The 53,583-nt window shown below is 63.8% G+C and carries 56 protein-coding genes, 4 tRNA genes and 1 pseudogene (1 of these 61 only partly in view); 44 read left to right on the top strand and 17 right to left on the bottom strand.

Annotated elements, in window-relative coordinates:
• Positions 1–85: 85 nt before the first annotated feature.
• Positions 86–556: a TlpA disulfide reductase family protein gene (locus JFY56_RS18785; protein ID WP_208315530.1), complete on the top strand. Its 471-nt coding sequence runs from the start codon at positions 86–88 to the stop codon at positions 554–556.
• Entirely contained in the window at positions 556–831 is a 276-nt protein-coding gene (locus tag JFY56_RS18780; RefSeq protein WP_208315528.1) for an acylphosphatase, read from the top strand. The genes JFY56_RS18785 and JFY56_RS18780 overlap by 1 nt, the downstream gene beginning before the upstream one ends.
• A gap of 32 nt (positions 832–863) precedes the next feature.
• Here JFY56_RS18780 and JFY56_RS18775 read toward each other — a convergent pair whose 3' ends face one another.
• The gene (locus JFY56_RS18775; protein ID WP_208315526.1) at positions 864–1,823 is read right to left on the bottom strand and encodes a hypothetical protein; all 960 of its coding nucleotides are present in this window, start codon (positions 1,821–1,823) and stop codon (positions 864–866) included.
• A 7-nt stretch (positions 1,824–1,830) separates the two neighbouring features.
• Positions 1,831–3,546, bottom strand: a complete 1,716-nt coding sequence (locus tag JFY56_RS18770; RefSeq protein WP_208315524.1) for a proline--tRNA ligase — start codon at positions 3,544–3,546, stop codon at positions 1,831–1,833.
• A 111-nt stretch (positions 3,547–3,657) separates the two neighbouring features.
• On the opposite strand from JFY56_RS18770, the gene JFY56_RS18765 reads away from it, so the two are divergent.
• The gene (locus JFY56_RS18765) at positions 3,658–4,065 is read left to right on the top strand and encodes a PaaI family thioesterase (protein ID WP_208315620.1); all 408 of its coding nucleotides are present in this window, start codon (positions 3,658–3,660) and stop codon (positions 4,063–4,065) included.
• A 70-nt stretch (positions 4,066–4,135) separates the two neighbouring features.
• Here JFY56_RS18765 and JFY56_RS18760 read toward each other — a convergent pair whose 3' ends face one another.
• Complete coding sequence (locus JFY56_RS18760) at positions 4,136–5,473, bottom strand: OprD family porin (RefSeq protein WP_208315522.1); 1,338 nt, start codon at positions 5,471–5,473, stop codon at positions 4,136–4,138.
• Between the two features lie 593 nt (positions 5,474–6,066).
• On the opposite strand from JFY56_RS18760, the gene JFY56_RS18755 reads away from it, so the two are divergent.
• The gene (locus JFY56_RS18755; RefSeq protein WP_208315619.1) at positions 6,067–6,492 is read left to right on the top strand and encodes an HIT family protein; all 426 of its coding nucleotides are present in this window, start codon (positions 6,067–6,069) and stop codon (positions 6,490–6,492) included.
• A 3-nt stretch (positions 6,493–6,495) separates the two neighbouring features.
• On the top strand, positions 6,496–6,702 hold the full coding sequence (locus tag JFY56_RS18750) for a SlyX family protein (RefSeq protein ID WP_208315520.1): 207 nt from the start codon (positions 6,496–6,498) through the stop codon (positions 6,700–6,702).
• A 57-nt stretch (positions 6,703–6,759) separates the two neighbouring features.
• Here JFY56_RS18750 and JFY56_RS18745 read toward each other — a convergent pair whose 3' ends face one another.
• The 3 genes and pseudogenes from JFY56_RS18745 to JFY56_RS18740 form a co-directional block, all read right to left on the bottom strand.
• A complete protein-coding gene (locus JFY56_RS18745) occupies positions 6,760–6,996 on the bottom strand; it encodes a cold-shock protein (protein WP_208315618.1) in 237 nt (78 codons plus the stop codon).
• A 96-nt stretch (positions 6,997–7,092) separates the two neighbouring features.
• Positions 7,093–7,356, bottom strand: a pseudogene (locus tag JFY56_RS24635) (cold shock domain-containing protein membrane protein); the annotation flags it as partial.
• 219 nt (positions 7,357–7,575) lie between these two features.
• Positions 7,576–8,046 carry a Dps family protein gene (locus JFY56_RS18740; RefSeq protein WP_208315518.1) on the bottom strand — a complete coding sequence of 157 codons (471 nt, stop codon included), beginning with the start codon at positions 8,044–8,046 and terminating at the stop codon, positions 7,576–7,578.
• Positions 8,047–8,307: 261 nt separating this feature from the next.
• On the opposite strand from JFY56_RS18740, the gene JFY56_RS18735 reads away from it, so the two are divergent.
• The 17 genes from JFY56_RS18735 (at position 8,308) to nadA (ending at position 21,782) form a co-directional block, all read left to right on the top strand.
• A complete protein-coding gene (locus JFY56_RS18735; protein ID WP_208315516.1) occupies positions 8,308–8,577 on the top strand; it encodes an FmdB family zinc ribbon protein in 270 nt (89 codons plus the stop codon).
• A gap of 42 nt (positions 8,578–8,619) precedes the next feature.
• Positions 8,620–10,401, top strand: coding sequence for an aspartate--tRNA ligase (gene aspS / locus JFY56_RS18730; RefSeq protein ID WP_208315514.1), 1,782 nt, complete (start codon positions 8,620–8,622; stop codon positions 10,399–10,401).
• Between the two features lie 65 nt (positions 10,402–10,466).
• The gene (locus JFY56_RS18725) at positions 10,467–11,213 is read left to right on the top strand and encodes a YebC/PmpR family DNA-binding transcriptional regulator (protein WP_208315512.1); all 747 of its coding nucleotides are present in this window, start codon (positions 10,467–10,469) and stop codon (positions 11,211–11,213) included.
• A gap of 75 nt (positions 11,214–11,288) precedes the next feature.
• Positions 11,289–11,813, top strand: coding sequence for a crossover junction endodeoxyribonuclease RuvC (ruvC, locus tag JFY56_RS18720; protein ID WP_208315510.1), 525 nt, complete (start codon positions 11,289–11,291; stop codon positions 11,811–11,813).
• Positions 11,814–11,856: 43 nt separating this feature from the next.
• Complete coding sequence (gene ruvA / locus JFY56_RS18715; protein WP_208315508.1) at positions 11,857–12,462, top strand: Holliday junction branch migration protein RuvA; 606 nt, start codon at positions 11,857–11,859, stop codon at positions 12,460–12,462.
• Between the two features lie 4 nt (positions 12,463–12,466).
• Positions 12,467–13,525, top strand: a complete 1,059-nt coding sequence (gene ruvB / locus JFY56_RS18710) for a Holliday junction branch migration DNA helicase RuvB (RefSeq protein WP_208315506.1) — start codon at positions 12,467–12,469, stop codon at positions 13,523–13,525.
• Positions 13,526–13,577: 52 nt separating this feature from the next.
• Positions 13,578–14,024 (top strand): tol-pal system-associated acyl-CoA thioesterase, encoded by a 447-nt coding sequence (gene ybgC, locus JFY56_RS18705; RefSeq protein WP_208315505.1) that lies wholly within the window; start codon positions 13,578–13,580, stop codon positions 14,022–14,024.
• A gap of 1 nt (position 14,025) precedes the next feature.
• Positions 14,026–14,721 carry a protein TolQ gene (gene tolQ, locus JFY56_RS18700; RefSeq protein ID WP_208315503.1) on the top strand — a complete coding sequence of 232 codons (696 nt, stop codon included), beginning with the start codon at positions 14,026–14,028 and terminating at the stop codon, positions 14,719–14,721.
• 13 nt (positions 14,722–14,734) lie between these two features.
• Positions 14,735–15,193, top strand: a complete 459-nt coding sequence (gene tolR / locus JFY56_RS18695) for a protein TolR (protein ID WP_208315501.1) — start codon at positions 14,735–14,737, stop codon at positions 15,191–15,193.
• Entirely contained in the window at positions 15,193–16,245 is a 1,053-nt protein-coding gene (gene tolA / locus JFY56_RS18690) for a cell envelope integrity protein TolA (protein WP_208315617.1), read from the top strand. Before tolR ends, tolA begins: the two co-directional genes overlap by 1 nt.
• A complete protein-coding gene (tolB, locus tag JFY56_RS18685) occupies positions 16,242–17,540 on the top strand; it encodes a Tol-Pal system beta propeller repeat protein TolB (RefSeq protein WP_208315499.1) in 1,299 nt (432 codons plus the stop codon). The genes tolA and tolB overlap by 4 nt, the downstream gene beginning before the upstream one ends.
• Positions 17,541–17,592: 52 nt before the next feature.
• Positions 17,593–18,099 (top strand): peptidoglycan-associated lipoprotein Pal, encoded by a 507-nt coding sequence (pal, locus tag JFY56_RS18680; RefSeq protein ID WP_208315497.1) that lies wholly within the window; start codon positions 17,593–17,595, stop codon positions 18,097–18,099.
• A gap of 6 nt (positions 18,100–18,105) precedes the next feature.
• On the top strand, positions 18,106–18,939 hold the full coding sequence (gene ybgF / locus JFY56_RS18675; RefSeq protein WP_208315495.1) for a tol-pal system protein YbgF: 834 nt from the start codon (positions 18,106–18,108) through the stop codon (positions 18,937–18,939).
• Positions 18,940–19,057: 118 nt separating this feature from the next.
• A complete protein-coding gene (gene queE, locus JFY56_RS18670) occupies positions 19,058–19,705 on the top strand; it encodes a 7-carboxy-7-deazaguanine synthase QueE (protein WP_208315493.1) in 648 nt (215 codons plus the stop codon).
• Positions 19,706–19,722: 17 nt separating this feature from the next.
• Entirely contained in the window at positions 19,723–20,397 is a 675-nt protein-coding gene (queC, locus tag JFY56_RS18665; protein WP_208315491.1) for a 7-cyano-7-deazaguanine synthase QueC, read from the top strand.
• 58 nt (positions 20,398–20,455) lie between these two features.
• Positions 20,456–20,531 (top strand) — tRNA-Lys (locus tag JFY56_RS18660).
• Positions 20,532–20,723: 192 nt separating this feature from the next.
• Positions 20,724–21,782, top strand: a complete 1,059-nt coding sequence (gene nadA / locus JFY56_RS18655) for a quinolinate synthase NadA (protein ID WP_208315482.1) — start codon at positions 20,724–20,726, stop codon at positions 21,780–21,782.
• A gap of 52 nt (positions 21,783–21,834) precedes the next feature.
• On the opposite strand, the gene JFY56_RS18650 is transcribed toward nadA, so the two are convergent.
• Positions 21,835–23,271: a M48 family metalloprotease gene (locus tag JFY56_RS18650; protein ID WP_208315480.1), complete on the bottom strand. Its 1,437-nt coding sequence runs from the start codon at positions 23,269–23,271 to the stop codon at positions 21,835–21,837.
• A 192-nt stretch (positions 23,272–23,463) separates the two neighbouring features.
• Here JFY56_RS18650 and JFY56_RS18645 point away from each other — a divergent pair, with 192 nt between their 5' ends.
• Positions 23,464–23,715 carry a sulfurtransferase TusA family protein gene (locus JFY56_RS18645; protein WP_208315478.1) on the top strand — a complete coding sequence of 84 codons (252 nt, stop codon included), beginning with the start codon at positions 23,464–23,466 and terminating at the stop codon, positions 23,713–23,715.
• A gap of 49 nt (positions 23,716–23,764) precedes the next feature.
• A complete protein-coding gene (locus JFY56_RS18640; protein WP_208315476.1) occupies positions 23,765–24,838 on the top strand; it encodes an AI-2E family transporter in 1,074 nt (357 codons plus the stop codon).
• A 50-nt stretch (positions 24,839–24,888) separates the two neighbouring features.
• Here the strand turns inward: JFY56_RS18640 and JFY56_RS18635 are convergent, their stop codons facing one another.
• Together JFY56_RS18635 and JFY56_RS18630 are read right to left on the bottom strand one after the other, a co-directional pair.
• A complete protein-coding gene (locus JFY56_RS18635) occupies positions 24,889–25,362 on the bottom strand; it encodes a peroxiredoxin (protein WP_208315474.1) in 474 nt (157 codons plus the stop codon).
• 10 nt (positions 25,363–25,372) lie between these two features.
• Positions 25,373–25,930 (bottom strand): glycine cleavage system protein R, encoded by a 558-nt coding sequence (locus JFY56_RS18630; RefSeq protein WP_208315472.1) that lies wholly within the window; start codon positions 25,928–25,930, stop codon positions 25,373–25,375.
• A 182-nt stretch (positions 25,931–26,112) separates the two neighbouring features.
• Here JFY56_RS18630 and dapA point away from each other — a divergent pair, with 182 nt between their 5' ends.
• The 6 genes from dapA (at position 26,113) to JFY56_RS18600 (ending at position 31,041) form a co-directional block, all read left to right on the top strand.
• Positions 26,113–26,991: a 4-hydroxy-tetrahydrodipicolinate synthase gene (dapA, locus tag JFY56_RS18625; RefSeq protein WP_208315470.1), complete on the top strand. Its 879-nt coding sequence runs from the start codon at positions 26,113–26,115 to the stop codon at positions 26,989–26,991.
• Between the two features lie 17 nt (positions 26,992–27,008).
• Positions 27,009–28,199, top strand: coding sequence for an outer membrane protein assembly factor BamC (gene bamC / locus JFY56_RS18620; protein ID WP_208315468.1), 1,191 nt, complete (start codon positions 27,009–27,011; stop codon positions 28,197–28,199).
• On the top strand, positions 28,138–28,896 hold the full coding sequence (locus JFY56_RS18615; protein ID WP_208315466.1) for an MBL fold metallo-hydrolase: 759 nt from the start codon (positions 28,138–28,140) through the stop codon (positions 28,894–28,896). Before bamC ends, JFY56_RS18615 begins: the two co-directional genes overlap by 62 nt.
• Positions 28,897–28,929: 33 nt before the next feature.
• On the top strand, positions 28,930–29,640 hold the full coding sequence (gene purC / locus JFY56_RS18610) for a phosphoribosylaminoimidazolesuccinocarboxamide synthase (RefSeq protein WP_208315464.1): 711 nt from the start codon (positions 28,930–28,932) through the stop codon (positions 29,638–29,640).
• Between the two features lie 94 nt (positions 29,641–29,734).
• A tRNA-Ser gene (locus JFY56_RS18605) sits at positions 29,735–29,824 on the top strand.
• A 137-nt stretch (positions 29,825–29,961) separates the two neighbouring features.
• Entirely contained in the window at positions 29,962–31,041 is a 1,080-nt protein-coding gene (locus JFY56_RS18600) for a diguanylate cyclase (protein ID WP_208315462.1), read from the top strand.
• 9 nt (positions 31,042–31,050) lie between these two features.
• On the opposite strand, the gene JFY56_RS18595 is transcribed toward JFY56_RS18600, so the two are convergent.
• Positions 31,051–31,533 (bottom strand): transcription elongation factor GreAB, encoded by a 483-nt coding sequence (locus tag JFY56_RS18595; RefSeq protein WP_208315453.1) that lies wholly within the window; start codon positions 31,531–31,533, stop codon positions 31,051–31,053.
• Positions 31,534–31,657: 124 nt separating this feature from the next.
• Between JFY56_RS18595 and codA the strand changes: the two genes are divergently transcribed.
• The 4 genes from codA to rmuC all read left to right on the top strand — a co-directional run bounded on the left by codA (position 31,658) and on the right by rmuC (position 36,048).
• Positions 31,658–32,899, top strand: coding sequence for a cytosine deaminase (gene codA, locus JFY56_RS18590; protein WP_208315451.1), 1,242 nt, complete (start codon positions 31,658–31,660; stop codon positions 32,897–32,899).
• A gap of 67 nt (positions 32,900–32,966) precedes the next feature.
• Positions 32,967–33,335: an antitoxin Xre/MbcA/ParS toxin-binding domain-containing protein gene (locus JFY56_RS18585; RefSeq protein WP_208315449.1), complete on the top strand. Its 369-nt coding sequence runs from the start codon at positions 32,967–32,969 to the stop codon at positions 33,333–33,335.
• Positions 33,336–34,094, top strand: a complete 759-nt coding sequence (locus JFY56_RS18580; protein ID WP_208315447.1) for an RES family NAD+ phosphorylase — start codon at positions 33,336–33,338, stop codon at positions 34,092–34,094. It abuts the gene before it with no gap.
• 478 nt (positions 34,095–34,572) lie between these two features.
• Complete coding sequence (rmuC, locus tag JFY56_RS18575) at positions 34,573–36,048, top strand: DNA recombination protein RmuC (protein WP_208315445.1); 1,476 nt, start codon at positions 34,573–34,575, stop codon at positions 36,046–36,048.
• Between the two features lie 288 nt (positions 36,049–36,336).
• Here the strand turns inward: rmuC and JFY56_RS18570 are convergent, their stop codons facing one another.
• Positions 36,337–37,596, bottom strand: a complete 1,260-nt coding sequence (locus tag JFY56_RS18570; RefSeq protein ID WP_208315443.1) for an MgtC/SapB family protein — start codon at positions 37,594–37,596, stop codon at positions 36,337–36,339.
• Positions 37,597–37,626: 30 nt separating this feature from the next.
• On the bottom strand, positions 37,627–38,538 hold the full coding sequence (locus JFY56_RS18565) for a LysR substrate-binding domain-containing protein (RefSeq protein WP_208315441.1): 912 nt from the start codon (positions 38,536–38,538) through the stop codon (positions 37,627–37,629).
• An 85-nt stretch (positions 38,539–38,623) separates the two neighbouring features.
• Here JFY56_RS18565 and JFY56_RS18560 point away from each other — a divergent pair, with 85 nt between their 5' ends.
• Positions 38,624–39,082, top strand: a complete 459-nt coding sequence (locus JFY56_RS18560; RefSeq protein ID WP_208315439.1) for a DMT family transporter — start codon at positions 38,624–38,626, stop codon at positions 39,080–39,082.
• Between the two features lie 16 nt (positions 39,083–39,098).
• Here JFY56_RS18560 and JFY56_RS18555 read toward each other — a convergent pair whose 3' ends face one another.
• Entirely contained in the window at positions 39,099–42,581 is a 3,483-nt protein-coding gene (locus JFY56_RS18555) for a PAS domain-containing hybrid sensor histidine kinase/response regulator (protein ID WP_208315438.1), read from the bottom strand.
• A gap of 393 nt (positions 42,582–42,974) precedes the next feature.
• Between JFY56_RS18555 and JFY56_RS18550 the strand changes: the two genes are divergently transcribed.
• Genes JFY56_RS18550 through JFY56_RS18535 form a run of 4 tightly spaced genes read left to right on the top strand, consistent with a single transcriptional unit; the run spans position 42,975 to position 45,508 of the window.
• Positions 42,975–43,544, top strand: coding sequence for a GNAT family N-acetyltransferase (locus JFY56_RS18550; protein WP_208315437.1), 570 nt, complete (start codon positions 42,975–42,977; stop codon positions 43,542–43,544).
• Between the two features lie 48 nt (positions 43,545–43,592).
• Positions 43,593–44,444 carry an AraC family transcriptional regulator gene (locus JFY56_RS18545; RefSeq protein WP_208315436.1) on the top strand — a complete coding sequence of 284 codons (852 nt, stop codon included), beginning with the start codon at positions 43,593–43,595 and terminating at the stop codon, positions 44,442–44,444.
• Positions 44,445–44,474: 30 nt separating this feature from the next.
• A complete protein-coding gene (locus JFY56_RS18540; protein ID WP_208315435.1) occupies positions 44,475–45,179 on the top strand; it encodes an AzlC family ABC transporter permease in 705 nt (234 codons plus the stop codon).
• The gene (locus JFY56_RS18535; RefSeq protein ID WP_208315433.1) at positions 45,179–45,508 is read left to right on the top strand and encodes an AzlD domain-containing protein; all 330 of its coding nucleotides are present in this window, start codon (positions 45,179–45,181) and stop codon (positions 45,506–45,508) included. The genes JFY56_RS18540 and JFY56_RS18535 overlap by 1 nt, the downstream gene beginning before the upstream one ends.
• Before the next feature lie 55 nt (positions 45,509–45,563).
• On the opposite strand, the gene JFY56_RS18530 is transcribed toward JFY56_RS18535, so the two are convergent.
• Positions 45,564–47,684 carry a TonB-dependent receptor gene (locus JFY56_RS18530; RefSeq protein ID WP_208315432.1) on the bottom strand — a complete coding sequence of 707 codons (2,121 nt, stop codon included), beginning with the start codon at positions 47,682–47,684 and terminating at the stop codon, positions 45,564–45,566.
• A 257-nt stretch (positions 47,685–47,941) separates the two neighbouring features.
• Between JFY56_RS18530 and JFY56_RS18525 the strand changes: the two genes are divergently transcribed.
• Entirely contained in the window at positions 47,942–49,816 is a 1,875-nt protein-coding gene (locus tag JFY56_RS18525; protein ID WP_208315431.1) for an MFS transporter, read from the top strand.
• A gap of 51 nt (positions 49,817–49,867) precedes the next feature.
• On the opposite strand, the gene JFY56_RS18520 is transcribed toward JFY56_RS18525, so the two are convergent.
• The 3 genes from JFY56_RS18520 to rdgC form a co-directional block, all read right to left on the bottom strand.
• On the bottom strand, positions 49,868–50,077 hold the full coding sequence (locus tag JFY56_RS18520; RefSeq protein WP_208315430.1) for a cold-shock protein: 210 nt from the start codon (positions 50,075–50,077) through the stop codon (positions 49,868–49,870).
• A gap of 196 nt (positions 50,078–50,273) precedes the next feature.
• The gene (gene sugE, locus JFY56_RS18515) at positions 50,274–50,588 is read right to left on the bottom strand and encodes a quaternary ammonium compound efflux SMR transporter SugE (RefSeq protein ID WP_208315429.1); all 315 of its coding nucleotides are present in this window, start codon (positions 50,586–50,588) and stop codon (positions 50,274–50,276) included.
• A 167-nt stretch (positions 50,589–50,755) separates the two neighbouring features.
• Positions 50,756–51,676, bottom strand: a complete 921-nt coding sequence (gene rdgC, locus JFY56_RS18510; protein ID WP_208315427.1) for a recombination-associated protein RdgC — start codon at positions 51,674–51,676, stop codon at positions 50,756–50,758.
• Positions 51,677–51,854: 178 nt separating this feature from the next.
• Here rdgC and JFY56_RS18505 point away from each other — a divergent pair.
• From JFY56_RS18505 to JFY56_RS18490, 4 genes are all read left to right on the top strand, one after another.
• Positions 51,855–51,930 (top strand) — tRNA-Val (locus tag JFY56_RS18505).
• A gap of 16 nt (positions 51,931–51,946) precedes the next feature.
• Positions 51,947–52,023 (top strand) — tRNA-Asp (locus tag JFY56_RS18500).
• A 224-nt stretch (positions 52,024–52,247) separates the two neighbouring features.
• Positions 52,248–52,976 (top strand): FKBP-type peptidyl-prolyl cis-trans isomerase, encoded by a 729-nt coding sequence (locus JFY56_RS18495; RefSeq protein WP_208315425.1) that lies wholly within the window; start codon positions 52,248–52,250, stop codon positions 52,974–52,976.
• Positions 52,977–53,347: 371 nt separating this feature from the next.
• On the top strand, positions 53,348–53,583 hold the 5' portion of the coding sequence (locus tag JFY56_RS18490) for a YkvA family protein (RefSeq protein WP_208315423.1). 190 nt of this gene lie beyond the right edge of the window; 236 of the gene's 426 nt are visible here — the first part of the coding sequence; its start codon is at positions 53,348–53,350; its stop codon lies beyond the right edge, outside the window.

Below are 53,583 nucleotides of genomic sequence, written 5' to 3'. Positions count from 1 at the left end.
ATGCCTGCGGATGCCTTGCCGAGGCATTCGCCATCTCTGGCGCCGACCGCCCGGCGCCACTCCCGACATCAAGAGGACTGACGGTATGGGAATGCGGCTCCGTTTGATCAGCGGATTGGTTGCCGGCCTGCTTCTGGCCGGTTGTTCGGAGGACTACGGTGTCGATCAGCACGGCAAGACGGTATCGGCCAGCAGCCTGGACGGCCAGTGGCTGGTCATCAACTACTGGGCGGACTGGTGCGCGCCCTGCCGTACCGAGATTCCCGAGCTGAACCGCCTGGCCGAGGGCAGCGAGGGCAAGGGCGTGCGCGTGGTGGGTGTCAACTATGACGGCCTGCGCGACGCGGATCTGGGCAAGGCCGCCGAGCAACTGGGGATTCGTTTCACCGTGCTGGCCGATGATCCGGCGCCGCGCTTCTCCCTGCCGCCCAGCGAAGCATTGCCGGTAACCTTCATCGTCGACGATAAGGGCAAGATGCGCGATCGACTGGTCGGCGAGCAGACGGCCAGCGGGGTTCAGGCGCGACTGATGGCTTTGCGGGAGGAGGGGAAGTAATGGCCAGGATCTGTTTGCACGGCTTCGTCAGCGGTCTGGTGCAGGGGGTGTTCTACCGCCAGAGTACGCAGGAGCAGGCCGAGCGTCTGGATGTCGATGGCTGGGTGCGCAATCTGGAAGACGGCCGGGTCGAAGTCATGCTCGAGGGCGAGGAACAGGCAGTACGCGAGCTGGAGGGCTGGCTGCAGCAGGGGCCGCCGAAGGCCGAGGTCAGCTCGGTCGAGCTGCGGGAAATGAATCCCCAGGGGATTGCCGGCTTCATTGTCCGGCGTTGAGGTAACGGCGTGGACGCTTCCACGCCGGCCACTCAGTTGTTCGCCATGCCCGGGTCGGCTGCCAGGCGGCCGGCGTCGGTCATCAGGCTGTGCAGGAATTCCTTCTGCAACTCGGGGTCGTTGCGCGTCAGTTCGATCAGGCTCTGCTCCAGCTCGCTGGCTTCCTCTTCCATACCGAGGTCCGACAGGCGCTTGACCCGATGTACCCAGCGCTGCACGTCGTCGCCTTCCAGGTCGTCATAGATCAACCGGTGCGCTTCCTGCAGCTTGCCGCGCAGAGCCCTGCTGACCACCAGGCTGGCGCTGCCGCGCACGCTGTCCTGTGGGTCCTGGACGCTGAACTGGAGCTTGCCGAAGCGGCTCACGTCCTCTTCGCTGAAGGGGCCTTCGAGCAGGTTCAGTCGTAGCACGCCGTGGCGGTCGGTCAGCAGTTCCTGGGTGTCCCGGCCGGCGCTCACCTGCACCGGGCGTTCGGCCCACGGCAGGCTCGAGTATTCCATGCGCTTGTCGCGCTGCTGCTCGTCGATGCTGGCCAGGTTCTGTTCGGCGCGTCCGTTGGACGGCGCGTTCATGAACGGGTTGATGCCGGCGATGCCGTAGCTGATCCAGTCGTGGGTGACGCTTTCCGGCAGGTTGCCGAGCGCGACGACATTGAGCACGTTGGCCCCCACGCCGGCGACGATGGCCAGCGCGCCCAGCGGAATCTCGTAGGATTCCCGCCAGGCCTGGTAGGGGGTATAGCGATCGTAGCGGCGGGTCACCTCGTACTCGGTGACCTCGAAGGTCTTCTGCTCCTGCACGCGGATGCGCCGCTGCGGCAGCTCAAGCACGCCGGTCTCGCCCACATCGATCTGCAGGCTGTGATCAAGCAGTTTGCGCTCGACGCGCTCCTCGTGCTCGCTGCGTTGCGGCAGCTGGTTGGCGCAGCCGCTCAGCAGCAGACTGCCGCACAGGGCGGCAGTCGCGAGGCAGGTAATGCTCTGGGAGGACATGTGTTGCTCAGCCGCGAACCTTTGCCGTGATGAAGGTTTGCAGTTCGCCGATGGCGACGTTCTGCGATTCGGCGTCGCGACGGCCCTTGTATTCCAGCACGCCTTCGTTCAGCCCGCGCTCGCTGACCACGAGACGGTGCGGAATGCCGATCAGCTCCATGTCGGCGAACTTGACGCCGGGGCTGGTCTTCTTGTCGCGGTCGTCCAGTAGCACTTCGAAGCCGGCTGCGGTGAGGTCCGCATACAGTTTGTCGGTGGCGGCGCGAACGGCCTCGTTCTCGTACTTCATCGGCACGATGGCGATCTGGAACGGTGCCAGGGCGGCCGGCCAGAGAATGCCGCGGTCGTCGTAGTTCTGCTCGATGGCGGCGGCCACCACGCGGGATACGCCGATGCCGTAGCAGCCCATGATCAGGGTGACGGGCTTGCCCTGCTCGTTGAGCACGGTGAGGTTCATCGCCTCGCTGTACTTGGTGCCGAGCTGGAAGATGTGGCCGACTTCGATGCCGCGGCGGATCACCAGGGTGCCCTTGCCGTCCGGGCTCGGGTCGCCGGCCACGACGTTGCGCAGGTCGGCGACTTCCGGCACTGGCAGGTCGCGTTCCCAGTTCACGCCGAAGTAGTGCTTGTCATCGAGGTTGGCGCCGGCGGCGAAGTCGCTCATCAGTGCGACGGAGCGGTCGATGATGCAGGGCAGCGCCAGGTTCAGCGGGCCGAGGGAGCCGGGCGCGGCGCCGATCGCGGCCTTGATCTCGGCTTCGCTGGCCATCTGCAGCGGGCTGGCGACCAGCGGATGGTTGCTGGCCTTGATCTCGTTCAGTTCGTGGTCGCCGCGGACGACCAGGGCGATCAGCATGCCTTCTTCTGCGGCATGCACCACCAGGGTCTTGATGGTCTTCTCGATCGGCAGGTCGAATTTTTCCACCAGATCGGCGATGGTCTTGGTGGCCGGGGTGTCGACCAGACGCAGTTCCTGGGTGGCGGCGCCACGCGCGCTTTCGCGGGGCAGGGCTTCGGCCTTCTCGATGTTCGCCGCGTAGTCGGAGCTGTCGCTGAAGACGATGTCGTCCTCGCCGGAGTTGGCCAGTACGTGGAACTCGTGGGAGCCGCTGCCGCCGATGGAGCCGTTGTCAGCCTGCACCGGGCGGTAGTCCAGTCCGAGGCGGGTGAAGACGTTGCAGTACGCGCGGTACATGCCGTCGTAGGTTTCCTGCAGCGAGTCCTGGTTCAGGTGGAAGGAGTAGGCGTCCTTCATGATGAACTCGCGGCCGCGCATCAGACCGAAGCGCGGGCGGATCTCGTCGCGGAACTTGGTCTGGATCTGGTACATGTTGATCGGCAGCTGCTTGTAGCTGTTCAGCTCGTTGCGCGCCAGATCGGTGATGACTTCCTCGTGGGTCGGGCCGACGCAGAACTCGCGCTCATGGCGGTCCTTCAGGCGCAGCAGCTCGGGGCCGTACTGCTCCCAGCGGCCGGATTCCTGCCACAGTTCGGCCGGCTGGATGGCCGGCATCAGTACTTCCAGGGCGCCGGCGGCATTCATCTCTTCGCGGACGATGGTCTCGGCCTTGCGCAGTACGCGCAGGCCCATCGGCAGCCAGGTGTAGAGGCCGGAGGCCAGCTTGCGGATCATGCCGGCGCGCAGCAGCAACTGGTGGCTGATGACCACCGCATCGGAGGGGGTTTCTTTCAGGGTGGACAGCAGGTACTGACTGGTACGCATGTTTGGCCGCTTGCAGGTTGCGAAGATGGAATCAGGTTGGGCATTGTACGGTGCAGGTCAGGCTGCGTACAGGGCGCGGCGGGAACAGACAAGGAGGCTTGGATGAGCCGATTGAGTGCGTCCGAGGTGCAGACGTTCATACGGGCTGGGCTGCCGATGGCGGAGGATCTCGACTTCCGCGTCGAGGCCCTGGAAGGGCGTAGCGCATTCGCGCGGGTTCCGTTCCACGGCAAGCTGGTGCGGCCGGGTGGAACGGTGTCGGGGCCGACCATCATGGCGCTGGCCGATGCGGCCATGTATGCGGTGATCCTCGGTCAACTGGATGACGTGGAGATGGCGGTCACGTCCAACCTGAACATCAACTTCCTCAGCAAGCCGAAGCCGGAGGATCTGCTGGCGGAGGCGAAGATACTGAAGCTCGGGCGGCGCCAGGTGGTGTGCGAGGTGTCGGTGTATTCCGCGAGCAATCAGCAGGAACTGGTCGCTCATGTCACCGGAACCTATGTGCTGCCGATGTAGTGTTTGGTGGCGGTCAGAACGAGAAAAGCCCGGCTGAGCCGGGCTTTTCCTTTCCTGCGATACGTTCCGGTTACAGAACGGACAGCGGGTAGTCGATGATCAGGCGGAATTCGTCGGCGTCTCCGTCGATCTGCTCGGAGCTGGCGCGGTGCCAAGCTTGACGGATGCGGAAGGATAGGTCCTTCGCTGCGCCTTCCTGGATCACGTACTTGGCCTCGAGGTTGGTTTCGTGGTGTTTTTCGTCTCGGCCATCGGCGTTCGTCCAGCCAGCTAAGGAATATATCGGGCCTGCATTGCTGGCGTCGATATTGTCGCCAGTGATGTAACGAGCCATGAAGCTCAGGCCGGGTACGCCGTAGGTGGCCATGTTCAGGTCATAACGTGCCTGCCAGGATTCTTCGCCCGGGCCGTTGAAGTCGGAGTACTGAACGGAGTTGGCGAGGAAGATCGAGTCGCCGCCGCCGTTAGTGTCGCCGACCCCGAGGTAATCGAACGGAGTATCGCTATCGACTTTCTGGAAGGCCAGAGTGAAGGTGTGGGCGCCCAGGGTGTAGGCCCCAGCCAGCGAGAAGGTATCGTTGTCGATATCGCCCGCGTTGGCGTCGCCTTCGTCCTTGGTCTTGTAGTAGTTGAGGTCGAAGCTGAGGGCCTGATCGTCGGAGATCGGCAGGGTGTAGTTCAGGTTGGCGTAGTACTGGTTCCAGATGTCTTCGAACTTGGCACCGTACAGCGAGGCGCTGAAGTTGTCGGTAAAGGCGTAGCGGCCACCGAGGAAGTCAGCTTGAGGGGTTTCCACGCCAGCGTAGGTGGCGAACAGTTCGCCGTCGCGGTTGGTGGTGTTGTAGTTGGTAGCCGAGTAGAAGTGACCGGCTTCCAGGTCGAGGCCGGTGATCTCGCTGCTGGCCAAGTGGATACCGCTGGCGGTTTGCGGCAGCAGACGGGTACCGCCGACGGCGAATACCGGTGCTTGCGGTTGCATATCGCCGAACTTCAGCTCGGTCTTGGAGATGCGGACCTTGCCTGCGCCGCCGGCCTTGCCATAGCTGTCTGCAGGCTCGCCATCATCCTGAACCGGCAGGTTGCCAGTGCCGGTACGGCCGGGGCCACCATCCAGTTTCAGACCCAGGTAGCCGAATGCGTCAACACCGAAGCCAACCACACCCTGGGTATAGCCGGAGTTGTAAACGGCATGGAAACCTTGGGTCCAGTCTTCACGCTTGTTGCCGCCACCATTGCGCAGGTCGCGGTTGAAGTAGTAGTTGCGAACCAGGAAGTTGAGGCTGCTGTCTTCGATAAAGCCTTTAGCTTCGGCTTGATCGCCAACGAAGGGTTCGGCCACTGCCATCTGGCTGGCTGCGGCGGCTGCGGAAACCGCCAGGGCGATGGCGCTCCACTTCATCACTTTCATTGTGATTGCTCCTTTGGTTTTGAAGTTATCTGCCATCACAACGCCGTTGTGACGGCTAATTCTTTTTGTCGGCGTTAACTTATAGCACGCGTTAACTGTTGGCGATAGCTATCGGAATCTTCAGGTAAATTCCTGGTGGGGCTGTCGCAATTGCGCATGAGTTTTGTCGCAATTACATAGGTTTTATATCTAAGAGGCAGTCTCTATGCTGCCTTTTGGCATTTGTCCTGTAGCCCGCTATCGACTTTATGGTCTGCGCTGCCCGCTGTCTAATTGCTGGAAACTGCGAACAGCATTTGTCCCCCATTGCTTTCGTTACGCCAGTGCTTCTAGCAAGAGTCGTGCACAAACTCTATTGCGAGTTGAAATATATGACAGAGGTGGTCTTCGGCAAGGATTATGGAGCTATCCGGAAGTGGCGTTGGAGCGATCGTCTCCAGGACTGTGCACTGGTCTGGTGCTTCTTCATTGCCACTGTGCCCCGTCGGGGTGATGGCTGCTCTCGCTGGGTCGGCTCCTGTATCCTGCGCGGCTTCTTGTGCTCGATGTGGGGCTAAGCTCTATGTCGTGCTCGTCGTACAGGAGAGGTCATGATGTTCGTCCTGGATTCCCGTCTGCAGCAGGATACCTTGCCGATAGGCGATTTTCCGTTGAGTCGCCTGCTGCTCATGAACGATGCTCAATATCCGTGGTTCATCCTGGTGCCGCGCCGCGAGGATGTCAGCGAGTTGTTCCAGCTCGATCCGGAGGATCAGCAGGAGCTCTGGCGCGAGGCCACGACTCTGGCCGAGGTTCTCAAGGACACGTTCAATGCCGACAAGATGAACGTGGCCAATCTTGGCAACGTCGTCAGTCAGTTGCATGTGCATGTGATCGTCCGTCGTCGCGATGATGCGGCGTGGCCGGCACCGGTCTGGGGCAGGCATCCGGCGCGTCCGTATACTGCCGAAGAGCTGCAGGTCGTTCGCGAGAAGCTGCGCATGGCGCTGGATGATGGCTTCAATTTCACGCAGGGGTGAGTGATGGTGCTGGAAGAGCGGGTTGCCGATCTCGAGAGTCGGCTGGCGTTCCAGGACGACGCGCTGCAGACGTTGAGTGATGTCGTCTATGAGCAGGAACGGGTCATCGAGCGCTTGAGTCTGCAGATGCAGGTGCTGATCAGGCGGCTGGAGGAATTGCAGGGGGAGGTCGGTGTGGTCGACGACGAGGCGCCGCCGCCGCACTACTGAGCCAATGAAAAGGCCCGCCATGTTCGGCGGGCCTTTTCATTTATATGGAGCGTGATTTCAGCGTCGGCTGGGGAGGGCGGCGATCACGTCTTCCGCCTGCAGTCCCTTGTCCCGTTGCACCACCGAGAACTCCACGCGCTGGCCTTCGATCAGGATGCGGTGACCCTCGCCGCGGATCGCGCGGAAGTGCACGAAGATGTCTTCGCCGCTATCGCGGGAAATGAAGCCGAAGCCTTTGGACGTGTTGAACCATTTCACCGTGCCGGTTTCGCGGTTCTCTCCACCATCGCTCATTGCCGGAGCGTATTTCTCGGTTTTCTGCCGATTGGCGATCAGGTGAAGAATCACGGCGAGCGCCAGGATGACCAGCGGCAGCAGGATGGCAGGCTGACCACCAATGGTCGGTAGCGGTGCGAGCAGGATCAGCGCCTGCACGGCGGTGGCGGCGATGACCAGCGCGGAAACCAGTGCCTGCAGTTGTTGTTGCGCGTCCTTGTGGACGATCGGGGCAAGCAGCAGGCTGGTCAGGCCCAGCAGTGCCAGGTAGACGGCATCCGCTTGTTGCAGGTAGGGCAGGGCTTCGGTACGCAGGCTTGGAATAAAGGACAGCAAGAGGGCGGCGACGCCCGTCAGGAGATGGACGATTTTCAACATGTTGTAGGTTCACCTTGAACGGTAACGACGAATCAGCCGGTCGACGCGAACCCTTGGAATAAAGGTGGAGCGTGATGGATTGCCGGCCTATGCGCATGACGCACGGCGGCTATTTAACAGCAAACCATGGGGCTTCTCAAATCAGCCGTTGGAGGGATGGGATGTGTCTGGTTCGCGTGGTGAAGGAGCGGCCCGGAGCGAGTCCGGGCCTTGCCGTGATCAGGCGTCGAGAAGACTGCGCAGCATCCAGGCGGTTTTCTCGTGGACCTGCATGCGCTGGGTCAGGAGGTCGGCGGTGGGTTCGTCGCTGACCTTGTCGATCAGGGGGAAGATGCTGCGCGCGGTGCGCACCACGGCTTCCTGTCCCTGGACCAGTTGCTTGATCATTTCCTTCGCTTCCGGCACGCCTTCTTCTTCCTTGATGGAGGAGAGGCGGGCATAGGCGGCATAGGTGCCGGGGGCCGGGAAGCCAAGCGCACGGATACGTTCGGCGATGCTGTCGACCGCCAGGGCGAGTTCGTTGTACTGGCCTTCGAACATCAGGTGCAGGGTGTTGAACATCGGCCCGGTAACGTTCCAATGGAAGTTATGGGTTTTCAGATAAAGGGTATAGGTGTCGGCCAGAAGGCGGGAAAGGCCTTCGGCGATGGCGGCGCGGTCCTGTTCGCCGATACCGATGTTGATTTCCATGGAGTTCTCCTTGTCCAGTTTCCGGGAAGACCCGATCTGAATTCAGCCTAACACAGCCTTTTCCGACGAGTCTTTGGCACGAATCAACCGCTTCGATTGAGCGTTTCTATGATAATGCGCCCCCTGTGCTGGCGAGGTGGCGCGTATCGGCTGCCGGGCGGGGCTCCCGGGGCGGCTGCAAGCCGCAGATTTTTCAGGCTATAATCCGCGTCTTTGCCGCCGGGTGCGGGCCCGCGGCGTAGTTACAGCCAAGGTGTCCCGATGCCGATTTACGAATACCAGTGCGGATCCTGCAATCACCATCTGGAGAAGATCCAGAAGTTCAGCGATGCCCCGTTGGTCGATTGCCCGGCCTGCAATGCTCCCGAACTGAAGAAGCTGCTGTCTGCCCCCGGCTTTCGCCTGAGTGGCGGTGGCTGGTACGAGACCGACTTCAAGACCGGTGCGAAAAAGAACCTGGCGTCCTCCGAAGGAGCTGCGGCCTGTCCCGCCACCGGTTGCGGTGCCGGTGCCTGTGCCGCCGGCGATTGATCGGTTCCAAAGAATCCAAGACTTGCGAGAAGCGAACACACCATGATGCGCAGCCATTATTGCGGCCAATTGAACGAGAGCCTGGACGGCCAGGAAGTCACTCTTTGCGGCTGGGTGCACCGCCGTCGCGACCATGGCGGGGTGATCTTCCTCGACGTGCGTGATCGCGAGGGCCTGGCCCAGGTCGTGTTCGATCCGGATCGTGCGGAAACCTTCGCCAAGGCCGACCGCGTGCGCAGCGAGTACGTCGTCAAGATCACCGGCAAGGTGCGGATGCGTCCCGAAGGCGCGCGTAACGCCAACATGGCTTCCGGCGCCATCGAGGTGCTGGGCTACGAACTGGAAGTGCTGAACCAGGCGGAAACTCCGCCGTTCCCGCTTGACGAATATTCCGATGTCGGCGAAGAAACCCGCCTGCGCTACCGCTTCATCGACCTGCGCCGTCCGGAAATGGCCGCCAAGCTGAAGCTGCGCGCGCGCATCACCAGCAGCATCCGCCGCTACCTGGACGACAACGGTTTCCTCGACGTCGAGACCCCGATCCTTGGTCGTCCGACTCCGGAAGGCGCGCGCGACTACCTGGTGCCGAGCCGCACCTACCCGGGCCATTTCTTTGCCCTGCCGCAGTCGCCCCAGCTGTTCAAGCAGTTGCTGATGGTGGCCGGCTTCGATCGCTACTACCAGATCGCCAAGTGCTTCCGCGACGAAGACCTGCGTGCCGACCGCCAGCCGGAATTCACCCAGATCGACATCGAGACCAGCTTCCTGGAAGAAAGCGACATCATCGAGATCACCGAGAAGATGGTGCGCCAGCTGTTCAAGGAAGTGCTGAACGTCGAGTTCGACGAACTTCCGCACATGCCCTTCGAAGAGGCCATGCGCCGCTACGGTTCGGACAAGCCAGACCTGCGCATCCCTCTGGAACTGGTGGACGTCGCCGACCAGCTCAAGGAAGTGGAGTTCAAGGTCTTCTCCGGCCCGGCCAACGACCCGAAAGGTCGCGTTGCCGCCCTGCGCGTACCGGGCGCCGCCTCCATGCCGCGTAGCCAGATCGACGACTACACCAAGTTCGTCGGCATCTACGGCGCCAAGGGCCTGGCCTACATCAAGGTCAACGAGCGCGCCAAGGGCGTGGAAGGCCTGCAGTCGCCGATCGTCAAGTTCATCCCCGAGGCCAACCTGAACGTGATCCTCGATCGCGTCGGCGCGGTCGATGGCGACATCGTGTTCTTCGGCGCCGACAAGGCGAAGATCGTCTGCGACGCCCTGGGCGCGCTGCGCATCAAGGTCGGCCATGACCTCAAGCTGCTCACCAAGGAGTGGGCGCCGCTGTGGGTCGTGGACTTCCCGATGTTCGAAGAGAACGACGACGGCAGCCTGACTTCGCTGCACCACCCGTTCACTTCGCCCAAGTGCAGCCCGGAAGAGCTGGAGGCCAACCCGGCCAACGCGCTCTCCCGTGCCTACGACATGGTGCTCAACGGCACCGAACTGGGCGGCGGCTCCATCCGTATCCACGACAAGTCCATGCAGCAGGCGGTGTTCCGCGTGCTGGGCATTGACGATGCGGAGCAGGAAGAGAAGTTCGGCTTCCTGCTGGACGCCCTCAAGTACGGTGCGCCGCCGCATGGCGGCCTGGCCTTCGGTCTGGATCGCCTGGTGATGCTGATGACTGGCGCCGCGTCGATCCGCGAAGTGATTGCCTTCCCGAAAACCCAGAGCGCCGGCGACGTCATGACCCAGGCTCCGGGTACCGTGGACGGCAAGGCCCTGCGCGAGCTGCACATTCGCCTGCGCGAGCAGCAGCAGCCGAAAGCGGAATAAAAGTCGAATCGAGCGTGGCGCCCTGATGGGCGCCCCCTCTTCAGGTAAAGAGATCGGAGTGAGTTATGGCTGGTCATTCCAAATGGGCCAACATCAAACACCGCAAAGAGCGTCAGGACGCCAAGAAGGGCAAGATCTTCACCAAGCTGATCCGCGAACTGACCGTAGCGGCCAAGCAGGGTGGCGGCGTACCGGCTGACAACCCGCGCCTGCGCCTGGCGGTCGACAAGGCGCTCACCGCCAACATGACCCGCGACACCATCGATCGCGCCATCGCGCGCGGCGCGGGCTCCAACGACGCGGACAACATGGAGGAGCTGACCTACGAAGGTTACGCTCCGAGCGGTGTGGCGATCATCGTCGAGGCGATGACCGACAACCGTAACCGCACCGCGGCCGAAGTGCGTCATGCCTTCAGCAAGTGTGGCGGCAACCTCGGTACCGATGGTTCGGTCGCCTACATGTTCGAGCGCAAGGGGCAGATCAGCTACGCTCCGGGCGTCAATGAGGACGCGTTGATGGAAGCCGCTCTCGAGGCCGGCGCCGATGACGTGGTCACCAACGATGACGGTTCCATCGACGTGTTCACCAGCTTCGCCGACTTCATCTCGGTCAACGAGGCGCTGATCGCCGCTGGCTTCAAGGCCGAAGAGGCGGAAATCGCGATGATCCCGTCGACCACTTCGACCCTGGATCTGGAAACCGCGCAGAAGGTCCTTAAGCTGATCGACATGCTCGAAGATCTGGATGACGTGCAGAATGTCTATTCCAATGCGGACATCCCGGACGAGGTAATGGCTCAGCTGGGCTGATCCGGTCGCAATCCTGGGCAATCAAGCCGGAAGCTGGGGCCTGGGCTCCCGCTTCCGGCTTTTGGTATCTGGCGTATGACTCTGATTCTCGGTATCGACCCCGGCTCGCGAATCACCGGCTTCGGCGTGGTGCGCGATACCGGCCGCGGCTGCGAGTATGTCGCTTCCGGCTGCATCCGCACCGGGAATGGTGAATTGCACGAGCGTCTGCAGATCGTCTTCCGTGGTGTGCGCGAAGTGATCCGCACCTACGGGCCGACCATGATGGGCATCGAGCAGGTGTTCATGGCGCGTAACGCCGACTCCGCGCTCAAGCTCGGTCAGGCCCGCGGTGCGGCCATCGTCGCGGCAGCGGAAGAGGGGCTGGCGATCGCGGAGTACACCGCGACCCAGGTCAAGCAGGCGATAGTGGGAACCGGCGCGGCGGACAAGCAGCAGGTACAGATGATGGTGATGCATCTGCTCAAGCTGACCCAGAAGCCGCAGATCGATGCCTCGGATGCCCTGGCCATTGCCCTGTGCCACGCGCACACCCGGCAGAGCCTGGTGCCGCATGGCCTGGTGGGCGCGCGGCGGCGCGGCGGTCGTTTACGCCTGTGACCGGTTCGGACCGGTCGGGCACATTTATTAAGGACAGTTACCTGTGATTGGACGTCTGCGTGGCACCCTGGCGGAAAAGCAACCGCCACACCTGATTCTCGATGTGAACGGCATCGGTTATGAGCTGGAGGTCCCGATGACCACTCTCTACCGCTTGCCGTCGCTGGGAGAGCTGGTGACCCTGCACACGCATCTGGTCGTTCGTGAGGACGCGCACCTGCTCTACGGTTTCGCCGAGAAGCGTGAACGCGAGCTGTTCCGCGAGTTGATCCGGCTCAATGGCGTGGGGCCGAAGCTGGCGCTGGCGCTGATGTCCGGGCTGGAAGTCGATGAGCTGGTGCGCTGCGTGCAGGCGCAGGACACTTCCACGCTGGTGAAGATTCCGGGGGTCGGCAAGAAAACCGCCGAGCGCCTGCTGGTGGAACTCAAGGATCGCTTCAAGGCCTGGGAGAGCATCCCGTCGATCGCACCGCTGGTGGTGGAACCGAAGTCGGCGGCGGTAGTCTCAAGCGCCGAGGCGGATGCCGTCAGCGCGTTGATCGCGCTTGGCTTCAAGCCGCAGGAGGCGAGCCGCGCCGTGGCCGCCGTGCAGGAGGAAGGTTTGTCCAGCGAAGAACTCATCCGACGCTCATTGAAAGGCATGGTCTAGACCGATGATCGAATCCGATCGCCTGATTTCCGCCGTCTCCAGCCGTGAACGCGAGGAGCAGCTGGATCGTGCCATTCGTCCGCTGAGCCTGTCCGACTATATCGGCCAGCCGAGCGTGCGCGAGCAGATGGAGCTGTTCATCCAGGCCGCCAAGGGGCGCCGGGAAGCCCTCGACCACACGCTGATCTTCGGACCGCCGGGCCTGGGCAAGACCACGCTGGCCAACATCATCGCCCAGGAAATGGGCGTGGCGATCAAGAGTACTTCCGGTCCTGTGCTGGAGCGTCCGGGCGACCTGGCGGCGCTGCTGACCAATCTCGAACCGGGCGACGTGCTGTTCGTCGACGAGATTCACCGGCTGTCCCCGGTCGTCGAGGAAGTGCTGTATCCGGCCATGGAAGATTTCCAGCTGGACATCATGATCGGCGAAGGGCCGGCAGCGCGCTCGATCAAGCTCGATCTGCCGCCGTTCACCCTGGTCGGTGCGACGACCCGCGCCGGCATGCTGACCAATCCGCTGCGTGACCGCTTCGGTATCGTCCAGCGTCTGGAGTTCTATAGCGTCGACGACCTGACCACCATTGTCAGCCGCTCGGCCGCAATCCTCGGGTTGATCATCGAACCGGCAGGCGCTTATGAGATCGCCCGCCGAGCCCGGGGTACGCCACGTATCGCCAACCGCCTGCTGCGACGGGTGCGCGATTTCGCCGAAGTGCGTGGCAATGGACGGATCAGCAACGATATCGCCGACAAGGCGCTGAACCTGCTCGACGTCGACGAGCGCGGCTTCGATCACCAGGATCGCCGCCTGCTGCTGACCATGATCGACAAGTTCGACGGCGGGCCGGTGGGCATCGACAACCTGGCCGCGGCCATTGGTGAAGAAAGACACACAATTGAGGACGTGCTGGAGCCCTATTTGATCCAGCAAGGCTATATCATGCGCACGCCGCGAGGGCGCGTGGTAACCCGGCACGCCTATCTGCACTTCGGTCTGAAGCTGCCTGGGCGGATGGGAGAGAACATGGCATCTGATCTGTTCTCCCCTGAAGATGGTAATTAATTGCATTTGTGGGCGATTGGCAATTGGCAAAGCCCTGACTTGGTTCTAGAGTATGCGCGCGCAACACGGGGAGCAGCCGTTCCAGCATCGTTTCCGGGTCTATTACGAGGACACCGATGCAGGCGGTATCGTCTACTACGTCAACTACCTCAAGTTCATGGAGCGGGCTCGCACCGAGCGGCTGCGTGATCTGGGCTTTGCCCAGTCGCAGCTGGCGGATGAGAACCTGCTTTTCGTCGTTCATTCGGCCGAGGCGCGGTACCATGCGCCTGCCCGACTCGACGACGAGCTTCTGGTCAGTGCCGAGGTGGAGGAATTGAACCGTGCGAGCCTGCGTTTTCGTCAACAGGTTCGTAGGGCGACAGATTCGACCTTGCTCTGTGAGGGGCGATTCCTGGTGGCGTGTGTACGGGCCGACAACCTGAAGCCTCGTGCCATCCCCGAAGTGTTGCGTGCGGCATTTGCCGGCAGTCCGGACATCCTTTCAGCAGGAGAATAACGTGGAACCGAACGTCGTCGACCATACCTCCATGTGGAGCCTGATCAGTAACGCCAGTCTGGTGGTGCAACTGGTCATGCTGACCCTGGTGGCCGCCTCGGTCACCTCATGGATCATGATCTTCCAGCGCAGCAACATGATGCGCTCGGCCAAGAAGGCCCTGGAAAACTTCGAAGAACGCTTCTGGTCGGGCATCGACCTGTCTAAGCTGTATCGCCAGGCAGGCAGCAACCCCGACCCGGATTCCGGTGTCGAGCAGATCTTCCGTGCCGGCTTCAAGGAATTCTCGCGTCTGCGCCAGCAGTCCGGCGTTGATCCGGATGCGGTGATGGAAGGCGTCTCGCGCGCCATGCGCGTGGCCATCTCGCGTGAGGAAGAGAAGCTGGAAACCAGCCTGCCGTTCCTCGCCACCGTCGGCTCCACCAGCCCGTACATCGGCCTGTTCGGCACCGTATGGGGCATCATGAACTCCTTCCGTGGCCTGGCTACCGTGCAGCAGGCGACCCTGGCGACTGTCGCCCCGGGTATCGCCGAAGCCCTGATCGCCACCGCGATCGGCCTGTTCGCCGCGATTCCGGCGGTCATCGCCTACAACCGTTTCGCCGCACGCTCGGAAACCCTGATCGGCCGCTACTACACCTTCGCCGACGAATTCCAGGCCATCCTGCACCGCAAAGTGCACGCCAGCGACGACTGAGAGGTAAGCCGATATGGCAAGGGTTCGTCACAAGCGCAAGCCGGTCGCGGAAATGAACGTGGTGCCTTACATCGACGTGATGCTGGTACTGCTGGTGATTTTCATGGTGACCGCGCCGATGCTCAACCAGGGGGTCAAGGTCGACCTGCCCAAGGTTTCCAGCGAGGCGTTGCCGCAAGACAACAATTCGCGGGTTCTGACCATCTCGATCAAGGCCGACAAGTCCTATTACTGGAACATGGGCGCCGAAGTCGACCCGGATCAGGGCAAGTCCAGCGAGACGGCGGTCGACCTCGATCAGCTGGTCAATGCTGCCAGCGGCATCATGGCCGAGAACAGCCGCCAGGGTAAGCAGGTCCAGGTCTTCGTCCGTGGCGACAAGTCTGTCGACTACGGCTCCGTCATGGCCGTCATGGGTGGCCTGCAGAAAGCCGGCGTTGGAAACGTCGGGTTGATTACCGAGGCTCCCTGATCTTGATCCAACACGAACGCTCTCCTTCGGAAAGTTACTTCTGGCCGGTCGTGCTGGCGGTTGCCCTGCACGTGCTGGTTTTCGCCATGCTCTTCGTCAGTTGGGCGACGGCGCCTGAACTGCCGCCTTCGCGGCCGATCGTCCAGGCCACGCTCTACCAGCTGAAGTCCAAGAGCCAGGCGACCCAGCAGACCAACCAGAAAATCGCCGGAGAGTCGAAGAAGACCTCTGCCAAGCAGTACGAAGTCGAACAGCTGGAGCAAAAGAAGGTCGAGCAACAGAAGATAGCGGCGGCCAAGGCGGCGGAACAAAAGAAAGCCGACGACGCTCGAAAGGCGGCAGAGGCTGAAAAAACTGCCGAAGCGGCGAAGGCTGCCGAAGCCAGGAAAGCGGCGGATGCGAAGAAGGCCGACGAAGCAAAGAAAGCAGCGGACGCCAAGGCGGCTGAAGCGAAGAAGCAGGCTGACATAGCCAAGAAGCGCTCCGAGGAAGAGGCCAAGAAGAAGGCTGCTGCCGAGGCGGAGAAGAAAAAGGCTGCCGAAGAAGCCAAGAAAGTGGCTGCTGCGGAGGCGGCGAAGAAAAAGGCAGCGGCGGAAGAGGCCAAGAAGAAGGCGGCTGCCGAGGCTGCGAAGAAGAAAGCGGCCGCAGCGGCAGCGCGCAAGGCCCAGGAAGACAAGAAGGCGCAGGCCCTGGCCGAGCTGCTTTCGGACGATACGCAACGCCAGCAGGCCCTGGCGGACGAGCAGGGTAGCCAGGTGGCCGGCAGCTTCGACGATCTGATCGTCAGCCTGGTGAGCCAGCAATGGACCCGCCCGCCGTCGGCGCGTAACGGAATGAGTGTAGAAGTGCTGATCCAGATGCTGCCGGACGGCACCATCACCAATGTCAGCGTGACCCGTTCGAGCGGTGATTCGCCGTTCGACAGTTCTGCGGTCGCGGCAGTGCGCAACGTCGGGCGGATTCCCGAGATGCAGCAGTTGGATCGGGCGACTTTCGACAGCCTTTACCGGCAGCGCCGAATGATTTTCAAACCGGAGGACCTGAGTCTGTGATTAACCTGATTCGCAATGCGCTCTTCGCATTGGTCGCATTCGTCGGCCTGGCGCAGGCGGCCGACCCGCTGGTGGTGTCCAGCGGTACCGATCGTGCCGTGCCGATCGCCGTAGTGCCGTTCGGCTGGCAGGGTGGCAACGTGCTGCCCGAGGACATGTCCAACATCATCGGCAACGACCTGCGCAATTCGGGCTACTTCGAGCCCATTCCGCGGCAGAACATGATCAGCCAGCCGGCCCAGGCCAGCGAAGTGATCTATCGCGACTGGAGCGCCATCGGTGCGCAGTACGTGCTGATCGGCAACATCGTGCCGGCCGGCGGCCGCCTGCAGATCCAGTACGGCCTGTTCAACGTGGCGACCCAGCAGCAGGTGCTCACCGGCAGCGTCGGTGGCAGCACCGATCAGCTGCGTGACATGTCGCACTTCATCGCCGACCAGGCGTTCGAGAAGCTCACCGGCGTCAAGGGTGCCTTCTCCACCAAGATGCTCTATGTCACCGCCGAGCGCTTCTCGGTCGACAACACCCGCTACACCCTGCAGCGCTCCGACTATGACGGCGCGCGTTCGGTGACCCTGCTGCAGTCGCGCGAGCCGATCCTTTCGCCGCGCTTCTCGCCGGACGGCCGCCGTATCGCCTATGTCTCGTTCGAGCAGAAGCGTCCGCGCATCTTCATGCAGTACATCGACACCGGTCGCCGCGAGCAGATCAGCAACTTCGAAGGCCTCAACGGCGCCCCGGCGTTCTCGCCGGACGGCAATCGCCTGGCCTTCGTGCTGTCCCGCGATGGCAACCCGGAGATCTACCTGATGGATCTGGGTTCGCGCCAACTGCGCCGCCTGACCAACAACGGGGCCATCGATACCGAGCCGTTCTGGGGCAAGGATGGTTCGACCCTGTACTTCACTTCGGACCGTGGCGGAAAACCGCAGGTTTACCGGATGAATATCAACAGCGGTTCGACCGAGCGGGTAACTTTCATTGGCAACTACAACGCCAATCCGAAACTTTCCTCGGATGAAAAGACCCTGGTAATGGTTCACCGCCAGGATGGTTACACCAACTTCCAGATCGCTGCCCAGGACCTGCAGCGGGGCAGTCTGAGAGTGCTTTCCAACACTACGCTGGACGACTCTCCCACTGTTGCGCCTAATGGCACCATGCTAATCTACGCCACCCGCCAGCAGGGCCGGGGCGCGTTGATGCTCGTCTCGATCAACGGACGCGTTCGGATACCTATTCCTACCGCTCAGGGCGACGTACGCGAGCCTTCCTGGTCGCCTTTCCTGAACTGACGGTTGCCAACTGTTTCAAACTTATACACTGGGGTTCATTAGGAGTTACATGATGGAAATGCTGAAATTCGGCAAATTTGCTGCGCTGGCTCTGGCCATGGCTGTAGCTGTTGGCTGTTCTTCCAAGGGCGGCGACGCTTCCGGTGAAGGCGCAAACGGCGGCGTTGATCCGAACGCTGGCTACGGTGCCAACAGCGGTGCCGTTGACGGCAGCCTGAGCGACGAAGCCGCTCTGCGTGCAATCACCACCTTCTACTTCGAATACGACAGCTCCGACCTGAAGCCGGAAGCCATGCGCGCTCTCGACGTACACGCCAAGGACCTGCGTTCCAGCGGTCAGCGCGTAGTACTGGAAGGCCACACCGACGAGCGCGGTACTCGCGAGTACAACATGGCTCTGGGCGAGCGTCGTTCCAAGTCCGTTCAGCGCTATCTGGTTCTGCAGGGCGTTTCCCCGGCTCAACTGGAACTGGTCTCCTACGGTAAAGAGCGTCCGGTTGCCACCGGCCACGACGAGCAGTCCTGGGCTCAGAACCGTCGCGTAGAACTGAAGAAGTAAGACCTTATGCGCCTGCGAATCCTTGCCTTGATGGTCAGCGCGCTGCCGATGATGGCAGCGGCTGCGGCTCCGGTTGAAGATGTCAATGCCGGTTACGGTGGCAGCTATCCACCGTCGGGGTACGGCACCGCAGGTGCTGAAGGCGCCTATGCCGGAGGCGGGGTAGCAACCCCTGCCTCCGGACAGGCACAGCTGTTCATGCAGTTGCAGCAGATGCAGGACGAGATTTCCCGCCTGCGCGGCATGCTGGAAGAGCAGCAGAACCAGATCCAGCAGATGAAGCAGGAAAACCTCGATCGCTACCAGGATCTCGATCGTCGCCTCTCCGGTGGCGGCGCGGCTGGTGGTGCGGGTGCCCCTGTACAGAATGCTCCTGCCGCTGGCGCGCCGAATACCGCCGCCGGGGCTACAGCTGGCGCAGGCGCGGCACAGCCTCCGGCTGCCAGCAACGAACCTGCCGATCCGGCGAAGGAAAAGCTGTATTACGACGCTGCCTTCGACCTGATCAGGGCCAAGGACTTCGACAAGGCCAGCCAGGCGTTCAATGCCTTCCTGCGCAAGTATCCGAACAGCCAGTATGCCGGCAATGCGCAGTACTGGCTGGGTGAAGTGAATCTGGCCAAGGGCGACCTGCAGGGTGCCGGGCAGGCGTTCGCCAAAGTCAGCCAGGTCTATCCGAACAGTCCCAAGGTTGCGGATTCGCTGTATAAGCTGGGCGACGTCGAGCGCCGTCTCGGTAATACCGACCGGGCGCGCGGCATTTTCCAGCAGGTTGCGGCCCAGTATCCGGGCACCTCGGCTGCCCAGCTCGCCCAGCGCGACCTGAAGAATCTCAAGTGACTTGAGACGCCGCTATCCGAAAACCCGCGCTTGTCGCGGGTTTTTTCGTTAGAATCCGTGCCCCGATTTCCCGCAACGGAGGCGGATGGCCTGTTTCGCCGTCACGCCCGTGGCTCATATGCAACAAACCCTGCGAATTACCGAGATTTTCTACTCGCTGCAGGGGGAAACGCGCACTGCCGGCTTGCCGACGGTGTTCGTGCGCCTGACCGGCTGTCCCCTGCGCTGCCAGTACTGCGATACCGCCTACGCCTTCAGCGGCGGCGATATTCTTTCCCTCGATGCGATCGTCGAGCGCGTGGCTGCCTACAAGCCGCGGCATGTCTGCGTTACCGGCGGCGAGCCGCTGGCGCAGCCGAACTGCATTCCGCTGCTGCAGCGACTCTGCGATGCCGGTTACGAAGTTTCCCTGGAAACCAGCGGTGCGCTGGACATTTCAGCTACCGACAGGCGTGTAAGTCGCGTGGTCGATCTGAAAACTCCAGGCTCCGGCGAAGTGACGCGCAACCGTTACGAGAACCTCGGCGAGCTGACCGCCAACGATCAGGTGAAGTTCGTCATCTGTTCGCGGGAGGACTACGACTGGGCGGTGTCCAAGCTCATCGAGTACCGATTGGAGCAGCGCGCCGGCGAAGTACTGTTCTCGCCAAGCCACAAGCAGGTCGATGCCCGCGCGCTGGCGGACTGGATCGTTTCCGACAATCTGCCGGTGCGCCTGCAGTTGCAGTTGCACAAGATTCTCTGGAACGACGAGCCGGGTCACTGAACAGGAGCAAGCGAATTATGGATCGGAAGAAGGCGGTAATCCTGCTCTCGGGCGGACTCGACTCGGCGACCGTGGTCGCCATGGCCAGGGCGGAAGGCTACGACTGCTACAGCATGAGCTTCGACTACGGCCAGCGTCATCGCGCGGAATTGCGGGCGGCCGAGCAGGTCGCCCGGCAACTGGGCGTCATCGAGCACAAGGTGATCGGGCTGAACCTCAATGGCATCGGCGGCTCCGCGCTGACCGACAGCAGCATCGATGTTCCGGAGACGCCGAGCGAAGGCATCCCGGTGACCTACGTCCCGGCGCGCAATACCGTGTTCCTGTCGCTGGCCCTGGGCTGGGCGGAGGTGCTCGGTGCTCGCGACATCTTCATTGGCGTGAACGCCGTGGACTATTCGGGCTATCCGGATTGCCGTCCGGAGTTCGTCGAAGCCTTCGAGCGCCTGGCCAATCTGGCGACCAAGGCCGGTGTCGAGGGGGACGGTTTCCGTATCCAGGCGCCGCTGCAGTACCTGTCCAAGGCGCAGATCGTCCAGGCCGGCCTGGCGCGTGGCGTGGATTACAGCCTGACGGTTTCCTGCTACCAGGCGGATGACGACGGCCGTGCCTGTGGCAAATGTGACAGCTGCCGCCTGCGTGCCGACGGCTTTGCCGCTGCAGGTGTAGCGGACCCAACCCGCTATTTCTGAAATTTTTTTCAAAGGGTGTTGTTTTTGCGATAAAAATCAGTAATATACGCCTCGCGTTGGGTCGTTAGCTCAGTCGGTAGAGCAGTTGGCTTTTAACCAATTGGTCGTAGGTTCGAATCCTACACGACCCACCAACATTCCCCAGAAAGCCCGCAACTCCCAGAGTTAGCGGGCTTTTTGCATTTTTCCGAGCGGACAATCCGGCCGCAGGCTCCGCTGTATCCGACTTGGCATTCTCTTTTGGCAGGATCGGCGCGACTTTCGGCGGGCTCTCAGTGATAAAATTGCGAGCATAATCAGCAGTCGCTCCACCAGGTTAAATAGACATGACGCAGATATCCGAACGCCTTCTGGTACAGGCTCACCTCGCCGCCAAGCAGCCCAAGCCGCTGACCGCGCAGGAAGAAGCCGACTATCGCGCAGCGATCGCCGCGGAACTGAAGGCACAGAATGCAGTGCTGGTGGCGCACTATTACTGCGATCCGGTGATCCAGGCGCTGGCCGAGGAAACCGGTGGGTGCGTATCCGACTCCCTGGAGATGGCGCGCTTCGGCAACCAGCATCCGGCACAGACGGTGGTGGTGGCTGGCGTCCGCTTCATGGGCGAGACGGCGAAGATCCTCAACCCGGAGAAGCGGGTGCTGATGCCGACCCTGGACGCGACCTGCTCGCTGGACCTGGGCTGCCCGATCGAGGAATTCTCGGCGTTCTGCGACAAGCATCCGGAGCGTACCGTGGTGGTCTACGCGAACACCTCGGCGGCGGTGAAGGCGCGTGCCGACTGGGTGGTGACTTCCAGCTGCGCCGTGGAAATCGTCGAGCACCTGATGGACAACGGCGAGCCGATCCTCTGGGCGCCGGACCAGCACCTGGGGCGTTACATCCAGCGCGAGACCGGGGCGGACATGCTGCTCTGGGACGGCGCCTGCATCGTCCATGAGGAGTTCAAGGCGAAGCAGCTGGAAGACCTCAAGGCGCTGTATCCGGATGCGGCCATCCTGGTGCATCCGGAGTCGCCCGAGTCGGTGGTCGAGCTGGCCGATGCGGTGGGTTCCACCAGCCAACTGATCAAGGCCGCGCAGACGCTGCCGAACAAGACGTTCATCGTCGCCACCGACCGCGGCATCTTCTACAAGATGCAGCAGCTCTGCCCGGACAAGGAGTTCATCGAGGCGCCCACGGCCGGCAACGGTGCGGCCTGCCGCAGCTGCGCGCACTGCCCGTGGATGGCGATGAACACCCTGGAGCGCACCCTGGCCTGCCTGCGCGAGGGAAGCAACGAGATCTTCGTCGACCCCGCGCTGATTCCAAAGGCGATCAAGCCGCTGAAGCGCATGCTTGATTTCACCCAGGCCGCTCGCCTGAAGCTGGCTGGCAACGCCTGATGGCCTGAATGAAGAAGCCCGGCATTTTCGCCGGGCTTTTTTGTTTCTGGGGTTAGCCGCGCATCATCTGCTGCAGCAGTCTTTCCTGTTCGCGGAATTCCTGCTGGCGGGCATCCAGGCGGGCGGCGAGCTGGAAGTTGCCGCCGGCGCGCCGCTTGGCGAAGTCCAGTTGCTCGATGGCCTGCTTGTAGTCGCCGGTCAGGGCGTAGTACTCGGCGCGCGCCTGATGGACGCCGATGGCATTGCCACTGATGGTCCGGGCGTCGGCCAGTCGGCTCCAGACGTCCGGGTCGAGCGAGCGTTTCTGCGAGAGGTTCGTCAGAATCTTCTCGGCATCCTGCGCGCGGTTCATTTTCAGCAGCAGATCGGCATGGGTCTGGATCAGCGGGTAGCTGTCCGGATACTGCTTGAGCAGCCGCATGACGCGGTCATCGGCCTCCTTGAGGCGATTGCGCGTGATGTCGAGATCGACCTGCGCGAGGTTGTAGGCGATATCGTTGGGCGCCTTGGCGAGCAGGGGCTTGAGGTTGCCGTCCGCCTCGTTGAGCTGGCCGATGCGAATCTGCGACAGGGCCAGGCCATAGCGCGCGGCGTCGAGTCCGGGATTGTCGTCGAGCATGGCGCGGAAGCGCTTGCCGGCAATGCCCGGGGTTTCCTCGAACAGCAGTTGCAGGCGGGCGCGCATCTGTTGATAACGCAGCGAATCTTCCCGGCCGCTCTTCGGATACTGCTCGGCGCGGTTGCGGGTATCGGCGATACGCGACTCGGTCACCGGGTGGGTCAGCAGGAATTCCGGCGGCTTGCCTTCGTAGCGGTACTGTCGCGCCAGGCGCTCGAACATGGTGGGCATCGAGCGCGGGTCGTAGCCGGCGCGGACCATGTTGGTCACGCCCACGCGGTCGGCTTCCTGTTCGTTCTGTCGGGAGAAGCGCAACTGGCTCTGGATCGCCGCCGCCTGGGTCGAGGCGATCGCCGCCATCCCCGCGTCGCCGGCGCCCGCCGCGGCAGCGACAATGCCGGCGAGCATGGCGGCCATCATCGGCACCTGCATGCGCTGCTGGGCCTCGATGCCGCGGGCGAAGTGGCGCTGGCTCAGGTGGCCGAGTTCGTGGGCGAGCACGCCGGCATATTCGCCTTCGGTCTGGGCGTAGATGAACAGGCCGCCGTTCACGCCGATCACCCCGCCGGGGGCGGCGAAGGCGTTGATCTGCTTGTCGCGGATCAGGATGAAGGCCAGGCGGTGATCCTGCAGGTCGCTGGTCTCGGCCAGCCGGTAGACGCTGGATTCGACGAAGTCCTTGATCTGCGGGTCGCTGATCGCATCGACCTGGTTGCGCAGCATGCTCAGCCAGGCGCGTCCGAGCTGAAACTCCTGCTCCGGCGAGACGATGGATGAACTGGCATCGCCCAGGGAGGGCAGATCGTCCGACATCGCTGGCGAAGCCAGCAGGCAGGCAAGCGTCAACAGGGCTGGGCGCAGTACTTTCATGTACAGGGCTCGTTGCGGGAAAGTTCCTTACTTTACAGCCTGAGCCGGAACCTCGCGAGTGAAGGTTGGGCGCGGCGCAACGCCAGGTGCAATCGGCGGGGCGGCCAGCCGGTCCGTCCGGGCGCAGCTGGCCGGCTGGTCAGGTTATGCTGGGCTTCTGTATTCTTGAGCGCCCTCATCCGGAGACTTTCGATGACTCCATCCGAATCGCCCGAGCTTGCCTGTGACGTGGAGCTGGATGCCAGCGGTCTCAATTGTCCGTTGCCATTGCTGAAGGCCAAACTGGAGCTCAATCGGCTGGCCAGCGGTGCGGTGCTGAAGGTCATCGCCACCGATGCCGGCTCGCAGCGCGATTTCCGCACTTTCGCCGAGCTGGCGGGTCACACCCTGCTGCGCGAGGAAGCCGAAGCGGGCGTTTATCGCTACTGGTTGCGCAAGAAGTAATCACCGGGGCTCGTTGGCGAGCCCGTCGATCCATCGCTCAGGTGCCCTGATGCTCAAGGTTTTGCAGGACTGGATGCAGCGCTACTTCTCCGACGAGGAAGCGGTGGTGCTGGCGATCATCCTGGTGCTTGGTTTTTCCGTCGTGCTGGCCTTCGGCGGCATGCTTGCGCCGGTGCTGGCGGCCATCGTGATCGCCTTCCTGATCCAGGGCCTGGTGGGTGTGCTGCAGCGCTTCAGGATTCCGCACCTGTTCGCCGTGTGGCTGGTCTATTCGCTGTTCCTCGGGCTGCTGGCGGTGTTCCTGCTGGTGCTGGTGCCGCTGATCTGGAAGCAGCTGTTCACCCTGTTCAACGAGTTGCCGCGAATGCTCGGCGAGTGGCAGTCGGTGCTGCTGATGCTGCCGGAGCGCTATCCCGCGATGATTACCGAAGAGCAGGTGCTGCGGCTGATCGAGGCCGCGCGCAGCGAGCTCGGCGAGCTCGGCCAGTGGGCGCTGACCTTCTCCCTGTCCGGCCTGCCGGTGCTGGTGAACATCATGATCTACCTGGTGCTGGTGCCGATCCTGGTGTTCTTCTTCCTCAAGGACCGCAGCCGCTTCTATCACTGGTTCCGCCGCTACCTGCCGCGGGAGCGGGGGCTGATGAAGCTGGTCTGGGCCGAGATGAACCAGCAGATCGCCAACTACATTCGCGGCAAGGTCATCGAGATCTTCATCACCGGTGTGGCGACCTATATCGCCTTCGCCGTGCTCGGCCTCAACTACGCCGCGCTGCTGGCACTGCTGGTCGGGCTGTCGGTGGTGGTGCCGTATATCGGCGCGGTGGTGGTGACCGTGCCGGTGGCGCTGATCGGCCTGTTCCAGTGGGGCTGGAGCGACCAGTTCATCTACCTGATGGCGGCCCACGCGATCATCCAGGCGCTGGATGGCAACGTGCTGGTGCCGCTGCTGTTCTCCGAAGCAGTCAACCTGCATCCGGTGGCGATCATCTGCGCGGTGCTGCTGTTTGGCGGGCTGTGGGGCTTCTGGGGCGTGTTCTTCGCGATTCCGCTGGCGACCCTGGTCAAGGCGGTGCTGGACGCCTGGCCGCAGCATCCGGAGCCGCAGGTCAGCCCCATGATGTGAAAATGAAAAAGGCCGCTATCTATCAGCGGCCTTTTTCATCCTGCCCGGTTTCAGCGCTGGTTCAGCGCCTGCGCCGCGGCGAGCACCGCCTCGACATGACCGGGGACCTTCACGCCGCGCCACTCCTGGCGCAGCACGCCGTCCTTGTCGATGAGGAAGGTGCTGCGGTCGATGCCCATGTATTCCTTGCCGTAGAGCTTCTTCAGCTTGATCACGTCGAACAGCTGGCACAGGGCTTCGTCCTTGTCGCTGATCAGTTCGAAGGGGAACTCCTGCTTGCACTTGAAGTTCTCGTGGGATTTCAGGCCGTCGCGGGAGACGCCGAAGACTACAGTGTTGGCCTTCTGGAAGGCCGGATACTGGTCGCGGAAACCCTGGCCTTCGGTGGTGCAGCCCGGGGTGCTGTCCTTCGGGTAGAAGTACAGCACGACCTGCTGGCCCTTCAGGGCGGAAAGCTGAACCTGCTGGCCGCTGGTGGCCTGGGCCTGGAAGTCACTGACGGGCTGGTCGATCGATACCGGCATGGGATTCTCCTTAGGGATGCTGCGGGCGCCAGGGCTCGATCAGCGCATCCAGGTTCAGTGCGTCGGCGAAGTCGAGGAACTGGTCGCGCAGCCAACTGATCTGCGTGCCGGCCGGCAGGGTCACGGTGATGGTCGCGTTGAGCATGCTGGTGCCGGTGTGCGGCGCCTGGTAGGTGTCGCAGGTGAGGTTTTCCAGCTCGATGTTGTGATCGATGAAGAACTGGCACAGCTCGTTGAGGATGTCCGGGCGGTATACCGCGCTGACATAGGCCACGTAGGGCAGGGCCTGGGCGCGGCTGACATGGGCGTTGCTGCGGGTGACGCTGAGGGTGAAGCCGAGACGCTTGGCCAGGGCCGGCAGACCGCCTTCCAGGCGCGCCAGGGCATCCCAGCTGCCGGATACCTGCAGCACCAGAGCACTGAACTCCCCGTGGCGCGTCAGGCGGCTGCTGATCACCGAGCAGCGGTTATCGACGCAGGTGCGGCAGAGCACGCTGGTCAGCTCCATCGGGTTGGCGCCCAGTGCGCTGATCAGGAGGAATTGTTCACGAGGGTGGGAGGTGGCCATGCAGCATTCCTGGAAGGGCGGCCAGACGGGCCGCATCGACAAAAGGGAAAGGGTAGCGAAAAGCGCCCAAGAGGGGAATGACTGGCACGTTCGGAGCGATGCGCCGGGCACCGCTCTTCGCTTGTGCAAGGCAGGTGGCAACAGTACCATTACTCCTTTCTTTTTCCGGCAGGAGCGGTTGCATGATTGCGGGCAGTATGGTGGCGCTGGTCACCCCCTTCGATGCTCAGGGTCGACTGGATTGGGACAGCCTCGCGAAGCTGGTGGACTTCCACCTGCAGGAAGGCACCAATGCCATCGTAGCGGTCGGCACCACGGGCGAATCGGCCACTCTCGACGTGAGCGAGCACCTGGAAGTCATCCGTCGCGTGGTTGACCAGGTCAATGGTCGCATTCCGGTAATCGCCGGTACCGGCGCCAATTCCACCCGCGAAGCCGTGGAGCTGACCGAAGCCGCCAAGAGCGGTGGCGCGGACGCCTGCCTGCTGGTGACGCCGTACTACAACAAGCCGACCCAGGAAGGCCTGTACCAGCATTTCCGCCATATCGCCGAAACCGTGGCGATCCCGCAGATCCTCTACAACGTGCCCGGCCGTACCGCCTGCGACATGCTGCCGGAAACCGTCGAGCGCCTGTCCAAGGTGCAGAACATCATCGGCATCAAGGAAGCCACCGGCGACCTGCAGCGCGGCAAGGAAGTGCTGGACCGCGTCGGCAAGGACTTCCTGGTCTATTCCGGCGATGACGCCACTGCCGTCGAGCTGATGCTGATGGGTGGTCGCGGCAACATCTCGGTGACCGCCAACGTCGCCCCGCGCGCCATGAGCAACCTGTGCGCCGCCGCCATGCGCGGTGACGCCGCCGAAGCCCGTGCGATCAATGACCGCCTGATGCCGCTGCACAAGGCGCTGTTCATCGAATCCAACCCGATCCCGGTGAAGTGGGCCCTGCACGAAATGGGGCTGATTCCCGAAGGCATCCGCCTGCCGCTGACCTGGCTAAGCCCGCGTTGCCAGGAACCGCTGCGTCAGGCTATGCGCCAGACCGGCGTGCTGGCTTGATCAAGGAGCTCCCTCGCATGAAGCGACTGGCAGGACTGACTGCGCTCGCCCTGGTTATCGGCAATACCTCCGGCTGCGGCTGGCTGTGGGGGCCGGAAGGTTACTTCCGCGACCGCGGCGATGACTACCTCAATGCCCGCCAGACCGCACCGATGCAGGTGCCGGAAGGTATGCAGAGCAAACCGCTCGATCCGCTGCTGCCGGTGCCGATGAACGTCGCCGACACGCATGCGAAGGAAGGCGAGTTCGAAGTACCGCGACCGACTCCGCTGGCCAGCTCCGGCGAAGTCAGTGAATTCAGCCTGCAGAAGAGCGGCGACTCGCGCTGGCTCGTGGCCCAGCGTCCGCCGGCGGAAGTCTGGCCGGTGGCCCAGCAATTCTTCCAGGAAAACGGTTTCGCGATTGCCGACGAGCGCCCGCAAACCGGCGAATTCACCACCCGCTGGCAGCCGCTCAGCCAGCTCTCCGCACCGCTGGCCCGGCGCCTCGGCAACCGCTCCGCGGAAGCCGACGCGGCCAACGAGGCGCGGGTGCGCGTCCGCATCGAGCCCGGTGTGCAGAGCAACACCAGCGAAGTCTACGTCCTCAGCCAGACCCGCCCGAGCGGCAGTTCGGTGGAGCAGGAGTGGCCGTCCAAGCCCGCCGCGCCGAGTCTCGACGCTGCGCTGCTCGACGAAATGCTGGCGAGCATGACCACCAGTGCCGAGAAGGGCGGTTCCGTCTCCCTGCTCGCGGCACACTCGACCTACGACACCCCCGGCAGCGTATCGCTGGGCAAGGACGGTAGCGGCAACCCGGTACTGACCCTGGATTCCGACTTCGATCGCGCGTGGGTCAGCGTTGGCCGCGCCCTGGACAGCGCCGACATTCGTGTCGACGACCTCAACCGCAGCCTCGGCGTCTACTACGTCAACATCGCCGAAGGGGCGAAAAAGCCGGAAGAAGACAAGCCTGGTTTCTTCAGCCGCATGTTCGGTGGTGGCGAGAAGAGCAAGGAAGAGGAAGAGGCCGGTGCCAAGCGCTATCAGGTTCGCCTGACCAGCGTCGCCAACACCGTGCAGATCACCGTCGACAAAGATATCAACACCTCCGCGCCGGCTGACGTCGCGCAGAGCGTGCTGGAAAAACTCCAGGAGAGTATGCGGAATGCACTTCGCGGTCCTGGGGAGCGGAAGCCGGGGCAATTCGGCCTTGGTGAGCAGTTCTGACACCCGGTTACTGATCGACTGCGGTTTTCCTCTGCGTGAAACCATCAAGCGTCTGGCTCGCCTGGGTCTCGAACCTGGCGAGCTGGATGCGATACTGGTGACGCACGAACATAGCGATCATGTCCATGGCGTCGAACTGCTCGCCCGGCATTACCAGATTCCCGTATACCTGAGCGCCGGAACCCTGCAGGGCTTGCGCAAGCCATTGCAGCCACAGGGATTGCTGCAATCGGGGGACGAACTGGTTCTCGGAGGGCTGGAAGTGACGGCGATCGGCGTCCCGCACGATGCCCGCGAACCACTCCAGTACGTGTTTTCCGATGGCCGGCGACGCTTCGGTTTGCTCACTGATCTGGGTGCCGCCACACCGGAAGTGCTGGAGTGCTATCGTGGCGTCGATGCGTTGATGATCGAGGCCAATCACGATAGCGACATGCTTGCCCGTGGCCCGTATCCCTACCCCCTGAAAGCCCGCGTGGGCGGCCAGTGGGGACATTTGAACAACCGGCAGGCCGCCGAACTGGTGGCGCAGCTGGGCTGGGAGGACATGCAGCACCTGGTGCTGGCGCATCTCAGCGAAAAGAACAACTCGCCGCAGCTGGCCCGGCAATGTTTCGTCGACACCCTCGGGTGCGACCCGGACTGGCTGCAGGTAGCCGATCAGCATTCGGGGCTGGACTGGTGCGAAATCGCCTGAGCCCCACAGATATTCAAGCAAGCGGAGCCCATCATGGAAAAACGCGAAGAACTTTATCACGGCAAAGCCAAATCGGTTTACACCACCGACGACGCTGACCGTCTCGTCCTGCTGTTCCGCAACGACACCTCGGCGTTCGACGGCAAGCGCATCGAGCAGCTCGACCGCAAGGGCATGGTGAACAACAAGTTCAATGCCTTCATCATGCAGAAACTCGAAGCTGCCGGCATTCCCACCCAGTTCGACAAACTGCTGGCGGACAACGAAGTGCTGGTCAAGAAGCTCGCCATGATTCCGGTGGAGTGCGTGGTGCGCAACTACGCCGCCGGCAGCCTGGTGCGCCGCCTGGGCGTGGAAGAGGGCATCCAGCTCAACCCGCCGACCTTCGAACTGTTCCTGAAGAACGACGCCCTTGGCGATCCGTTCATCAACGAATCCCACGTCCAGGCCTTCGGCTGGGCGACCCTCGAACAACTGGCACAGATGAAGGCCTACTCCTTCAAGGTCAACGAAGTGCTGGGCAAGCTGTTCGACGACGCCGGCCTGATGCTGGTGGACTTCAAGCTGGAATTCGGCGTGTTCCACGGCCAGATCGTCCTCGGCGACGAATTCAGCCCGGACGGCTGCCGCCTGTGGGACAAGGAAACCCGCAAGAAGCTGGACAAGGACCGCTTCCGCCAGGGTCTCGGCGACGTGATCGAAGGCTACGAAGAAGTGGCTCGCCGCATCGGCGTACCGCTGTAATCCGGTCAATGCACGCAAGCGCCTGATAGCACGCGAAAAATTCCAAAAGAGGGCTTCGCCTTCGGCATTCGAGCTGTTATCATGCGCGCCGCACGGAGAGATGCCGGAGTGGTCGAACGGGACGGATTCGAAATCCGTTGAGTCAGCAATGGCTCCTAGGGTTCAAATCCCTATCTCTCCGCCACTACATAGAAGCCCCCGATTCCGCAAGGAATCGGGGGGTTTTGCTTTTCCGTGCCCGCGATTTGCCGCTCATGGGCGTAACACCGCCGATCTGCTAAGGTCCTTGGCTTGGTCATGTGAAGTCTTGGGGCAGTACACATGGAGATCCGGGCGGGAAAGGGGGTGTCGTTCGCGAGGCGAATCTATCTGCCGCGGGCTGTTGGCCTTGGGGTGGGGTTCTTCTGCGTGCTGGCGGCCATGTACCCGCTGCAGGTACCGAGCTGGGTCTGGGCGCTGCTGGTTTTCAACGGTTTCGTCTGGCCGCACGTGGCCTTCCAGGTGTCCCGTCTGTCGAAGACGCCGTTCCAGGCGGAGCGGCGCAATCTGTTGATCGATTCGGTGTTCGGTGGGTTCTGGGCGGGGGCCATGCAGTTCAATCCGCTGCCGACCGTTACCGTGCTGGCGATGATGGCCATGAACAACATCGCCGCGGGCGGTCTGCGCTTCTTCCTGAAGGGGACGCTGGCGCAGGGCGCGGGGATTCTGTTGTCCCTGCTGGTATTCCCACTGGCCTTCAATCAGGACGTGACGCCGCTGCAGGTCTATGCCTGTCTGCCGATGCTGGTGCTGTACCCGCTGATGGTCGGCTGGGTGAGCTACCGGCTGGCGACCAAGCTGCACGAGCACAAGCAGGTGCTGCGGACGGTCAGTCGCACCGACAGTCTCACCGGGCTGCTGAACCACGCGTCGTGGATGGCGCAGCTGGATAGCGAATTCGACCGCTGCCGGCACCTGCATCGGCGGGCGACCATCGCGCTGATCGATATCGACCATTTCAAGACCATCAACGATGGCTATGGCCATGTCATCGGCGACCTGGTTCTCACGCAGCTGAGCCAGATCCTCCGGGTGTCGCTGCGCGAGACCGACAGCGCGGGGCGCTACGGTGGCGACGAGTTCTGCGTGATCCTGCCGGATACCAGCGAAGCGATGGCGGTGGACATCATGGAGCGGCTGCGCCAGGCATTCGCCCGCGCCAAGTACGAACTGGAGCCCGGGCTGGCGGTGAGTCTGAGTATCGGTATCGCCTCCTACAGCCCCTATCAGACCGATGCCTGCGCCTGGCTCAAGGAGGCCGACCGTGCGCTCTACGCGGCCAAGAGCGGCGGGCGGGACAGGGTCAGCGCGGCGTTCGACGTGATCGACCGCAGGAGCGACGCGACGGACGATGCTCGCTGATGCCGCAATTCAGCGGGCGTCGATGATTTCATAGAGCTGCCGCGCGCTACCCGAGCCCACCTCCAGCTCATCGCCGGGGTGCAGGCTCAACAGGCCGCTGCCCAGCGGTGAGCGCGGGGTGATGACGAGTATTTCCACGCCCTCCAGATGAACCTTCAGGCCGGCAGCGTCGGGGCCGAGGAATACCCATTTGCTCTGGCCGTCGCGAGTGGCCAGTTCGACCAGGGCGCTGGGCTGGATGCCGAGCTGGTCGTCGTAGTCGCGCAGGATCAGATTCTGCAGCGTCGCCAGGGCCAGGCGGATTTCCTCGACCCGGCGCGCCTGCCCGGCAGCCAGGTAGGACGCCTCCAGCCCCAGGGTGTCGTACTTGTTCTCGGCGATGCTTTCCTCGTGGGTGGCGGCATCGTGGGCCGTCTTCGCGGCGCGCAGGGCGATTTCCAGGTCTTCGCCGAGCTTGTCGAGTATCAGTCGGTAGACGCGTTGCTTGTCCATCGTGTGGCTTCATCGGGGGCGAGCGGACAATCGTAATGACTTTGCCGCCGGCATGCGACGGGCCTTTCGCGTGGCTGGCCTATGGTTATGAAAGCCCTTCTTTTCAGCCATGGAGTTCCGGCTCATGAAAGTCATCAATGCCCGCCTGCGCGACCGGGAAGGCCTGCACAGCCTTGTACTGGAGCGCGCGCTGATCTCTGCCATCGATCCGCAATCCGCCATCCTCGAAGCGCAGCAGGACGACGTGGACGCCGGCGGCAACCTGGTGGTGCCGCCCTTCGTCGAGCCGCACATCCATCTGGATGCGGTGCTGACGGCCGGTGAGCCGCGCTGGAACATGAGCGGCACGCTGTTCGAAGGCATCGAATGCTGGGCCGAGCGCAAGTCCAGCATCACCGCCGAGGACACCCGGGAGCGCGCCCGCCGCGCCCTGGACATGCTGGTGGCGCACGGCATCCAGCATGTGCGCACGCACGTCGATGTGACCGATCCCAGCCTCGCGGCCCTCAAGACCATGCTCGAACTGCGCGAGGAGAACCGTCATCTGCTGGACATGCAGATCGTCGCCTTCCCGCAGGAAGGGATCGAGTCCTTCGCCAGGGGCCGCGAACTGATGGAGGAGGCGATCCGTCTTGGCGCCGACGTGGTCGGCGGCATCCCACACTTCGAATACACCCGCGAGCAGGGCGTCAGCTCGGTGAAGTTCCTCATGGACCTGGCCGAGCGCAGCAGTTGCCTGGTGGACGTGCATTGCGACGAAACCGACGATCCGCACTCGCGCTTCCTGGAGGTGCTGGCCGAGGAGGCGCGCAGCCGCGGCATGGGCTACCGGGTCACGGCCAGCCACACGACGGCCATGGGTTCCTACGACAACGCCTACTGCTCCAAGCTGTTCCGCCTGCTGCAGCGCTCGGCGATCAATTTCGTTTCCTGCCCCACCGAGAGCATCCATCTGCAGGGCCGCTTCGACACCTTTCCCAAGCGCCGCGGCGTGACCCGGGTGGCCGAGCTGCTGGAGGCGGGGCTGAACGTCTGCTTCGGCCAGGACTCCATCGTCGATCCCTGGTACCCGCTGGGCAACGGCAACATCCTGCGCGTGCTGGAGGCCGGCCTGCACATCTGCCACATGCTCGGCTACCGCAACCTGAACAGCGCGCTGGACCTGGTCACGGAAAACAGCGCGCGCACCCTCTGTCTCGGCGACGCCTACGGTCTGGAGGTCGGCCGGCCGGCCAACATGCTGGTCCTGCCGGTGGACAACGACTACGAGATGATCCGCAGCCAGGGCCTGCCGTTGCTTTCCATCCGACATGGGCGAGTGCTGATGACGCGGCAGCCGGCGCGAGTGGAGATTCATGCGGAATAGGCCTGTCAATGTGTGATTTCAGCTTTTAGTGCTATCTTTGCTGAAAGAACACATCGAGAGGTACGACATGAGTGCTCTTGTCCAGGAACGTCCAGGCGCCGATGCGGTGCTGGCCAAGGCTGTCCTGGCGGCCCGCGAGCAACTGGCGATGACCCAGCAGGAACTGGCCTCGATCGTCGGCGTCGAGCGCAGCGCGGTCAGCCGCTGGAAGACCGGCGGCCTGCGCGTGCAGAGCAAGACCGGCGAGCTGTCGCTGCTGCTGGTGCGAATCTATCGGGCGCTGTACGCCCTGTTCGGCGGCAACCTGGAAGACATGCGCCACTTCCTGCGCACCGAAAACCGCCATCTGGGCGGCGTGCCGCTGCAACTGATGACCCAGGTGCAGGGGCTGGTGCAGGTGGCGGAATACCTCGATGCGATCCGGGGCAAGGTCTGAATGACCGGAGCCGAACTCTGGGAGCGTTGTGCGGGGACGCGGGCGATCCAGCCGATTGCCGGCAATCTGATGCGCCTGGTGGAGAGCCAGGAGCAGGTGGCCACGCTGCAACTGGTGGACTCCCTAGAAGAGCAGGCGTTGCTGGAGGAACTGATCGAAACCAGCAAGCCGCGCCTGCCCGAAACCGCGGAAGCCTTGCATTACCTGTTGAAGACGCCGTTCCGCTATCCGCCGCTGCGCTGGGGCTCGCGTTTCGGCCGCCGTCATGAGCCGAGCCTGTTCTACGCCGCGCTGGAGCTGGAAACGGCGATGGCGGAATCCGCCTACTACCGCTGCGTCCTATGGGAGGGCATGGCCAGCCCGCCGCCCAGTGGCCGGATCGTCTCCGAACACACCTCGTTCGAGGCGCGGTTTCGCGTGCAGCGGGGCATTTGCCTGCAGCATGCGCCGTTCGACGAGTTCCGGGACCGACTGACCGACCCGCAGGATTACCGGATGACCCAGGAGCTGGGCAGCGTCATGCGCGAGGTCGGTGTCGAGGCCTTCGAATATCGCTCGGCGCGCCGCGCGCAGGGAGTGAACGTGGCCCTGTTCGTACCCTCGGCGCTGCGTGATCGGCGTCCGCGCAACCTGGTGGCCTGGTTGTGCGAAACCACCGCGGAATATGTCGCGTTCAAACGCGCCCAGGTGCCGGATACGCCGCGGATGTTCTGGCGTGCGGCTTTCCTGGTCGATGGCCGCTTGCCCTATCCTGCCTGATGCAGATTGCAGTTCGAGCGATGGAAATGCGTCGTTCCGGTAACAGACCGATTACAAAAGTCTGGCAACTGACCCGAAACGGAGCGCTCTGCGACGGGGTGTCGCGGACTTGTGCACAGTAGCGGTGCTTGCTGTCAAGGGCTTTCAGCATTCCTCTTCAACTGCTTGATTTTCTGCTTGTAATTCTTAACTATTTGAAAAATAAAGAATTTTTTATGTGGTGAAAAAATCGCCAATCTGTCGGACACCCCCATTCCATGGGGGGTACGGCTGTTTTTAAGCAGAGTTTCCACAAAGTTATCCACAGGTTCTGTGGATTGTCCCAAGCACTTGCTTGGGAATTATTTTCCTGCTGCTTTGCAAGCTTTTTTTACATTACGTAACGCGCAACGGGCCGCATCCGCCGCTGCTACCATGCCCCGCCTGTCCTTCTGGGCGGATAAATATCTGGTCCTTGCCATCTGCCACGGAGTGCCGAATGCCCGTCGATCTGCCCAATCTGTTGATCGGAATTCTTGCCGGGGCGCTGCCGCTGGCCGTTCTCGCCTGGCGCCTGCAGGGGCGCGTGGCGGCGCAGGAACAGGAACTGGCGCTGGGTCGCGAGCGGCTGGCTACCGCACAACTGGCGCAGGATGGGCTGACCGCGCAGCTGGATACCGAGCGTGAGGCGTTCCAGCGCCTGGCGGGGCGGCATTCCGAGCTGTCCGGTGAGACGGCGGCGTTGCGTCGCGAAGTCGAGCTGGGCCGTGACGAACGCACACGCATGGGACAGGCCGAGCGCGACTGGGCCGACGAGCGTACGGAAAAGGAAGCGGAACTGCGCCGGCTGGAATCGCAGCGCGCCGCGCTGATGGCGGAGCTGCGCGAGCAGCAGGACGGACACCAGCAGCGCCTGGCGGACCTGCAGGCAGCGCGCGATGAACTGCGTGCGCAATTCGCCGAACTGGCCGGGAAGATCTTCGAGGAACGCGAACAGCGTTTCGCCGAGGCCAGCCAGCAGCGCCTCGGCCAGTTGCTCGACCCGCTGAAGGAGCGCATCCAGGCCTTCGAGAAGCGCGTCGAGGAAAGCTATCAGCAGGAGGCGCGCGAGCGCTTCTCGCTGAGCAAGGAACTGGAGCGCCTGCAGCAGCTCAACCTGCGCCTGGGCGAGGAAGCGACCAACCTGACCCGCGCGCTCAAGGGCCAGAAGACCCAGGGCAACTGGGGCGAGCTGGTGCTGGAGCGTGTGCTGGAGCATGCCGGGCTGGAGAGGGGCCGCGAATACGAGACCCAGGTCAGCCTGAAGGGCGCCGAGGGCGAGCGCTTCCAGCCGGACGTGCTGATCCGCCTGCCAGGCGACAAGCAGGTGGTGGTGGACGCCAAGGTCAGCCTGACCGCCTACCAGCAGTTCATCGCCGCCGATGACGAGGTGATCCGCCAGCAGGCGCTGAAGCAGCATGTGCTGTCGTTGCGCAGCCATGTGAAGGGGCTTTCCGGCAAGGACTACAAGCGTCTTGAAGGGCTGCACAGCCTGGATTTCGTGCTGTTGTTCATGCCGGTCGAGGCGGCGTTCTCGGCGGCGCTGCAGGCCGAGCCGAACCTGTTCCAGGAGGCCTTCGAGCGCAATATCGTGATCGTCAGCCCGACCACGCTGCTGGCCACCCTGCGGGTGATCGACAGCCTCTGGCGGCAGGAGCGGCAGAGCCAGAACGCCCGCGAGATCGCCGAGCGCGCCGGCTCGCTGTACGACAAGTTCGTCCTGTTCGTGCAGGACCTCGACGAGATAGGTTCGCGCCTGCAGCAACTGGACAAGGCCTACGCGTCGGCGCGCAACAAGCTCTGCGACGGGCGCGGCAACCTGGTCAGCCGCGTTGAACAATTGCGCCTGCTCGGCGCCCGCGCCAGCAAGAGCCTGCCGGCGGAGTGGCTGGATCGGGCGCTGGCCGACGATACGGAGCAGTTGGTCGAGGAGTAGAGGGATTGCAAGGGAAGAGAGGGCGCAGGCGCGGCACAATCCTGTAGGAGCCAGCTTGCTGGCGATCACCGCATTCACCGACCACGCCAGTGCTGCCGGGAAACACGGATCGCCAGCAAGCTGGCTCCCGAAATCGGTGTTGCTTCGGGATCAACCAGTCCAGCGGACGTTTCGTCCTGGCTGATGGGTATCGCTACGCTCAACCCATCCTACGTCGTTACGTCGTTACGTCGTTACGTCGTTACGTCGTTACGTCGTTACGTCGTTACGTCGATGCGGCGCTCCCGTTCAGAGCATCAGCATCACCACCCCACCGGCCAGCAGGCCGGCGATGATCACCGGGAAGGTCAGGCGCGCCAAGTGGCTGCCGCCGATGATGGCGATCAGGACTCCCTTCACCAGGCTGTTGCTGAGCGCCGCCAGGGCGATGCCGTGGGTCGCCACCGTCGGGTCGAGATCGATCCTGGCGCTGCTGGACAGCGACAGAGTGATGGCGTCGACGTCGGCCAGGCCGGAGATCAGCGCTACCAGGTACACGCCGACGTCGCCCAGGTAATGACGCGCCGCCTCGACGAGGAACAGGATCAGCGCCAGCAGCGCGGCGAAGCGCAGCGCCGGCATCAGTTCGAAGGGGTTCTTCAGCGGCGGCTCGGCGGTGGGGTTGTTGTCGTCCTGCCCGGCCCGGCGCCAGAACAGGAAGGCGCCGCCGGCATAGACCAGGGTGGCGACCAGCAGCGGTGCGAGCAGCTTGCCCAGCAGTGCCGGGTTGACCGCGCTGACCTCCAGCAGCACCCGCGGGAACATCATCGCCGACGTCGCCAGCAGTCCGCAGGCCAGCAGGGGACGCAGCGACTTGCGCTCATGCAGGTGGGAGAGGGTGATGGTCATCGCGGTGGACGACACTATGCTGCCGACCACTGCAGTGAGCAGCAGGCCCTTGCTGGTGCCGACGATGCGGATGGCCAGGTAGGCGACGAAGCCCAGGCCGGCGATCAGCACCACCATCCACCAGGTCGCATAGGGGTTGAAGACTTCCCATGGGCCGTAGCCCTGGTTCGGCAGCACCGGCAGCAGCACCACCGAGATGAACAGCAGCTTGAGGATGGCCGACAGCTCCTTCGCGTCGAGCAGCTTGAGGGCGGCCTGCAGCGGCTCCTTCAGGCTCAGCAGCAGCGCCACCACGATGCCGCCGCCGGCAGCCAGCAGGCGGCCCTCGGTCATGGCCAGGCTGCCGAGGATGAAGGTGGCGAACATGGCGATTTCGCTGGTCATGCCCTGATCGCCGCTGCGTTGTATGTCGCCCAGGTAACCGGCGATGGCGAGCAGGGCGACGGCGACCAGCATGCCGACCCATACTGCGGGGCCGAGATGGCTGGCGAGCAGGGCGGCGAAACCGCCAAGCAGGCCGGTCAGCGCGTAGGTGCGGATGCCGGCGATCTGCCGCGATTCGGCTTCCTCGCGTGCGCGCCAGCCGCGTTCGGTGCCGACCAGCAGGCCGATGGAGAGGGCGGTGGAGAGATCGAGCAGGGTTTCCAGCATATCGGGCATCGGGGCGACCATCCTGTCGTTGCCGACAGTCTAGCCGGATGCGGCCTGTTGCAGGCGTTCGCGCAGCCAGCGCCGGGCCGGATCGTCCTGGCTGCCGCTGGGCCAGACCTGGACGAAATCCAGCCGCGCCAGTTCCAGCGGCGGTTCGAACTGCACCAGGCCCTCCGGCAGGTGGCTGCGGCGCAGGGTGCGTTCGGCGATGGTCAGCACCAGGTCGGTGCCGGCCAGCAGTTCCGGGGCCACGGTGAAGTGCGGCAGCGTCACCGCCACCCGGCGCTGCAGGCCGAGGTTCTGCAGGTGGCTGTCGATCTCTTCCGCCGGGCTCTGCTGCAGCGCCACCCGCAGGTGCGGCGCGGCCAGGTACTCCTGCAGGGGCAGGCTGCTGCGGCCGGCGAGGTTGTCGGCGGCGGTGAGGCAGACGAAGCGCTCCTCGAACAGCCGCTGGGCGCGGAGCCCTTCCGGCAGCAGCGGGAATACGCCGGCGGCGCAGTCCAGCTCGCCGGCGGCCACCTGGCGGAGCATTTCCAGCCGGGAATCCTGGCGGATTTCCAGGCGGATGCCGGGGGCTTCGCGACGCAGCAGCGGCAGCAGGGTGGGCAGAAGCACCCAGGCGCCGTAGTCGGACATGCCCAGGCGCAGGGTCAGCTCCGCATGGGCCGGCTCGAAGCGCTCGCTGAGGACCAGCCGGCGGATGCCGGCGAGGCTGTCGCGCAGCGGTTCGGCCAGTTCCAGTGCGCGGCTGGTGAGGCGCATCTCGTTGCGCACGCGGACCAGCAGCGGATCGCCGAGCAGATCGCGCAGGCGGGCGAGGGCATGGCTGACCGCCGGCTGGGTCATCGCCAGGCGCTGCGCGGCGCGGGATACGTGGCGTTCTTCGAGCAACGCGTCGAGAACCACCAGCAGGTTCAGGTCGATGCGTCTCAGCTCATGAATCTGCTGCATGGGATGCGTACCAATCATTCATTTCAATGAATCGAATGGATAGCAAACAATCCCCGGCATCGGCAAATCGAAGGAGGTGAATGCCATGTCCAGATCCCTGTTGCTGCTCACCGCGCTGAGCGTCGGTGGGATGGTCGCCCTGCAGGCCGGGAGCAACGCCCTGCTTGGTCGACAGCTCGGCCATCCGCTGAGCGCCAGCCTGACTTCCCTGGGCGTCAGCCTGGGCGTGGTGGTGCTGGCGCTGCTGTTGTTCCGCGCGCCGCTGCCGGCCGCCGCCAGCGTTGCCAGCGTGCCCTGGTGGGGCTGGCTGGGCGGTCTGTTCGGCGCGGCCTACCTGACGGTAGCGGTGATCCTCGCGCCGCAGCTGGGAGCGGCGACCTTCCTCGCCTGTGTGGTGGCCGGGCAGATGCTGGTTTCGGCGCTGTGCGACCAGTTCGGCTGGGCCGGTTTCCCGGTCCGCCGACTGTCGCCGGAGGGGATTTTCGCCCTGCTGCTGATCGTCGCCGGGGTGTTGCTGCTGCAGTGGCGCGGCCGGCTGGTGTGAGCCGGCCGCCTGCGCCTCAGCTCAGCTTGAGATGCCGGCTGATCAGGGCGCGCAGGGCCGCCGGCTTGACCGGCTTGGACAGGTAGTCGAGTCCGGCGGCGTGCACCTGCGCCACCAGTTCCGGCCGCGCGTCGGCGCTGATCACCACGCCGGGCAGCGGCCCGCCGAGACGGGCGCGCAGCCAGGCCATCAGCTCGGTGCCGGTCTCGCCGTTGTCCAGGTGATAGTCGATCAGCGCCAGTTGCGGTCGCGTATCGTTCGCCAGCAGGCGCTCGCATTCCTCGCGGTTGCGTGCGGTGAGCACCTGGCAGCCCCAGCGGCTGAGCAGGCTGTCCATGCCGGCGAGGATGCTGTCCTCGTTGTCCACGCAGAGCACCTGGGCACCGTTCAGCTGTGCCGGTGCTTCGCTGCGTGGCCTGGCGGGCTCGGCGCCCGGCGCCGGCTGACGGGCCAGTGGCACGCGGACGCTGAACACGCTGCCCTGGCCCGGCCAGGAACGCACTTCCAGGCGATGGCCGAGCACCTTGCACAGGCGGTCGGCAATCGCCAGACCGAGGCCGAGGCCCTTTTCGGCGCGGGTCTGGTGGCTGTCCAGGCGCTTGAACTCTTCGAAGATGACCTTCAGCTTGTCCGCCGGAATGCCCGGCCCGCGGTCCCACACTTCCAGCCGCAGGTGTCCCGCCTCGCGGCGCACGCCGAGCAGCACGTGGCCCTTGGCGTAGCGGAAGGCGTTGGTCAGGAAGTTCTGCAGCACCCGGCGCAGCATCTTCATGTCGCTTTCCACCCGCAGGCGGCTGCCGCGCAGATGGAAGTCGATGCCCTGTTCCCGGGCCAGCGCCTTGAACTCCACGCCCAGCGCGTCGTACAGGCTGGATAGCGGGAAGGCCGTGCGCTCGGCGATGACCCGGCCGCTTTCCAGACGCGAAATGTCCAGCAGGTCGGTGATCAGGTCCTCGGCGGAGCGCAGCGAGGAATCGAGATGACGCACCAGGTCGCTGGCATCGGGCGGCAGCGCCTCCTGATGGGAAAGGGCGGCGGAGAACAACCGGGCGGCGTTCAGCGGCTGCATCAGGTCGTGGCTGACCGCGGCGAGGAAGCGGGTCTTCGACTGGTTGGCGGCCTCGGCGGTGCCCTTCGCCTCGATCAGTGCCTGGTTCAGTTTCGACAGCTCGTGGGTCCGTTCCTGCACACGCTGTTCGAGGCTTTCGTTGGATTCCTTGAGCGCGTGCTCGGCATCGCGGAACGCGGTGATGTCGGTGAAGCTCATGACGAAACCGCCGCCGGGCATCGGATTGCCGATCAGCTCGATGACCCGTCCGTTGGGGAACAACCGCTCGGAGGTGTGCGGCGTGCCCTGGCGCATCCAGTACAGGCGCTTGGCCACGTGCAGATCCGGGTCGCCGGTGCCGCACAGGCCGCGCTCGGCGTTGAAGCGGATGATGTCGGCGATCGGCCGGCCGACGTGGATCAGCCCCTCGGGGTACTGGAACAGCTCCAGGTAGCGGTGGTTCCAGGCCACCAGGCGCAGCGACTGGTCGACCACGCTGATGCCCTGGGTGATGTTCTCGATGGCGCCCTGCAGCAGCGCGCGGTTGAACTGCAGCACTTCGGAGGCTTCGTCGGCGATCTTCACCACGTCCTCCACCTGCATCTCGCGGCCTTCGATGGCGGCCTTCACCACCGCCCGCGCCGAGGATGCGCCGAGCACGCCAGCGAGCAGGCGCTCGGTATGCGCGATCCATTCGATGTCGGCGTTCTGGCTGGGGCTGAAGCTCTTGCCCTGCTGGTAGGCGAAGCGCACGAAGCTCTGCCGCGCGCGCTCCTCGCCGACGAAGCGGGCGGCGAGCATCAGCAGGTCGTCGAGCTGCACGGCGAGCATCGAACGCGAACTGACGCGCGGGGAAATCTCCTGGCCGATGAAGCGGCTGGCCTGCCAGTGCTCGGAAACCCGCGTGCGGGAGAAAACCGAGACCAGGCCGAACAGCGCGAAGTTGCCGATCAGCGAGATCAGTACGCCGAGGGTCAGCGGTTCGAAGCTCGGGCCGAGAGGGTAACCGGTCAGCCAGGTCAGGCCGGGGAAGTTGTCCAGCGGCCAGCCCAGGCCGCGGGCCACCACCGGCACCACCAGGGTGTAGCCCCACAGCGCCGAGCCGGCCGCCAGCCCGGCGAACACGCCGCGGCGGTTGGCCTGCTTCCAGTACAGCGCGCCGATCATCGCCGGGCCGAGCTGGGCGATGGCGGCGAAGGCGATCTGGCCGATGGTCGCCAGGCTGGCGGTGGAGCCGAGCAGGCGGTAGGAGACGTAGGCGAGCAGCAGGATCAGCACGATGCTGACCCGGCGCACGGTGAGCAGCCAGTGGCGGAACGCTTCGAACGGCTGCGCGTCCTCGGCGCCTTTGCGACGCAGCAGCCACGGCAGCAGCATGTCGTTGGAAACCATGGTCGACAGCGCCACGCTGGCGACGATGACCATGCCGGTGGCGGCCGAGGCGCCGCCGATGAACGCCAGCAGGGCCAGCGCCGGATGCGCCTCGGCCAGCGGCAGGCTGATCACGAAGGAGTCCGGCATCACTCCGGCGGGCAGGTACAGCTGGCCGGCGAGGGCGATCGGCACGACGAACAGCGCGGCCAGCACCAGGTAGGCGGGAAACACCCAGCGCGCCAGGTCGAGGTCGCGCGGCTTGATGTTCTCCACCACGGTGACGTGGAACTGCCGCGGCAGGCACATGATCGCGGTCATCGCCACGCCGGTCTGCAGCAGCATCGCCGGCCAGTGCACGGTGTTCTGCCAGTACTCGTCGAGCTGCGGGGCGTTGCGGGCCTTTTCCAGCAGGTCGCCGAAGCCGTCGTAGAGGCCGAAGGTGACGAAGATGCCGACGGCGAGGAACGCCGCCAGCTTGACCAGCGATTCGAAGGCGATGGCCAGCACCATGCCGCGGTGGTGTTCGGTGACGTCCAGGCTGCGCGTGCCGAAGACGATGGTGAACAGCGCGAGGATCAGCGACACCAGCAGCGCCGTGTCCTGCGAGCGGGTGCCGGTGGAGTCGGGGCCGGCGCCGATCAGCAGGTTCACGCCGAGGACGATGCCCTTCAGCTGCAGGGCGATGTAGGGCAGCACGCAGACCACGCAGATCAGCGCCACCACCACGGCGAGCGCCTGCGACTTGCCGTAGCGCGCGGCGATGAAGTCGGCGATGGAGGTGATGTTCTCCTGCTTGCTGATCAGGATCATTTTCTGCAGCACCCAGGGCGCGAACAGCATCAGCAGCACCGGCCCGAGGTAGATCGGCAGGAACGACCAGAGCTGCCCGGCGGCCTGGCCGACCGCGCCGAAGAAGGTCCAGCTGGTGCAGTACACCGCCAGCGACAGGCTGTAGACCCACGCCCGCAGGCGCGGCGAGAGGGGCGCGCGGCGGCGGTCGCCATAGAAGGCGATGGCGAACAGGATGGCCATGTAGAGGAGGGCGACCGTGGCGATCAGCCCGCTGGACAGCGACATGTGGACTCCAGTGCCGGGCGCGTGCGGAAAGTCTGGTTGATTCGCAAGTTTCGCACCAAAGCGCGGGGATGTCAGAGAAGTGCTACCAAGGTCTCAGGACGCGCGCTGCGCCTGCTCTTGGTAGGAGCCAGCTTGCTGGCGATCCCGGACTCGCCGGCAAGTCTGGAGTCGCCGGTTAGCTCGGATGATCGCCAGCAAGCTGGCTCCTACAGGTCCTCTGCCCGGAGTTGATCCAGGCCATCTCCGCGTGGCGATGCCCTTGAGCCACCCCCTCCATGCTGGTAGCGTGCCGCCATTTCGCCGCGGCTCCGTCTGTCGATTCGTCATGGGCACACGGCACTTACGGCATGCCGCTACGCTCTGAAAAGGGCGCGTGTGCGAGGAGGGCGCTTCATGTTCAGACCGTTACCCATCACCCTGCAGCGGGGCGCCCTGCGCCTGGAGCCCATGGTGGAAGCCGACGTCCCGGAGCTGGTGGCTCTGGCCGACCTCAATAGCGAGGCCCTGCAGTACATGAGCGCTCCGCAGCGGCCGGACTGGTATCGCCAGGGCATCGCCGAGCAGCGTGAGGGGCGGGAACTGCCGCTGGTGGTGCGGCTGGGTAACCAGATCGTCGGCACCACGCGCTTCATGGACTTCCTGCCGGCGCTGCCGGCCTGCGAGATCGGCGCCACCTGGCTGGACCAGGCCCAGCACGGCAGTGGCCTGAACGCCAGCATCAAGTACCTGATGCTGCGGCACGCTTTCGATAGCTGGAAGATGGTCCGCGTGCAGATGACTACCGCTGCCAGCAACCTGCGCGCGCAACGCGCCATCGAGAAGCTCGGCGCGGTGCGCGAAGGCGTGCTGCGCAACCATCGGCGCCTGGCTGGCGGGCGTCTCGACGACACCGTCCTGTACAGCATCACCGACCATGAATGGCCGCAGGTGAAGGCCAGCCTGGAGGCCGGCTTCAGCGGCTGACGCGTTCGCGCTAAGCTGGGCGGCTTCCCTCCGGGGCGAAGGAGCCGCATGAACACCGCCGCAATGGAACAGACCCGCTTCTGGCGCGCCGACGAACTCGGCGGCGTCGAGCTGCTGCACGCGCGTTATATCGAGCAGCGTTTCGCGCCACACGTGCACGAGGGCTACGTGTTCACCGTGATCGAACGTGGCGCCCAGCGCTTCCACCATCGCGGCAGCGAGCACCTGGCGCCGGTGGGCAGCATGGTGCTGATCAATCCGGACGAGGTGCATACCGGCTCCAAGGCCCATGAAGAGGGTTGGTTGTACCGCGGTTTCTACCCGGAGATCGCCCAGGTCACCACGGTGCTGGACGAACTGAATCTCGGCCGTGGCGGCCTGCCGTCGTTTTCCGCCAGCGTGCTGCGGGATGCCGAGCTGACCCGGACCTTCGCCACCCTGCACCAACTGCTCGACTCCGGCGGCGCCGCCCTGCAGCAGCAGACCTGCTGGCGCGAAGCCCTGCTGATGCTGTTCCGCCGCCACGCACGGATTCCCGATCCGCCGTCGGCCGGCCGTGAGCCACGGGCCGTCGCCCAGGCCCGCGAACTGCTCGCCGCGCGCCTGGTCGAGCCGCCGTCGCTGGAGGAACTGGCGGCAGCCGTGAATCTCTCGCCGTTCCATTTCGCCCGGGTATTCCGCAAGGCCACCGGCCTGCCGCCGCACGCCTGGCTCAAGCAGCGCCGCCTGGAGCAGGCGCGGGCCCTGCTGAAGGAGGGTTGCGCTCCGTCGAGCGTGGCGATGCAGCTGGGCTTCGCCGACCAGAGCCACCTCAGCCGCCAGTTCAAACAGGCCTATGGCGTCGCTCCCGGCGAGTACCGCATGGCCTGCGCAAGATCGTTCAAGACGGCGCCTGCCTGATCTTCTAGGCTGCGGGGCAAAGGAGGCTCCATGTCCCGCAAACAGTTCTTCTCCCGTGGCGTTCGCGACAGCGTACCGATGGTGGTCGGCGTCGCGCCGTTCGGCATCATCTACGGCACCCTGGCCAGCGCCGCCGGCCTGTCGCTGCTGCAGACCGTCGGCATGTCGCTGCTGGTCTATGCCGGTTCGGCGCAGTTCATCGTGGTCAGCCTGCTCGGCGCTGGCGCCGGCGCGCTGGTGATCCTGCTCACCACGCTGATCGTCAATCTGCGCCACGTGCTCTACAGCGCCACCCTGCAACCGCATGTCACCCATCTGCCGCAACGCTGGCGGGTGCCGCTGGCGTTCTGGCTGACCGACGAGACCTTCGCCGTGGTCCAGCGCTATTACCTGGTGCACGGCGATACGCCGCAGGGCCAGTGGTACTGGCTGGGCGTGACCACCGCGCTGTATGCCTGCTGGGTAAGCAGCTCGCTGGTCGGCGTGCTGTTCGGCCAGGCGCTGCCGAACCTTGCCGGCTGGGGGCTGGAGTTCGCCATGCTGGCGACCTTCATCGGCATCGTCGTGCCGCTGCTGCGCAATCGCCCGCAGATCGCCGCGGCGTTGGCAGCCGGAGCGACGGCGCTGCTCACCTACGCCTGGCCGTACAAGCTCGGGCTGATGGCGGCGGCCTTCGCCGGCATCACGGTGGGTGTGCTGCTGGAACGCCGACAGACCAATGGGGAGGGCGTGTGATGGAGTACTGGCTGCTGATCCTCGGCATGACGGCGATGACCTTCCTCATGCGCTACAGCCTGTTCGCCTGGCCGAGCCTGCGTTTCCCGCCGGTGGTGCGCCAGGGCCTGCACTACGTGCCGACCGCCGTGCTGACCGCCATCGTCGTGCCAGGCATGCTGCTGCCGGATGGCGAGCACTGGGCGCTCAGCCTGGACAACGCCTACCTGCTGGCGGGCCTCGCCTGCATCGCCATCGCCGCGCTCACCCGGCACCTGCTGGCGACCATCGGCGGCGGCCTGCTGGTGTTCTTCCTGCTGCGCTGGATGCTGGGCCAGTTGCCGCTGTAGGGCGGAGGGCGGCAGCCGGGATGGCTGCCGCTTCCGTCGTGCCGCAGGCGTTCGGTCAGAAACTGACCTGATAGCCCAGGGTGAAGGTGCGGCCACGTCCCGAGAAGAACTGGTCGTCACGGGTGGTGGCGGCCTGCGAGTAGTAGGTGATGTAGTCGCGGTTGAGCAGGTTCTCGACGCCGAAGCTGACTTCGCCCAGCGGCAGTTTGTAGCCGAGCGAGGCGTCCACCAGGCTGTAGCCGTCGAAGTCCAGGCCGGGGGTATCGAAGCTGCGGCTGGCGTAGTAGTTGGCCTGGATGTGGCTGTTCAGCTTCTCGGTCCAGTTGGCTTTCCAGGCGAGGGTGTAGCGATCCGGCGGGATGTTGGCGCCGTCCAGGTCGGTGTCCACGTGGTCGTCGCCATCGGTATCCGACTGCCCGTCGATCTGCGAGTAGGCAGCCTGCAGGCGGTGGGCATCGTTGACCTGCCAGCCGGCGGTGGCTTCCATGCCGTTGATCTCGGTGCGTTCGCGACGGACCTGGAACACGCCACCGACATTCTCCAGACGCGAACCGAGGTCGGAGTCGGACTCGTAGAAGCTGATCTCGAAGTCGACCGGTGCCCAGTTCAGGCGCAGGCCGATCTCGCGGTTGTCGGTGACCACCGGTTGCAGGTCGAGGAAGGAGTCGACGCTCAGGTTCGGCCGGTTGATGCCGCGCAGTACGCGGCCCACGTCCGGCATGCCGAAGCCTTCGGAATAGTTGGCGAACAGTTGCGCCCAGTCGGTGGCCTGGAACACGACGCCGAAGTTGTTCAGGGTTTCGTTGAACTTCGGCTTGCCGCCCTCGACGCTGACGCCGCCAGGAGGATTGGTGGTGGAGGCGATGGTGCGGAAGGAGTCGACTTCCAGTTCGGCGAACTCGCGGCGAATGCCTGTGTGCAGGGTCAGGCGCTCCACCGGGCGGATCTCGGCCTGGAGGAAGGGCGCGTAGTTCTTGAAGACGGTCTCCGGCACCCACTCGCGATCGGTTGCGATCAGCATCTGCCTGGTGGTGTCCTGCAGCAGGTCGAGGCCGCCGGTGAGCTTGAGCTTGCCGTCGAACATGTCGTCGCGGCTCAGGGTCAGCTTGCCGCCGTACTTGTCCGACTCGTTCTGCGACTGGTCGAACAGTTGCCCGGTGGGGTCGATGCTCGGGTCCTGGAACGATGGCAGGATGCCGCCGCCGAAACGGGCGCGGAAGCGCTGGCTGTAGACCTGCGCGGTGAAGCGGTTACCGCCGAGGTCGGAGTTGTTGTAGGTCAGGCTGGTGTTGAGCACCTCGTTTTCCGGTGCCTCGCCCAGCGGGTCGCCACGGCGCGAGGTGGCCGGAATGCCGGCAGCGCGGTCGCCCGGCACGTTCACGTAGTCGTGATTGCCTTCGACCTCGAAGCGGTTGACCATCAGCTCGACGTTCTGCACCTCGTCCAGCCAGTAGCCGAGCTTGAACATGAAGTCGGTGGCGTCCGAATCCATGATGTCGCCCTGGGTGTCGTCCACGCCGATCAGCTCGCCGTCGGCATCGTAGAACATGCCGCGGGTCTGGCCGCTGACCGCGGCGAGGTAGTCCAGGTTGCCCTGGTTGCCTTCGACCCGGTAGTCCAGCTTGTAGCCCATGCCGTTGCTGTCGAAGTCGTCCGAGGCTTCCAGGCTGGCGCCGACGTGCTGGCGCACTGCGCCGGCGGTCGGGCGGCGGGTCACGTAGTTGATGATGCCGCCGGTGGCGCCCAGGCCGTGCTCCGCGCTGGCGCCGTAGATCACTTCGATGCGCTCGACCATCGACAGGTCGATGGTGTAGCCCTCGCGGGAGCTGTTGCGCAGCGGGGTGGACTGCGGCACGCCATCGATCATCACCAGTGCCTGGCGGCCACGGAAGGTCTCGCCGGAGCTGGTCATCTTCTGCCGGCTGGGCGAATAGGAGGGGATCAGGTTGCTCAGCACCTGGCCGTTGTCGCTGGTGATGGCCAACTGTTCCTCGATCTGCTCGCGGGTGATGATGGTGATCTTCTGCGGGGTCTTTCCCGCCACGCTGTGGGAGCGCGTCGCGCTGACGGTCGTGGCCTCCATTTCCACCGCATCTTCATCGGCTTGCGCGGCGAAGGCGGGACTGGCCAGCACGGCCAGGGAGACGGACAGGCAAAGGCGGGATTTACGGAACATCTGCAAAAGCTCCAGTACTGCGGGGATGCGATTTCGGAAGGGGCGCAAATCTAAGCAAACGTAAATGAAATGTAAATTGCTAATGCTTACTATTAATCAGTAATTCTTATTTTAACTTTCCTGCTCCCTTCTGGTGACGAAAGTCGGCTATTGCGATGGGGCGAGTGGGAGAAAAGTGAACGGGAAGTGTGGCCTCGGCGTTGGGTGCCGCAGTCCAATAACCGCTTGGCAATCCGCTTTCGACAGGTACAAGGACGATGACCCAACACTCGCAATTCGCCCTGCTGGGCAAACAGCGTTTCCTGCCTTTCTTCATTACCCAGTTCCTCGGCGCATTCAACGACAACGTGTTCAAGCAGTCGCTGGTGCTGGCGATCCTCTATCACCTGAGCGTGAGCGGCGATCCGAACCTGCTGGTCAACCTCTGCGCGCTGCTGTTCATCCTGCCGTTCTTCCTGTTCTCCGCCCTCGGCGGGCAGTTCGGCGAGAAGTACAACAAGGACGCACTGATGCGTGCCCTGAAGCTGGCCGAGGTGGTGATCATGCTGGTCGGCGCGGCGGGCTTCCTGCTCGGCAGCCTGCCCCTGCTGTTCCTCGCGCTGTTCTCAATGGGCACCCACTCGGCGCTGTTCGGCCCGGTGAAGTACTCGATCCTGCCGCAGCATCTGCGCGAGGACGAGCTGGTCGGCGGCAATGCGCTGGTGGAAATGGGCACCTTCCTCGCGATCCTGATCGGCACCATCGGCGCCGGCATGCTGATGTCGCGCCAGTCCTATGCGCTGGCGGTGTCCGCCTGCGTGGTGCTGGTGGCGATCTGCGGCTTCCTCGCCAGCCGCGGCATTCCGCGCGCGGCGGCGGCGCTGCCGGAGCTGAAGCTCGACTGGAACATCTTCCGCCAGTCCTGGAGCATCCTGCGCATGGGGCTCGGCCAGCGTCCGGCGGTGTCGCGCTCGCTGGTCGGCAACTCGTGGTTCTGGTTCCTCGGCGCGGTCTACCTGACGCAGATCCCGAGCTACGCCAAGCAACTGCTGCACGGCGACGAGAGCGTGGTAACGCTGATCCTGACGGTGTTCTCGGTGGGCATCGCGCTCGGTTCGATGCTCTGCGAGAAGATGTCCGGCAAGAAGGTGGAGATCGGCCTGGTGCCGTTCGGCTCCATCGGCCTCAGCGTGTTCGGCATCCTGCTCTGGTGGCATTCCGGCGATTTCCCGCAGGCTGCCCAGCCGCATGACTGGCTGGCGGTGGTGGCGCACCCGCAATCCTGGGCGGTGCTTGGCGACATCCTCGGCATCGGTGTGTTCGGCGGTTTCTACATCGTGCCGCTGTACGCGCTGATCCAGGCGCGCACCGAGGAAGACAAGCGCGCGCGGGTGATCGCCGCGAACAACATCCTCAACGCATTGTTCATGGTGGCCGCGGCGATCGTCTCGATCCTGCTGCTGTCGGTGGCCGGGCTGTCGATCCCGGAGCTGTTCCTGGTGCTGTCGCTGATGAACGTCGCGGTGAACGTGTACATCTTCAGGATCGTGCCGGAGTTCACCATGCGCTTCCTGGTCTGGCTGCTCAGCCATTCCATGTACCGCGTGGATCATCGGAATCTGGAGGCGATCCCCGACGAAGGGCCGGCGGTCCTGGTGTGCAACCACGTGTCCTTCGTCGACGCGCTGCTGATCGCCGGCTCGGTGCGGCGGCCGGTGCGCTTCGTCATGTACTACAAGATCTTCCAGCTGCCGGTGCTCAACTTCATCTTCCGTACCGCCGGCGCGGTGCCGATCGCCGCGCGGCACGAGGACGAGCGCATCTACCAGCGGGCCTTCGAGCGGGTCGCCGAATACCTGAAGGCGGGCGAGGTGGTGTGCATCTTCCCCGAGGGCAAGCTGACTGCGGATGGCGAGATGAACGAGTTCCGCGGCGGGGTGGAGCGGATCATCGAGGAAACCCCGGTGCCGGTGGTGCCGATGGCGCTGCAGGGCTTGTGGGGCAGCTTCTTCAGCCGCGATCCGGCCAAGGGCTTCTTCAAGCGCTTCTGGTCGCGGGTATGTCTGGTGGCCGGCCAGCCGCTGGCGCCGGAGCAGGCCAAGTGCCTGTACCTGCGGGAGCAGGTGGCTGGTTTGCGCGGTGATGCGCGCTGAAACGAAAAAGCCCCGGACGATGCCGGGGCTTTTCTTGCCGGGAGGCGAGGTTCAGATGACCTGAACTTCGTCAGCCTGCAGGCCTTTCTGGCCGTTGACGACCACGAAGGAAACCTTCTGGCCTTCCTGCAGCGATTTGAAGCCGCTGCCCTGGATGGAGCGGAAGTGAACGAACAGGTCGTTGCCGCTTTCCGGAGTGATGAAGCCAAAGCCTTTGGCATCGTTGAACCATTTGACGGTGCCGGTTTGACGATTCGACATGGAATTACACCTTGAACTGAGTGAATTGCGGTGCGGGAAATCCGCGCCAGTTCTGAGTTGCAAGGTGAGATCGAAACCACGGCGATGGGGGAATCCACCACATCAGGTCACGAAACACGGTGACCCAAGCAAGCACAGTGACGGCAGCATACCCAGAGTTGCTCGGGAAAGCGACAGTGTTTCGCAAGTTCTGTGATCAGTGGCTGAGCTTGAGGCCGACCAGCCCGCAGAGAATCAGTGCCACGCTGAGCAGGCGCACCGGCGCCATGGACTCGCCGAACAGCAGGATGCCCACCAGCACGGTGCCGACCGCGCCGACGCCGGTCCATATCGCATAGGCGGTACCCAGCGGCAGTTGCTTCATGGCCAGGCCGAGCAGACCGAGGCTGGCGACCATGGCCAGGATCGTGAGCAGGGTAGGGATGGGGCGGCTGAAGCCTTCGGTGTATTTCAGGCCGACAGCCCAGGCGACTTCGAGCAGGCCGGCGAAGAACAGGATGATCCAGGACATGAGTGCCTCCGAAACAGGGATTGAGTTCAGGGCCGTCCCCGTTGAAGCACCAGAAGGGTGGTGAGGTCGTCCTCACGTTGCGCAATATTTTGCACATTGCGCCAGGCAAGGCAAGCGATCGGCCTTGCGGGCGGCCCCGGCTGGCGCCGGGACCGCTCTCGTGCGGGTCAGATGCCCTGGGGGATTTCCTCGCCGCCGAGGGCTTCGAACAGCGCCGGCAGGAATTCGCTGAAGGTCAGCATCATCAGGGTGAAGCTGGCGTCCAGTTGGCCGAGGGCGTCTTCGCCGCCATCCTGTTCGGCCTGCTCCTGCAGCAGGTCTTCGAAGCGCAGGCGCTTGATGGCCAGCTTGTCGTCGAGGATGAAGGACAGCTTGTCCGACCAAGCCAGCGACAGTTGGGTGACCAGCTTGCCGGAAGTCAGGTGCAGCTGGATTTCCTCACTGGTCAGGTCCTGGCGCTTGCAGCGCACCACGCCGCCGTCCTCATGGGTGTCGCGCAGCTCGCACTCGTCGAGGACATGGAAGTCGCCGGCGGCTTCCTGGGTCTTGACCCAGTCGGTGAGGGTGGCGGTCGGCGCGACCTTGACGCTCAGCGGACGCACCGGCAGCGAGCCGATAGCTTCGCGCAGGGTGGAGAGCAGGTCCTCGGACTTCTTCGCGCTGGACGAGTCGACCAGGATCAGGCCGAGGTTCGGGGCGATCGCGGCGAAGGTCGCGGAGCGGCGGATGAAGGCGCGCGGCAGGAACGTCTGGACGATATCGTCCTTGAGCTGGTCGCGCTCCTTCTTGTAGACCTTGCGCATCTGCGTGGTCTCGATTTCATCGACCTTTTCCTTCAGCGCATCGCGGACCACGCTGCCCGGCAGGATGCGTTCTTCCTTGCGTGCGGAAATCAGGAAGAAGTCCTGGCTGGCATGCACCAGCGGCGCGTCGGGGCCCTTGCCGAACGGGGCGGTGAAGCCATAGGTGGCCAGTTCCTGGCTGGCGCAGGGGCGCGCCGGTTTGCTGGCCAGGGCTTTCTCGAGGCTATCGGCATCGATCTGCAGATCCTGGGTGAGGCGATACACGAGCAGATTGCGGAACCACATGACGGTCGGACTCCCGGACACAAAACACGCATTATTCCGCTCGGCGGCGCCAAGGCCAACCCCGTTCGAGCCATCTCGGGAATTTCCTAAGCCTTTGGAACATCTGAAAATTTTTTTCGCCCGGGGGCTTGCCAGAGTGAATCCGGCTCCGTAGAATGCGCCCCACTTCGAGAGTGAAGGGTGATTAGCTCAGCTGGGAGAGCATCTGCCTTACAAGCAGAGGGTCGGCGGTTCGATCCCGTCATCACCCACCAATCTCGCAAGTCCGACGCAGCGGTAGTTCAGTCGGTTAGAATACCGGCCTGTCACGCCGGGGGTCGCGGGTTCGAGTCCCGTCCGCTGCGCCATATTCGAAAGCCCTCAGGCAGAAATGCCTGGGGGCTTTTTCATTTCCGCCGCGCTTTGCCGGCGTGCCGCTTTCCTTCCTATCCCGTTAATTTTTCTCGGGTTCCATATCGGAACTTCCCGCCTGCCTCCGGTTCATATAGCCCATAGCCACTGGCCGTAGGGGCCTGATAAGCTCGCGGCTTCATCGAACATGCCTGCACGGCGGACAGACAAGGAAATCAGCATGAAACAACATCGGTTGGCTGCGGCCATTGCACTGGTCGGGCTTGTTCTGACCGGTTGCGATTCGAAGACTGAAATTGAGCTCAAGACCCCGGCCCAGAAGGCCTCCTACGGCATCGGCCTGAACATGGGCAAGAGCCTGGTCCAGGAAGGCATGGATGACCTGGATTCCAAGGCCGTCGCCCAGGGTATCGAAGATGCCGTCGGCAAGCAGAAGCAGAAGATCACCGATGAAGAGCTGACCGAAGCCTTCACCTTCCTGCAGAAGCGTTCCGAGGAGCGCATGGCCAAGAAGGCTGAAGACTCCGCCAAGGCCGGCAAGAAGTTCCTCGAAGACAACGGCAAGCGCGAGGGCGTGGTCACCACCAAGTCCGGCCTGCAGTACGAGATCGTCAAGAAGGCCGACGGCGCACAGCCGAAGCCGTCCGATGTGGTGACCGTGCACTATGAAGGCAAGCTGACCGATGGCACCGTCTTCGACAGCTCCATCCAGCGCGGCAGCCCGATCGATCTGCCGGTGAGCGGCGTGATTCCGGGCTGGGTCGAAGGTCTGCAACTGATGCACGTGGGCGAGAAGGTCAAGCTGTTCATCCCCAGCGAGCTGGCCTATGGCGAGCAGAGCCCGAGCCCGGCGATTCCGGCCAACTCCGTGCTGGTCTTCGACCTCGAACTGCTCGGCATCAAGGGCCAGGAGCAGGACCAGGCCCAGCCTGAGCAACAGAACAACTGAGTACTTTCGTACCAGTTGCAACGCCCCGTCCCTGACGGGGCGTTTTCATTTCTGGCGCAGGCAGCTTCAGAATGCAGATTGACCGCGCGGTCTCGAAAGAGGCGAGCGCGATGGCAATGTTACCGTTATGCACATTTTTGTCGCAGGTCGCTTTGTCGGCCCTGCTTGACAGGACCGGCGCCATCGAATAGGTCACAAATGCATGATTTTTAAAGATTTTATTGTGCTGGACAAAAAATGTTCGATTTGTCTCGAGGCCCCCTGAGATGGGGGTTCCGGCTATGTCGGAACAGACTTTCAACAGAGTTATCCACAGCTTGGGTGGATAACCCGGCAGATGCCCGCCCCGTGCGGGAGAGCGAGGTAGCTGGATGAAAACTCCGCCTGGATTCGATCGTTATCTGGCCCTGGCTGGGAAATTCCTTTCTCGCGGCCGCTTGCCGGCATTGCTGCTGGCGGTGGCGCGCAAGAGTGCGCGGATGAAGCTGGTCCGGTCCGACCTGAACCTGCTGCAGGAGTTGCTGGTGGCCTGGGTGCGTGGCCAGTACCGTGGCCTGAATTCCACCGCGGTTTTGTCCGTGGCGGCTGCCTTGCTGTATTTTCTCAC

The sequence above is a fragment of the Pseudomonas schmalbachii genome (assembly GCF_017589465.1).
Lineage (GTDB): Bacteria > Pseudomonadota > Gammaproteobacteria > Pseudomonadales > Pseudomonadaceae > Pseudomonas > Pseudomonas schmalbachii.
The sequence above is the reverse complement of the archived record's forward strand: the minus strand, read 5'-3'. Positions and strand labels throughout refer to the sequence as shown.

What these genes read in the sequence shown, in the direction of transcription:
- ybgC (WP_208315505.1), top strand. Translation starts at nt 13,578, where the DNA reads ATGCGCGCGCAACACGGGGAGCAGCCGTTCCAGCATCGTTTCCGGGTC.
- JFY56_RS18600 (WP_208315462.1), top strand. Translation starts at nt 29,962, where the DNA reads ATGGAGATCCGGGCGGGAAAGGGGGTGTCGTTCGCGAGGCGAATCTAT.
- bamC (WP_208315468.1), top strand. Translation starts at nt 27,009, where the DNA reads ATGAAGCGACTGGCAGGACTGACTGCGCTCGCCCTGGTTATCGGCAAT.
- JFY56_RS18745 (WP_208315618.1), bottom strand. Translation starts at nt 6,996, where the DNA reads ATGAGCGATGGTGGAGAGAACCGCGAAACCGGCACGGTGAAATGGTTC.
- nadA (WP_208315482.1), top strand. Translation starts at nt 20,724, where the DNA reads ATGACGCAGATATCCGAACGCCTTCTGGTACAGGCTCACCTCGCCGCC.
- JFY56_RS18645 (WP_208315478.1), top strand. Translation starts at nt 23,464, where the DNA reads ATGACTCCATCCGAATCGCCCGAGCTTGCCTGTGACGTGGAGCTGGAT.
- JFY56_RS18535 (WP_208315433.1), top strand. Translation starts at nt 45,179, where the DNA reads ATGGAGTACTGGCTGCTGATCCTCGGCATGACGGCGATGACCTTCCTC.
- JFY56_RS18520 (WP_208315430.1), bottom strand. Translation starts at nt 50,077, where the DNA reads ATGTCGAATCGTCAAACCGGCACCGTCAAATGGTTCAACGATGCCAAA.
- JFY56_RS18565 (WP_208315441.1), bottom strand. Translation starts at nt 38,538, where the DNA reads ATGCAGCAGATTCATGAGCTGAGACGCATCGACCTGAACCTGCTGGTG.
- pal (WP_208315497.1), top strand. Translation starts at nt 17,593, where the DNA reads ATGGAAATGCTGAAATTCGGCAAATTTGCTGCGCTGGCTCTGGCCATG.
- JFY56_RS18755 (WP_208315619.1), top strand. Translation starts at nt 6,067, where the DNA reads ATGTTCGTCCTGGATTCCCGTCTGCAGCAGGATACCTTGCCGATAGGC.
- JFY56_RS18555 (WP_208315438.1), bottom strand. Translation starts at nt 42,581, where the DNA reads ATGTCGCTGTCCAGCGGGCTGATCGCCACGGTCGCCCTCCTCTACATG.
- JFY56_RS18525 (WP_208315431.1), top strand. Translation starts at nt 47,942, where the DNA reads ATGACCCAACACTCGCAATTCGCCCTGCTGGGCAAACAGCGTTTCCTG.
- rmuC (WP_208315445.1), top strand. Translation starts at nt 34,573, where the DNA reads ATGCCCGTCGATCTGCCCAATCTGTTGATCGGAATTCTTGCCGGGGCG.
- JFY56_RS18760 (WP_208315522.1), bottom strand. Translation starts at nt 5,473, where the DNA reads ATGAAAGTGATGAAGTGGAGCGCCATCGCCCTGGCGGTTTCCGCAGCC.
- JFY56_RS18635 (WP_208315474.1), bottom strand. Translation starts at nt 25,362, where the DNA reads ATGCCGGTATCGATCGACCAGCCCGTCAGTGACTTCCAGGCCCAGGCC.
- JFY56_RS18595 (WP_208315453.1), bottom strand. Translation starts at nt 31,533, where the DNA reads ATGGACAAGCAACGCGTCTACCGACTGATACTCGACAAGCTCGGCGAA.
- ruvC (WP_208315510.1), top strand. Translation starts at nt 11,289, where the DNA reads ATGACTCTGATTCTCGGTATCGACCCCGGCTCGCGAATCACCGGCTTC.
- JFY56_RS18585 (WP_208315449.1), top strand. Translation starts at nt 32,967, where the DNA reads ATGAGTGCTCTTGTCCAGGAACGTCCAGGCGCCGATGCGGTGCTGGCC.
- JFY56_RS18550 (WP_208315437.1), top strand. Translation starts at nt 42,975, where the DNA reads ATGTTCAGACCGTTACCCATCACCCTGCAGCGGGGCGCCCTGCGCCTG.
- ybgF (WP_208315495.1), top strand. Translation starts at nt 18,106, where the DNA reads ATGCGCCTGCGAATCCTTGCCTTGATGGTCAGCGCGCTGCCGATGATG.
- aspS (WP_208315514.1), top strand. Translation starts at nt 8,620, where the DNA reads ATGATGCGCAGCCATTATTGCGGCCAATTGAACGAGAGCCTGGACGGC.
- JFY56_RS18530 (WP_208315432.1), bottom strand. Translation starts at nt 47,684, where the DNA reads ATGTTCCGTAAATCCCGCCTTTGCCTGTCCGTCTCCCTGGCCGTGCTG.
- JFY56_RS18650 (WP_208315480.1), bottom strand. Translation starts at nt 23,271, where the DNA reads ATGAAAGTACTGCGCCCAGCCCTGTTGACGCTTGCCTGCCTGCTGGCT.
- queC (WP_208315491.1), top strand. Translation starts at nt 19,723, where the DNA reads ATGGATCGGAAGAAGGCGGTAATCCTGCTCTCGGGCGGACTCGACTCG.
- JFY56_RS18615 (WP_208315466.1), top strand. Translation starts at nt 28,138, where the DNA reads ATGCACTTCGCGGTCCTGGGGAGCGGAAGCCGGGGCAATTCGGCCTTG.
- codA (WP_208315451.1), top strand. Translation starts at nt 31,658, where the DNA reads ATGAAAGTCATCAATGCCCGCCTGCGCGACCGGGAAGGCCTGCACAGC.
- JFY56_RS18770 (WP_208315524.1), bottom strand. Translation starts at nt 3,546, where the DNA reads ATGCGTACCAGTCAGTACCTGCTGTCCACCCTGAAAGAAACCCCCTCC.
- JFY56_RS18570 (WP_208315443.1), bottom strand. Translation starts at nt 37,596, where the DNA reads ATGCCCGATATGCTGGAAACCCTGCTCGATCTCTCCACCGCCCTCTCC.
- JFY56_RS18735 (WP_208315516.1), top strand. Translation starts at nt 8,308, where the DNA reads ATGCCGATTTACGAATACCAGTGCGGATCCTGCAATCACCATCTGGAG.
- JFY56_RS18560 (WP_208315439.1), top strand. Translation starts at nt 38,624, where the DNA reads ATGTCCAGATCCCTGTTGCTGCTCACCGCGCTGAGCGTCGGTGGGATG.
- rdgC (WP_208315427.1), bottom strand. Translation starts at nt 51,676, where the DNA reads ATGTGGTTCCGCAATCTGCTCGTGTATCGCCTCACCCAGGATCTGCAG.
- ruvB (WP_208315506.1), top strand. Translation starts at nt 12,467, where the DNA reads ATGATCGAATCCGATCGCCTGATTTCCGCCGTCTCCAGCCGTGAACGC.
- JFY56_RS18630 (WP_208315472.1), bottom strand. Translation starts at nt 25,930, where the DNA reads ATGGCCACCTCCCACCCTCGTGAACAATTCCTCCTGATCAGCGCACTG.
- JFY56_RS18775 (WP_208315526.1), bottom strand. Translation starts at nt 1,823, where the DNA reads ATGTCCTCCCAGAGCATTACCTGCCTCGCGACTGCCGCCCTGTGCGGC.
- JFY56_RS18545 (WP_208315436.1), top strand. Translation starts at nt 43,593, where the DNA reads ATGAACACCGCCGCAATGGAACAGACCCGCTTCTGGCGCGCCGACGAA.
- JFY56_RS18750 (WP_208315520.1), top strand. Translation starts at nt 6,496, where the DNA reads ATGGTGCTGGAAGAGCGGGTTGCCGATCTCGAGAGTCGGCTGGCGTTC.
- tolR (WP_208315501.1), top strand. Translation starts at nt 14,735, where the DNA reads ATGGCAAGGGTTCGTCACAAGCGCAAGCCGGTCGCGGAAATGAACGTG.
- JFY56_RS18495 (WP_208315425.1), top strand. Translation starts at nt 52,248, where the DNA reads ATGAAACAACATCGGTTGGCTGCGGCCATTGCACTGGTCGGGCTTGTT.
- JFY56_RS18540 (WP_208315435.1), top strand. Translation starts at nt 44,475, where the DNA reads ATGTCCCGCAAACAGTTCTTCTCCCGTGGCGTTCGCGACAGCGTACCG.
- queE (WP_208315493.1), top strand. Translation starts at nt 19,058, where the DNA reads ATGCAACAAACCCTGCGAATTACCGAGATTTTCTACTCGCTGCAGGGG.
- JFY56_RS18580 (WP_208315447.1), top strand. Translation starts at nt 33,336, where the DNA reads ATGACCGGAGCCGAACTCTGGGAGCGTTGTGCGGGGACGCGGGCGATC.
- dapA (WP_208315470.1), top strand. Translation starts at nt 26,113, where the DNA reads ATGATTGCGGGCAGTATGGTGGCGCTGGTCACCCCCTTCGATGCTCAG.
- JFY56_RS18780 (WP_208315528.1), top strand. Translation starts at nt 556, where the DNA reads ATGGCCAGGATCTGTTTGCACGGCTTCGTCAGCGGTCTGGTGCAGGGG.
- JFY56_RS18785 (WP_208315530.1), top strand. Translation starts at nt 86, where the DNA reads ATGGGAATGCGGCTCCGTTTGATCAGCGGATTGGTTGCCGGCCTGCTT.
- sugE (WP_208315429.1), bottom strand. Translation starts at nt 50,588, where the DNA reads ATGTCCTGGATCATCCTGTTCTTCGCCGGCCTGCTCGAAGTCGCCTGG.
- purC (WP_208315464.1), top strand. Translation starts at nt 28,930, where the DNA reads ATGGAAAAACGCGAAGAACTTTATCACGGCAAAGCCAAATCGGTTTAC.
- JFY56_RS18740 (WP_208315518.1), bottom strand. Translation starts at nt 8,046, where the DNA reads ATGGAAATCAACATCGGTATCGGCGAACAGGACCGCGCCGCCATCGCC.
- JFY56_RS18640 (WP_208315476.1), top strand. Translation starts at nt 23,765, where the DNA reads ATGCTCAAGGTTTTGCAGGACTGGATGCAGCGCTACTTCTCCGACGAG.
- JFY56_RS18725 (WP_208315512.1), top strand. Translation starts at nt 10,467, where the DNA reads ATGGCTGGTCATTCCAAATGGGCCAACATCAAACACCGCAAAGAGCGT.